The organism is Streptomyces sp. NPDC017202 (assembly GCF_044331705.1).
Lineage (GTDB): Bacteria > Actinomycetota > Actinomycetes > Streptomycetales > Streptomycetaceae > Streptomyces.
Genome location: NZ_JBIRNP010000008.1, coordinates 111,823 through 168,193 on the forward strand (window position 1 = coordinate 111,823; position 56,371 = coordinate 168,193).

Sequence of the window (56,371 nt, forward strand, 5' to 3'; positions counted from 1 at the left end):
TTCGCCTGGGACGACATCGCGCGGCTCGTCGACGCGGACGGGAAGATCGTCGACACCCGCTCGATGGGGTTCTCCGAACGCGACCGCCTGGACCTGGTGCGCTGTCTGGCCGCGCCCGAGGGGCACTTCGACGGCAAGCGGATCAGCGACTGCTTCGGCGAGCACTTCTTCACCACGAACTTCTGGTTCATGTGGTGCACCACGTTCGCCTTCCAGCCCTGGCACAGCGCGATCGAGTTCCGCCGCTATCTCAGGCGCTTCGTCCACCTCTTCCCCGGGTTCGGCTCGATGTCCGGCATCCAGCGCACCCGCTACAACCAGTACGACTCCCTCGTGCGCCCGCTGAGCACGTGGCTGCGCGAACGGGGCGTCACCGTGCACACCGGCTGCCACGTCACCGACCTCGGACTCGCGCCGGGGCACCGCGGCACCACGGTCGAGACCGTCCATCTCTCCCGGCACGGACGGAACGAGAAGATCGCCGTGGCCCCCGAGGACCTGGTCCTGGTGACCAACGGGTCCATGACCGACGCCTCCAGCCTCGGCTCCCACACCGCCGCGCCGCCCGAGCACCCCCACCGCTCGGACGCCTGGCTGCTGTGGCACCGGCTGTCCCGCGGTCGTGCCGACTTCGGGAACCCGGCCGCCTTCGACAAGCGCGTCAAGGAGTCGCGCTGGGAGTCGTTCACGGTCACCGCCGAGGACCCCGCCTTCCTGGACGCGCTCGCGGAGTTCAGCGGCCGCGAGACCGGCCGGGGCGGCCTGATGACCTTCACCGGCTCCAACTGGCTGCTCACCCTCGTCGCCCAGCGTCAGCCCGTCTACCGCGACCAGCCCGACGGCGTCTCGGTGTGGTGGGGCTACGGCCTGTTCCCGGGCCGTGCGGGCAACCACACGCCGAAGCCGATGACGATGTGTTCCGGCCGGGAGATCCTCGAAGAGGTGCTGCATCACCTGCCGTTCGACGAGGCGGTGCGGGACCGGGTCCTGAAGACCTCCACCGTCGTGCCGTGCCTCATGCCGTACGTCACCAGTCAGTTCCTGGCCCGTCGCCGCCACGACCGGCCGAAGGTCGTCCCGGACGGCTCGGTCAACCTCGCCTTCATCGGCCAGTTCGCGGAGGTGCCCGACGACGTCGTCTTCACCGTCGAGTACTCGGTGCGCACCGCGTGGACGGCCGTGGCCCAGCTCCTCGGCCTGCCCTCGGGGCCGCCCGAGGTCTACAAGGGCCACCACGATCCGCACGTGCTGGCCGCCGCGCTGGAGACCATGCACCGCCGGTGAGACCGGGGCGCGGCCGGTCACCGCGATCGCGCCCACGGCACACGGCACACGGCCCGGACGGGGGCACCGCGATCGCGGTGCCCCCGTCCGGGCCGTTCGTCACCGGTCTCGCCGCCGCTGCCCCGGGAGGTCCCGCGCACCGCGGCGGGCCGGACCCGCCCGGACGATCGCGACGGCCAGGAACAGGCCCGTCAGCCCGGCGGGTGCGGCGACCACCGCCCAGGTCCGGCCGGCGCCGCCGGCCGTCACGAGGACCGCCGAGCCCACCGCGGCGGCCAGGCCGACGCCCAGGAGGGTGACGAAGAGGGTGGCGCAGTGGTGGCGGGCGGAGCGGGGCGGGCCCTGGCCCAGCAGCGCCCAGTCGCGCAGGGTCTCCCGCGCCTCACGTCGGCGCTGCGCGGCCGCCCGGACCCGGAGACCGGCCGTGACGGCCGCGCCCGATCCGGCCGCGGCCACGGGCAGCCACCACGTCCGGGCGACCAGCAGCAGTACGGCGAGACCCGCGACCGTGGTCCATCCGCTCAGGCAGGCGGCCGCCGCGCTGCGGCGGGAGTCGGGCCGGTCGGCGCCCGCCCGCACCTCCGCGAGGGCGGGCAGGTACCAGACGCAGCCGGCGGCGGTCACCAGGGCGGTGCCCAGGGCCAGGACGGGCTGTGCCACGGCTCACGCCGCCGTTTCGGTCTCGGCGATCTCCGGGTGGTGCAGGTCGAACGCCGGCGACTCGGAGCGGATCCGCGGGAGCGAGGTGAAGTTGTGGCGCGGCGGCGGGCAGGAGGTCGCCCACTCCAGGGAGCGGCCGTAGCCCCACGGGTCGTCGACCTGGACCGGCTTGCCGTACCTGGCGGTCTTCCACACGTTGTAGAAGAACGGCAGGATCGACAGGCCGAGCAGGAACGAGCCGATCGTGGACAGGGTGTTGAGGGCGGTGAACCCGTCGGCGGCGAGGTAGTCGGCGTAGCGGCGCGGCATGCCCTCGGTGCCGAGCCAGTGCTGGATCAGGAAGGTGAGGTGGAAGCCGACCGTGAGGGTCCAGAAGGTGATCTTGCCGAGGCGCTCGTCGAGCATCTTGCCGGTGAACTTCGGCCACCAGAAGTGGAATCCGGCGAACATGGCGTACACGACCGTGCCGAACACCGTGTAGTGGAAGTGCGCCACCACGAAGTACGAGTCGGACAGGTGGAAGTCCATGGGCGGCGAGGCGAGGATGACGCCGGTCAGTCCGCCGAAGACGAACGTGATCAGGAAGCCCGTCGTCCACAGCATCGGCGTCTCGAAGGAGAGGCTGCCCTTCCACATCGTGCCGATCCAGTTGAAGAACTTCACCCCGGTGGGCACCGCGATCAGGAACGTCATGAAGGAGAAGAACGGCAGCAGCACACCGCCGGTGACGTACATGTGGTGCGCCCAGACCGTCACCGACAGGCCGGCGATGGCGATGGTGGCGCCGATCAGGCCCATGTACCCGAACATCGGCTTGCGCGCGAACACCGGTATCACCTCGGAGACGATCCCGAAGAACGGCAGCGCCAGGATGTACACCTCGGGGTGGCCGAAGAACCAGAACAGGTGCTGCCACAGCAGCGCGCCGCCGTTGGCCGCGTCGAAGATGTGGCTGCCGAACTTGCGGTCGCACTCCAGGGCGAACAGGGCCGCCGCCAGGACCGGGAAGACGAGCAGGATCAGCACGGCGGTCAGCAGCACGTTCCAGGTGAAGATCGGCATGCGGAACATGGTCATGCCGGGTGCGCGCATGCAGATGATGGTGGTGATGAAGTTGACCGCGCCCAGGATGGAGCCGAAGCCGGAGAGCGCGACGCCCATGATCCACATGTCGGATCCGACCCCGGGCGAGTGGACGGCGTCGGACAGCGGGGCGTACAGGAACCACCCGAAGTCGGCCGCGCCCTCGGGGGTGAGGAAGCCGAACGCCGCGATCGAGGACCCGAACAGGAACAGCCAGTAGGCCAGCATGTTCAGCCGGGGGAAGGCCACGTCCGGGGCGCCGATCTGCAACGGCATGATCCAGTTGGCGAAGCCGGTGAACAGCGGCATGGCGAACATCAGCAGCATGATCGAGCCGTGCATCGTGAACGCCTGGTTGAACTGCTCGTTCGACATGATCTGCAGCCCGGGGCGGGCGAGTTCGGCGCGCATCAGCAGGGCCATCACGCCGCCGACGACGAAGAACACGAACGCGGTGACCAGGTACATCGTCCCGATCTTCTTGTGGTCGGTGGTCGTCAGCCACTCCGCCCAGGACGGCCCGGCCGGCCGGGCCGCCGTCCGCACGGCCGGGCCGGCCTCGCGGGGCGCGGGACGCCTCGGTGCGTCTCCCGCGTGTGTCACCTGGTCCAACTGCGCCTCGTCCATCGGACGGCGTCCTCCCCATCTGTTCCTGTGGCTCAGGGGCCGGGAAGCACGCACGGGTCGCAGCGATGGCAGGGCGGGGCCCTGTGCACGGTGGATGGCGCGGCACTCCCGGCCGCTGCCACATGATCGCCGGAAGGGCCCCCCGCCCCACTAGGGTCGAACGGCCCCGGCATCGGTCCGCGCTTGGGCCCAACGGCCCTTCTCACCTCCCCGGGCCGGCCCGCACCGCCGGCCCGGCGAAGGCGCCGGTCAGTGGGCCGTCAGCCCGTGCGCGCGGAACTGGCCGCGGACCCGGTCGACCAGGGCCGCGTCGGGGACGGGGGTGTCCCGCAGCGGGAAGGGGATGCCCAGGGCGTCGTACTTGGCCGCCCCGAGCTTGTGGAAGGGCAGGACGTCGACCCGCTCGACGCTGTCGAGGCCGGACAGGAAGCGGGCCAGCCCGTCGACGGCCTCGGGGTCGTCGGTCCAGCCGGGGACCAGCACGTACCGGACCCACATCCGCTTGCCCAGCCGGTCGAGGCGGGTGGCGAAGTTGAGGGTGGGGGCCACCTCGCCGCCGGTCAGCTTCCGGTAGGTGGGGACGTCGAAGGACTTGACGTCCAGCAGCACCAGATCGACGTCGGCGAGCAGTTCGTCCGTCGCGCGGGCACCCAGGAACCCGGAGGTGTCCAGCGCCGTGTGCAGTCCGGCCTCCTTGCAGCGGCGCAGCACGGCGCCGGTCAGGGCGGGCTGGAGCAGGGGCTCCCCGCCGGTGAGGGTGACTCCGCCGCCGGCCGCGGTGAGGAACGCCCGGTACTTGTCGATCTCGGCCATCACCTCGTCGACGGTCGCCTCCCGCCCGTCCCGCATGTGCCAGGTGTCCGGGTTGGCGCAGTACAGGCAGCGCAGCGGGCAGCCGCTGACGAAGAGGACGAACCGGGTCCCGGGACCGTCCACGCCGGTGGACAGGTCCCAGGAGTGGATCCGGCCCTTGGTGCGGCCGACGGCGGTGCTCACAGCGATCCGTGGAAGGTGCGGCTGATCACGTCGAGCTGCTGCTCGCGCGTCAGGCGGACGAAGTTGACGGCGTATCCCGAGACCCGGATCGTCAGCTCCGGGTACTTCTCGGGGTGCGCCATCGCGTCCTCGAGCGTGGCCCGGTTCAGGACGTTGACGTTCATGTGGAACCCACCGGCGGACATGTAGCCGTCGAGGATGCCGACCAGGTGCCCGGCGCGCTCCTCGGGGACGTGCCCCAGCCCCTCCGGGGTGATCGTCGTCGTCAGCGAGATGCCGTCCCGCGCCGCCTCGTACGGCAGCTTGGCCACCGACAGGGCCGAGGCGGCCACGCCGTGCCGGTCCCGGCCGTTCATCGGGTTGGCGCCCGGTGCGAAGGGCTGTCCGGCCCGCCGGCCGTCGGGGGTGTTGCCGGTGTGCTTGCCGTAGACGACGTTGGAGGTGATGGTCAGGACCGACTGGGTGTGCTCGGCGTCGCGGTAGGTGGGGTGCTTGCGCACCTTCGCCATGAACGACTCCACCAGGTCGACGGCGAGGGCGTCGGCACGGTCGTCGTTGTTGCCGTAGGCCGGGAACTCGCCCTCGGTGCGGAAGTCCACGGCCAGCCCGGTGGCGTCCCGGACGACCTGCACCCGGGCGTGCTTCACGGCGGACAGGCTGTCGGCGGCGACCGAGAGGCCGGCGATGCCGCAGGCCATGAAGCGATGGACCGGATAGTCGTGGAGGGCCATCTCGATGCGCTCGTAGGCGTACTTGTCGTGCATGTAGTGGATGACGTTGAGCGCGTCGACGTAGGTCTGTGCCAGCCAGTCGAGGACCTTGTCGTAGGCCGCGGTCAGTTCCTCGTAGTCCAGGTACTCGCCGGTCAGCGGGGGCATCTCGGGGGTGATCTGGTCGCCGGTCATCTCGTCCCGGCCGCCGTTGACGGCGTACAGCAGCGCCTTGGCGAGGTTGACGCGGGCGCCGAAGAACTGCATCTGCTTACCCACCGCCATCGCGGAGACGCAGCAGGCGATCGCCGTGTCGTCGCCGGTGCGCGGGCGCATCAGCTCGTCCGACTCGTACTGGACGGCGCTGGTGTCGATGGAGACCTGCGCGCAGAACTCCTTGAAGCCCGCCGGCAGGCTCGGCGACCACAACACGGTCAGGTTCGGTTCGGGGGCGGGTCCGAGGTTGTACAGGGTCTGCAGGAAGCGGAAGGAGGTGCGGGTGACCAGGGGGCGGCCGTCCGCGCCGATGCCGCCGATCGACTCCGTGACCCACGTCGGGTCGCCGGAGAACAGGGCGTCGTACTCGGGGGTGCGCAGGAAGCGGACGATCCGCAGCTTGATGACGAAGTCGTCGATCAGCTCCTGGGCGCGTGCCTCGTCGAGGACGCCTTCGTCCAGGTCGCGCTGGAGGTAGACGTCCAGGAAGGTGGAGGTGCGCCCGAGCGACATCGCCGCGCCGTTCTGCTCCTTCACCGCCGCCAGGTAGCCGAGGTACAGCCACTGCACGGCCTCGTGCGCGGTGGCGGCCGGCCGGGAGACGTCGCAGCCGTAGGTGGCCGCCATGCGGGTCAGCTCGGTCAGCGCCCGGACCTGCTCGGCCAGTTCCTCGCGGTCCCGGATGACGTGTTCGCTCGACGGCCGGGCGTCGAGCCCCGCGCGTTCGGCGCGCTTGGCCTCGATCAGCCGGTCGGTGCCGTACAGCGCGACGCGCCGGTAGTCGCCGATGATGCGGCCGCGGCCGTACGCGTCGGGGAGCCCGGTGATGATGCCGACCCTGCGGGCCGCCTTCATGGCGGGGGTGTAGGCGTCGAAGACACCGTCGTTGTGGGTCTTGCGGTAGGTCCCGAAGACCTTGTCCACGAACGGGTCGGCCTCGTAGCCGTACGCCTTCAGACCGTTCTGCACCATGCGCAGGCCGCCGTTCGGCATGATCGCGCGCTTGAGCGGGGCGTCGGTCTGCAGGCCGACGATCAGCTCGCGGTCGCGGTCGATCCAGCCGGGGGCGTGCGAGGTGATCGTCGAGGGGGTCGCGGTGTCCACGTCGAGGATGCCGCGCTCACGCTCCTCGGGGAACAGCGCGCTGACCTTCTCCCAGACGGCCCGCGTACGGTCGGTGGGACCGGTCAGGAAGGCCGCGTCGCCCTCGTACGGGGTGTAGTTGGACTGGATGAAGTCGCGCACGTCGATGCGTTCGCGCCAGGTGCCGCCGCGGAACTCCCGCCAGGCGTCGGCGGTGCGGGGGCCGGCTGTCATCGTCGTGGTCATCACGGGTCCTCTCGGTGAGCCGTTGTCTCCCTGTCGATGTTGCTCGCCCCGGCCGGCGGCGGGCAGTGCCGGTCAGTGCACGCGCGGGTCCCGCCCGGCCCCGCTGTTCCGGGACCTTCGGCCCCCGCGCGGCCCGGCTCCGGCGGTGCCCTTCGTGCCGCCGCCGTTCCGGCCGGGGCGACGGCGGCTGCGGGCAGCGGTCCGCCGCCGGCCGCGGAGATCGCGGCCGGCGGCGGAGGGTCGGACGGTGCGGACCACCGGACCACCGGGCGCCGTACGGGGGCGCGGCGGGGGCCGGGTCCGGTCGTGGCGGGGGGGTCCGGTCGTGGCGGGGGGGTCCGGTCGTGGCGGGGATCGGGTCCGGCCGCGCGCGGTGGGGTCGGTCCGGTCGTGGCGGGCGTCGGCACGGTCCGGCGGCGGAGGCGGGCCGAGGACGGTGCCGGGCTCAGTCGTGCGGGACCACGGCGACGGGACAGGCCACGTGGTGCAGGGCGGCGTGCGCCACCGGCCCCGTGTGGGCGCCGAGGCGGTGGGCGCTCGCCCGGCGGCCCACCACGAGGAGCCCGGCGTGCCGCGCGGCGCGCACCAGCGCGACGGTGGCCCGCCCCTCGCTCACCGTCTCGGTCACGCGGACGGTGGGGTACTTCTCCCGCCAGGGGCGCAGCACGGCGGCCACGGCGCCCTCCTGGGCCGCCGGCGCCTCCGGGCCGGGCGCCGGTTCGGCGACGGCGGGCGCGGCGGTCTCCGCCGGGTCGAAGGCGGGGCGGTTCGGCACGCGGAAGGCGTGCACCACGCGCAGGCCGGTGCCGCGGCGGTGGGCGGCGTCGAAGGCGAACTCGACGAGTTCGTCGCAGGGGTGGCCGATGTCCAGTCCCAGGACGACCGGGCGGAAGGGGGTCTCGGGGATCTCCTCCGGTGCGATGCCGTCCACGGCCGGCAGGTGCTCGCCCGCCTCGCCCCGGCCCGCCCGCACCAGCACCACGGGCTTCGGGGACCGGGCGACCACGCGCTGGGACACCGATCCCGTCACGAACCCGCCCACGGCCCCGAGGCCCAGCGACCCGAGAACCAGCAGGTCGGTCTCGGCGGCGGTGGCGATCAGGGCGGCCACCGTGGCGTCGCACACGAGACGCTCGGTGATCCGCAGGCCGGGATGTGCCGCGCGCACGGCGGCGGCCGCCTCCCGCAGGACCTGTTCGGCCCACTGGTGCTCGGTGCGGTCCAGCGGTACGTCCGGTGCGGGTCGCGGGTGGCGGTGCCAGGCGTGCACGATCCTGAGCCCGGTGCCCCGGCGTCCGGCTTCCCGGGCCGCCCAGTGCGCGGCCGCGAGACCCGCGGGCGAGCCGTCGACCCCTACGGCGATGTCGTGAAGCATGACGCATCCCTCCCGGTCCGTGGGACCTGCTGACACCCCCAGCCTGCCCCAGGCGGAGGGCGACGGCCCCCGGGCCGAACAGCCCGGACACCGGCCCTTTGGGCCCTGAACGGGACGAGGCCCCCTCCGGGGCCGACCGGCCCCCGCGGGCGGGACCGCCGGCACCTCGCGGGCGGCGGCTCCCGGACCGACGCTGGAAGCATCACGTCCCCCATCCGAGGAGCACAGGGTCATGGCGCGTTACGTGTACGACTTCACCGAGGGCGGCCGTGACATGGCCGGCCTGCTCGGCGGCAAGGGAGCGAACCTCGCCGAGATGACCCGTCTCGGACTGCCGGTGCCCCCGGGGTTCACCATCACCACCGAGGCCTGCCGGGCCTTCCTTGACTCCGGCGGCGAGCCCGCGGGCATGTGGGAGGAGGTCTCCGCGCACCTGTCGGCCGTCGAGGCCGCCGCGGGCCGGCTGCTCGGCGGGCCGGACGATCCGCTGCTGCTGTCCGTCCGCTCGGGCGCCCGGTTCTCCATGCCCGGCATGATGGAGACGATCCTCGACATCGGTCTCGACGACGAGTCCGTCCTCGGTCTGGCCAAGGTCTCCGGCAGCGAGCGCTTCGCCTGGGACTCCTACCGCCGTCTCGTGCAGATGTTCGGCAGCACGGTCATGGGGGTCGACACCGCGCACTTCGAGCGGGCCATCGCCTCGCTGAAGGACGTGCGCGGGGTCCGGGACGACGTCCACCTGGACGCCGGCGACCTCACCCAGCTGGTGGAGACGTACAAGAACATCATCCACCGGGAGACCGGCGAGGACTTCCCGCAGTCCCCCGCCGAGCAACTGCGCCGCGCGATCCTGGCCGTCTTCGAGTCCTGGAACGGCGAACGCGCCCGCGTCTACCGGCGCCGCGAGCACATCGCCGACGACCTCGGCACCGCGGTCAACGTGCAGCGCATGGTGTTCGGCAACCTCGGTCCCGACTCCGGCAGCGGTGTCGCCTTCACCCGCGACCCGGCCACCGGACGCCCGGGCCTGTACGGCGACTACCTGTCCAACGCCCAGGGCGAGGACGTCGTCGCCGGCATCCGCAACACCGTCCCCCTCGACGAACTGGGCCGTCTGAACCCGGACGCGTTCGCGCGGCTGCGCGACCACATGGAAACGCTGGAGCGGCACTACCGGGACCTGTGCGACATCGAGTTCACCGTCGAGCGCGGCACGCTGTGGATGCTCCAGACCCGGGTGGGCAAGCGCACCGCGGAGGCCGCCTTCGCCATCGCCGCCGCACTGGCCGACGAGGGGCTCATCACCGCGGACGACGGCCTCGCCCGGGTGAACGGCGAGGGTCTCGCCCGGCTGATGTTCCCGCGCTTCGACGCCTCGGCGGGCGGTGAGCCGCTCGCCCACGGCATCCCGGCGTCGCCCGGTGCCGCGGTCGGCGCGGCGGTCTTCTCGTCCGCGGAGGCCGTACGGCGCGCCGCGGCCGGCGAGAAGGTGGTGCTCGTCCGGCAGGAGACCACCCCCGACGACCTGCCCGGCATGATCGCCGCCCAGGCGGTGCTCACCAGCCGCGGCGGCAAGACGAGCCACGCGGCCGTCGTCGCCCGCGGCATGGGGAAGGTCTGCGTGTGCGGCGCCGAGGAACTCTCCGTCGACCTCGAGGAGCGGCGCTTCACCACGCCCGACGGCACCGTCGTCGAGGAGGGCACGGTCGTCTCCGTGGACGGTTCCGCCGGAGCCGTGTACGCGGGCGCGGTGCCGCTGGTCGACTCGGCGGTCATGCGCTTCCTGGAGGACGGCCGTGCGGAGGGGCACGCGGCCGACGTGGTCGACGCGGTGGCCCGCGCCCTGGACCGGGCCGACGCCGTCCGGCGCCTGGAGGTGCGCGCCAACGCCGACACCCCCGAGGACGCCGCCCGCGCACGCCGGTTCGGCGCGCAGGGCATCGGCCTGTGCCGCACCGAGCACATGTTCCTCGGCGAGCGCCGCAAGCTGGTCGAGGAGATGATCCTGGCCCGCACGGAGGCCGAGCGCGAGCGGGCCCTGGCGGCTCTCCTGCCGCTCCAGCGGGAGGACTTCACCCGCATCCTGGAGGCGATGGACGGCCTGCCGGTCACCATCCGGCTGCTGGACCCGCCGCTGCACGAGTTCCTGCCGGACCACACCGAACTCGCCGTCCGCATCGCCGCCGTCGAGGCCCGCGGTGACCTGGCCGACGCGCACGACGTCGAACTGCTGACGGCGGTGAACCGCATGCACGAGGAGAACCCGATGCTCGGGCTGCGGGGTGTGCGCCTCGGCCTGGTGGTGCCCGGTCTGGTCGCCATGCAGGTGCGGGCGATCGGTGAGGCCGTCGCACGACGGGTGTCGGCCGGCGGCGACCCCCGGGCGGAGATCATGGTCCCGCTCGTGGGGGACGTCCGTGAGCTGCGGATCGTGCGCGAGGAGGTGCGGCGCGTGCTCGACGAGGTCTCCGCGACGTCGGGCGTCCGCGTCGACTGCCCGGTCGGCACGATGATCGAACTGCCCAGGGCGGCGCTGACGGCCGGCCTGATCGCCGAGGAGGCGGAGTTCTTCTCCTTCGGCACCAACGACCTGACCCAGACCACCTGGGGCTTCTCCCGGGACGACGTGGAGGCGGAGTTCTTCTCGGCCTACCTCGACAAGGGCGTCTTCCCCGTCTCCCCGTTCGAGACGCTCGACCGCGACGGCGTGGGCCGGCTGATCGGGATCGCCGTCGCCGAGGGCCGTGCCACCCGGCCCGGGCTGAAGATCGGGGTGTGCGGCGAGCACGGCGGGGACCCCGACTCGGTGCACTTCTTCCACGCCGCGGGCCTGGACTACGTCTCCTGCTCGCCCTTCCGGGTGCCGGTGGCGCGCCTGGAGGCCGGACGTGCGGCGCTGGAGGCGGCCGACGTCAGCGACAGCAGGTGAGCGGGACCCTCGGCCCCGGTACCGGGGTCGGCCGACCCTGGGACCGGGGCGCCGCGCGCAGCAGGCTTGAGGTGTACCGGAACGATCACGAGGAGCGGATCACATGACTGCCAAGGACACGGCCGCGGTCGAGGTCACCACCACCGTGCGGGTGCGCGCCGAGGGCGACGTGGACGAGGAGTCCCTCGCCTACCTGCGGGAGAAGGTGGGTGCCGCGCTCGACCGGCGCGGGCTCCCGGCCGCCAGCGGCGAGGTCCGCGTGGCCAGGGCCGTGGCCCACCACGTCGAGCTGCCCTGGACGGCCGCCGCCGAGATCCGGGTGGGGAACGAACTCGTGGTCGTCCACGCCCGCGAGGCGAGCGCCCGCGAACTCGCCGACCGGCTGCAGGACCGGCTGCGCGACGGAACCGAACGCGTCGCGCACCGCGGGGACGTGACCCGCAGGACGGCCACGCCGCCGCCGTGGCGCGGCGGCCCGCAGCAGTAGGGCCCGTGCCCGAACCGGCGGGGAGCGGGGGGCCGATGGGGCTGCCCGCTCCCCGCCCACGCCCGTGAGGAGAACCACCGTGACACACCGCACCGTCGGCGAAGTGATGACCAGGGACGTCGTCGAGGCACGCCGGACGACGCCGTTCAAGGAGGTCGTGCGGCTGCTCGACCACCACCGGATCAGCGGACTGCCGGTGATCGACGACGACGACAAGGTGCTCGGGGTGGTCTCCGGGACCGACCTGGTGCGCGCCCAGGCGCGCCGGTCCGGGGACGGCCGGGTCGGCGCCGTCACCGCCGCCGACCTGATGTCGAGTCCCGCGATCACCGTGCACCCCGAACAGAGCGTCCCGGACGCGGCCCGGCTGATGGAACGCCGTGGCGTCGAGCGGCTGCCCGTCGTGGACGAGGAGGACCGTCTGATCGGCATCGCCACCCGCCGGGATCTGCTCCGGGTCTTCCTGCGCACGGACGAGGACCTGAGCCGCCAGGTCGGCGAGGAGGTCGTCGGCAGGACCCTGGGACTGCCGCCCGACGCGGTCCTCGTCTCCGTCCGCGACGGCGTCGTCACCCTCGACGGCCGCGTGGAGGCGCGCAGCCAGGTCCCGGAGGCCGTGCGCGCGGCGTGGCGGCTCGAAGGCGTCGTGGGCGTGGTGAACGCGCTGACGTTCCGCGTCGACGACTGCGCGGCGCCGGCGGCGTCCGGATCCCCGGGACGCCGATGAGGCGTCCGCACCGAACGGGCCGACAGGCCCTGCGAGTTCGGGCCGGACGGTCTCGGACGGGGACCTTCGGCGACTGCGGCGGAACCCCGGTCCACAGCACAGTGGAGTCAGGAAGCGGCGCCGCCCACCGCGGTGTCGCTCCCGCTCCTGCCACCGCCGTGCTCGCACGGCGACCCTGAGCCGTGGGTCCACGGCACCCCTGACACTGGAGGCTCTTCCATGACCCGCCACGAATCCCGGACCAGGACCACGGTCGGCGCCGAGGCCCCCTCCGACACCATGGTCGCCGTGGACCGCCTGGTCACGGCCGGCCTCAAGGCGCTCGCCGACTACGAGAGCCTCACCCAGGAGCAGGTGGACCACATCGTGAAGAAGGCCTCGGTCGCCGCCCTGGACCAGCACACCGCGCTGGCCCGCCTGGCGGTGGAGGAGACCGGTCGGGGGGTCTTCGAGGACAAGGCGGCCAAGAACATGTTCGCCTGCGAGCACGTCACGCACAGCATGGGCCCCATGAAGACCGTCGGTGTCATCGCCCGTGACGACATCGAGGACATGGTCGAGATAGCCGAGCCGGTCGGTGTGGTGTGCGCGATCACGCCCGTCACCAACCCGACCTCCACCACGATCTTCAAGGCGCTGATGGCGCTCAAGACCCGCAACCCGGTCGTGTTCGCCTTCCACCCCTCCGCCCAGCGGTGCAGCGCCGAGGCGGCCCGGATCGTGCGCGACGCGGCCGTCGCCGCCGGCGCCCCCGAACACTGCGTGCAGTGGATCGAGGCGCCCTCGGTCGAGGCGACGAACACGCTGATGCGGCACCCGGGTGTCTCCCTGATCCTCGCCACCGGAGGCAACGCCATGGTCAAGGCCGCCTACTCGGCGGGCAAGCCGGCTCTGGGCGTGGGTGCGGGCAACGTCCCCGCCTACGTGCACAGGAGCGCCAAGCTGCGCCGGGCCGTCAACGACCTCGTGCTGTCGAAGTCCTTCGACAACGGCATGATCTGCGCCTCCGAGCAGGCCGTCATCCTGGACACCGGGATCTACGACGCGGCGCTGGCCGAGTTCCGCACCCTGCACGCCCACCTGGCCACCGCGGAGGAGAAGGCGAAGCTGGAGGCGTTCCTCTTCCCCGTCGACCACAAGGCGGGCGCCGGCTGCGAGCCCAAGGTCAACGCGGCGGCCGTCGGCCAGAGCCCGGCGTGGATCGCCGAGCAGGCCGGGTTCGCCGTGCCGGAGCACACCTCGCTGATCCTCGTGGAGGCCGGCCGGGTGGGACCGGACGAGCCGCTGACCCGGGAGAAGCTGTGCCCGGTGCTGGCGGTGCTGCGCGCCGAGGACGAGCGCCACGGCTTCGACCTGGCCGCCGACATGGTCGCGTTCCACGGCCAGGGCCACAGCGCCGTCGTCCACACCGAGGACCGCGCCGTGGCGGAGGCCTACGGCATGCGCATGAAGACCGTGCGGGTCATCGTCAACGCCCCGTCCTCCCAGGGCGCGATCGGCGGCATCTACAACGGCCTGCTGCCGTCGCTGACGCTCGGCTGCGGCTCGTGGGGCAGCACGTCGGTGTCGAACAACGTCTCCGCCGCCCAGCTGCTCAACGTCAAGCGGGTGTCCACGCGCCGCAACAACCTGCAGTGGTTCAAGGTCCCGCCGAAGATCTACTTCGAGCCGCAGGCCATCCGCTACCTCACCTCCATGCCGGACGTGCACCGCGTCACGATCGTCACCGACGCGACCATGACCCGTCTCGGCTTCGTCGACCGGATCACCGGCGTCCTGCAGCGGCGCCGCGAACCGGTCACCCTCCAGATCATCGACAACGTCGAGCCCGAACCCAGCATCGACTCCGTGCGGCGCGGCGCCCGCCTGATGGAGGACTTCCGCCCGGACACGATCATCGCGCTCGGCGGCGGTTCGCCCATGGACGCGGCGAAGGTGATGTGGCTGCTGTACGAGCAGCCGGACATCGACTTCGCCGACATGCGGCAGAAGTTCTCCGACATCCGCAAGCGCGCCTTCCGCTTCCCGACGCTCGGCAGGCTCGCCCGCCTGGTGTGCGTGCCGACCACCTCGGGGACCGGCGCCGAGGTCACGCCGTTCGCCGTCATCTCCGACCCGGCGACCGGCAAGAAGTACCCGCTGGCCGACTACGCGCTCACCCCCAGCGTGGCCATCGTCGATCCGCTGCTCACCACCGCGCTGCCGCCGGCCCTGGCCGCCGACAGCGGCTTCGACGCCCTCACCCACGCCATCGAGGCGTACGTCTCCGTCTACGCCAACGACTTCACCGACGGCCTGGCGCTGCACGCGATCCGTCTGATCTTCGACAACATCGGGGCCGCGGTGAACGACCGGGCCGCCTCGCCCGAGGCGCGGGAGAAGATGCACAACGCCGGCACCATCGCCGGAATGGCCTTCGGCAACGCCTTCCTGGGCATCGTCCACGCCATGTCCCACACGCTGGGCGCCACCTTCCACATCGCCCACGGCCGCACCAACGCGGTCCTGCTGCCGCACGTCATCCGCTACAACGGCAGTGTCCCGACCAAGCTGACCGGCTGGCCCAAGTACGAGAACTACCGGGCCCCCGAACGCTTCCAGGACATCGCGCGCGCCCTGGGCCTGCCCGCCGCGACCCCCGCCGAGGGGGTGGAGTCCCTCGCCGTGGCCGTCGAGCGGCTGCGCGGGACCGTCGGCATCGAGCCGACGTTCCAGGCCCTCGGTGTCGACGAGAAGGCCTTCACCGAGGCGCTGCCCCAGCAGGCGCTCAACGCCTACGAGGACCAGTGCGCGCCCGCCAACCCCCGCATGCCGATGCTGGACGACATGCAGGATCTCATGCGCGCGGCCTACTACGGCTGAGCGCGGTCGCCGGGCGGCGAGCACGGGAGAGCCGGCCGGGCCGGGGTCACCGGACCCCGGCCCGGCCGGCTTCGGCGCACCGCGGCGCCCGCGCGGACGGTGAAGGTGGCGCGGACAGTGAAGGCGGCGGCGACGCGACGAAGGGCCGGGCGAGACCTCCGAGAGGTCTCGCCCGGCCCTTCGTCCTCCGCCGGGCGGTACGGCGCCGTCAGCCGAGCACGTCGGTGACGGGACGCCGCGGCAGGGACCGCACGCAGGGCGGGTGGCCGAGGCGGAGGACCATCTGCGGGTACTGACCCGCGGTGAGCGTCTGCCGGATCCGCTTGCGCAGGTGCGGCACTTCGAGGGGCTGCGTGTGGAAGGCCGCCATGACGCCGTGGGCGGCCGCCTGCAGCAGCATCCGCTCCAGTGCCTGACCGGCCCGCAGCCAGGCGGCCAGGTCGTCGCGGTCGGTGCCGAGCAGCACCACCAGTCCGGTCCGGGCCGGCCACCGCCGGGGCGGCGTGGGGAACATGCCGGTCAGGCCCGCGTAGTCCCGGCCGGCGAGCGTGGTGCAGTCCGGGTGCAGGACGCCGACGTCGGCCGGGACCCCGTCGTCGCGGGGCCGGGCGAGCCGCCAGGTCCATCCGGCCTGCTCGGCCGCGAGCCTCGCGTCGGTGCGGTGGGCGTCCTCGCCGGCCCGGACCAGTTCGGCCAGCCGCCGGCGGTCCGCGCTGTCGTCGACGACGTGCAGCTCGGCGCCCTCGCGACGGACCTGCTCGCGCAACTCCTCCAGGAGGCCCGCAGGCGGCGCCTGCGGCAGGAAGGGCCCGTGTGCGGTGTGCCGTCTGCCCAGGGCGGCGTACAGACGCTGCTCCTCGGGGGTCGGCCGGGTGTAGGCACCCCAGCCGACCGTGGCGAGGTGGGCGAGGTCCTGCGGGTCGGGGAAGGTGTCGACGAGGGGCCGGAATCCCAGGTGCAGCATGGCGAGCCGGATGTTGAGCAGGGCCGCCCCGCAGCCGAGGACCATCTCCCGTCCCAGGGGATCGGCCAGGGGCAGTCCCCGCTCCGCGACCGCGTGCAGTTCGATGCCCCTGTCCCCGTGCGCCACGAAGCGCCAGGGCTGGGTGTTGTGGAGCGAGGGCGCGGTGATGGCCGCGCGGGCCAGATAGGCGGAGGCGTGACCGGGGCATGCGCTGACGACGGACATGAACGGTGCCGCCCTTTCTTGAGCTTCCTGGTCCCAGGATCGCTCCGAGCAGCGGTTTCCCGGCAGGGGCCGCAGGTCCCCGGCGGCGGCCGAGGGGCCCTGGCAGCGGCCGACGAGCCCCGGCGACGACGGGTCCGGGGCGGGAACGACGGGTCCGGGGCGGGGACGACGGGTCCGGGGCGGGCACGGGCTCCGCCGGGTGTGGTCACCCGGGGAGGAGCAGGCGGCTCGTCTCCCCCGGCTGGACGCTCACGGCCCGGTCGGCGAGCTGGATGTCGATGGGCGAGCGGTCCGACGGCGGCACCTCGATCTCCAGCTGCCCGCGCGACAGCCGCAGCCGTACGCCCCAGTGGCCCTGGTAGCGCAGGGCGAACCCGTACGAGGACAGTTCCGGCAGCGGCACCGGATCGAGCCACAGGGCCCCCTCACGGGTCTCCAGCCCGGTCAGCCCACGCTGTACCAGGTCGAGGCTGCCGGCCATGGCGCCCAGGTGGATGCCCTCGCCGGTGGTGCCTCCCTGGATGTCCGCGATGTCGCCGCGCAGGGCCTCCTGGCAGAAGGTCCAGGCCTCGGCGCGCCGGGCCCTGGCCAGGATCCAGCCGTGGACCAGGCCGCTGAGCGTGGAGCCGTGACTGGTGCGCCCCAGGTAGTAGTCGACGGTGCGCAGCCAGGTGTCCTCGTCCAGGCGGTGTCCCAGGCGGTGGAACAGCGCCCGGAGTTCGGCCGGGGAGAACAGGTAGCCGAGCATCAGCACGTCGGCCTGCTTGGACGCCTTGTAGCGGTTGACGGTGTCGCCCTCGGCCTCCAGGATCCGGTCCAGGCGCCGGATGTCGTCGTACCGCCTGCGGTAGTCCCCCCAGTCGAGTTCGGCGAGGTCGCCGTAGCCTTCGAACTGGCTGACGACGCCGTCGTGGAAGGGCACGTGCAGAGTGCGGGAGACGTCCTCCCACTGTTCCAGTTCGCCGCCGTCGAGGCCGGTGCGCTCGGCCAGTTCGCGTCGGCGCGGCTCGGGCAGGGCCGCGAGCACCTCGAGGGTGCGGGTGAGCACCCAGGCGGCCGTGACGTTGGTGTAGGCGTTGTCGTCGAGGCCGGGTTCCGGCGCGTCGGGGTACGCCTCGTGGTACTCGTCGGGCCCCATGACGCCCAGGATGCGGTGCCGCCCGAGGCGCTCGTCCCAGGTGGCCGAGTCCGCCCAGAAGCGGGCGATCTGCAGGAGCATCTCGGCGCCCTTGGTGTGCAGGAACTCGGCGTCCCCGCTGGCCTCGCAGTACTGCCACACGTTGTACGCGATCGCCGAGCCGACGTGGTACTGCAGATGGGAGTGGTCGGGCAGCCAGCGCCCGGAACGGGGGTTGAGGTGCAGGCGCTGTGTCTCCTCGCGCCCGTCGCTGCCGCTCTGCCAGGGGTAGCGGGCACCGCGCCGGCCGATCGCCCGCGCGGCCGAGCAGGCCTGCTCCAGGCGGCGGTGGCGGTAGCGGAGCAGGGCGCGGGAGACCTCGGGGAAGTGGAGGTCGAGGTACGGCAGGACGAACAGTTCGTCCCAGAAGACGTGCCCGCGGTACGCCTCGCCGTGCAGGCCCCGGGCCGGGACCCCGACGTCGAGGTCCGCGGTGTGCGGGGACAGGGTCTGCAGCACGTGGAACAGGTGCAGCCGCAGGACGGCTCCCGGCTCGCCGGGGACGTCGATGTCGGCCCGGCGCCACAGCAGGTCCCAGGCCGTCAGGTGGGCCTCGAGCAGGTCGTCGAAGCCGGGGGCCCGGCCCACGCGCTCGACCGCCGCCTCCAGGGGGTCGCTGATCGCGCGGTCGTGGGAGGTGTGCAGGGCGACGGTCTTGTCGACGGTGACGGTGCTCCCGGCGGTCAGGTGCAGGACGGTCTCCTGGACCGCCCGCCGCTGCTCGTGCCGCGCGGCGACCGGGGCGCCGGCCGACGTGAGGCGGGCCGCCATGCCGATACGGACGTCGGAGGTCCGGGTACGGCAGCGCAGCCACACCGTGTCCGCGGCGCGGGTGCCGGTGTGCACGTGGGTGAGGTGGCGGCCGTCCAGGTCGCGGTAGCGGGGCACGCCGGCGTTGGTGACGCCACCGTCGAGCGCGGCCTCGACCTCCAGGTCGGCGGAATGGCCCTCCAGGGTGAACTCGGTGCGCAGGGCGGCGAGATGGGGGTCCGCCATGTGCACGAGCCGCTGCTGGCGCACCGTCAGCACGCCTGCGTCGCCGAGGTCGTACCGGGTCCGCCGCTCCAGCAGGCCGGAGGCGAGGTGGAGCAGGAGGCGGTGGTCGAGCACCGTGGCCGTGTCCGGGGTGAGCCACTCCCCCGCGGCGAGCCGGAACCGCAGCGGGAGCCAGTTGGGGAGGTTGACCATGTCCTCGTTCTCGACGCGGCGGCCCGCCACCTCGGACGTCAGCCGGTTGTAGCAGCCGGCCGCGTAGGTGCCCGGATAGTGCACGCCGTCCGCGTCGCACTCCGGGAACGCGCCGCGGGTGGCGAAGTAGCCGTTGCCCAGCGTGCACAGCGACTCACGGAGCGGCTCCTGCCCGGGCTCGTACCCCTGGTACTCCCACACCCCGTCCGGCACGACGGCACCCGGCCCCTCGGCGAGCTGCCCCGGGCCGTCGGTGTCGCGCGTGCCGCCCGCCGGTCCGCCCGCGGTGCCGGACCGGCGGGACGGGCCCGTCCGTTCCGGCAACGGCACCACGGTCCCCTCCGCCTCCTTCCCCTGTGCGTGAGCGGGTTTCTCACACCCGCTGCGGTACGACCGTCACCGGGCACCGCGCGTGGTGCAGCAGCGTGTGGCTCACCCGGCCGAGTTGCAGGCCGACGTGACCGACCCTGCGCCGCGCGCCCACGATGACGAGGTCGGCGGCGGCCGAACGGTCGACGAGCACCTTGGCGGCCGGCCCCTCCACCGTCGTGCGGCGCACCCGGACCGCCGGGTGCTCGGCCGCCGCCTCGCGCAGGACCTCGTCGAGCAGGGCCGAGGCGCGCTCCTCGTGGTGACGGGCCCGTTCGTCCGCGGGCGCCGGAGGGCCGACGCTCTCGTGCGCGGGGCAGCGCCAGGCGCGCACGACGTCCAGGGTGCACGCCCGCGCCTCGGCCTCGCGGAAGGCGAGGCGCACCGCGTCACCGGCGGTGTCCGCGTCACCGGCCCCGAGGAGGATCCGCTCATGGGTGCCGGCCAGGGCGGCGGCATCCCCGCGGACCACGGTCACCGGGCAGTGCGCGCGGGCGGCGACGGCCAGGCCGACCGAGCCGAGGAGCAGTCCCTTCAGTTCACCGCGGCCGCGGGAGCCGGTCACCAGGAGAGCGGCGTTGTCGCCCTCGTGCAGGAGGGCGTCCGCGGGTTCCGTGGTGAGGATCGCGGTCGACACCTTGACGTCCGGGTTGCGCCGCCGGGCGCGTTCCGCGGCGGAGGCCACGATGTGCTCCGCCAGCACCTGCGCCGAGGGGCGTTCCTGCCCGCGGAACATCATGGCGCCCTCGTAGCGCTCCCAGAGGGAGGCGTGGACCAGCCGCAGCGGCAGGCCCAGGCGGGCCGCCTCGTCCACGGCCCAGTCGACCGCCGTCAAACCGGGATCCGATCCGTCGACGCCCACGATCAGGGGCAGTTCCGTCATCGTGCTCACCGCCTTCCGTCGGGCTGCCGTGCGAATGCAGCAGAAACCCTCTCTATCACCGTCGCACGCGGAGCGCCTACGGGGCAGGGGCGAAGGGGGCGGTCCGGGGGCCGGACGGCCCACCCGGTCGCCTCGGACGCCTGGGTCGCCTCAGGCGGCTCGGACGGCGTGGCAGCCGGCAGCCTGGAACCGGCGAGGCACGGACCACCGGGCGGGCTTGCCGCCGGCGGCCGCGGGCCGCTGACGGCGGCGGTGGGGGGGGCCGCTCGGCCCCGTGTCCAGGGCCGCTCAGGCCCTGGGAGCCGCGCCCCTTCCGCAGGACGCTGGGGGCACAGGCTCCGGAGGGAGGGGCCCACGGTTCCTCCCTCCGGACACGTCCCGACCGTTCGAGGAGAACCAGCCATGAAGGCCACCAGGGTCGACACCCTCATGGTCCGCGACGTCGTCACGGCCGAGCGCGACACGCCGTTCAAGGAAGTGGTGCGCAGGCTCGACCGGCACCGGATCAGCGGGCTGCCGGTGACCGACCCGGAAGGGAAGGTCGTCGGTGTGATCTCCGAGACGGATCTGCTGCTCCGGCAGGCGGCGGCCCCCGCACCGGGCGGTGGCCGGGGCTCCTGGGCGGAGCGGCTGCGCGGGCTGAGCCGGCGTGTCCGCCGTGACACGGCCAGGGCCCGCGCCGGCACGGCCGGCGGCGTCATGTCGGCTCCCGCGGTCACGGTGCGCGCCGACGCCACCGTCCGCGAGGCGGCCCGGCTCATGGCCGAACACGGCATCGAGCGGCTGCCGGTGGTGGACGAGGAGGACCGGCTGGTCGGCATCGTCACCCGGCGCGAGCTGCTCCGGGTGTTCCTGCGCCCCGACGAGGAGATCCGCCGGGCGGTGGAGCAGCGGGTCTTCGGCGACGCGCTGTGGCTGGCGCCGCACGTCGTCGAGGCCTCCGTCAGGAACGGCGTGGTCACGCTGACCGGCCAGGTGGAGCGGCGCAGCGACATCCCCGTCGCGGTGGGCCTGACGAGCCGCCTCGACGGTGTGGTCGCGGTCGTCGACCGCCTCTCGTACCGGCTCGACGACTCCCGTCTGCGGCCCGCTGACCAGGCGGCCCTGCACGGCATCACGGACGACTGGATGCGCCGGCTCTGAACGCGCCCCGGCCACCGCCGGCGAGGGCGCCGGCCGCCCGGCCGACGGGCCCCGCGGCGCCCTCACGAACGAGAGAAGGCAGTCATGGTTCCCCTGCTCCTGATCGGCGCCCTGGTCCTCGGCGCCTGCATGGTGTTCGGCTACAGCTCGTTCGTCGTGGGTTTCGTCCTCATGGCGGCGGGGCTCCTCGGTCTCATCGCGTTCATGTCCACGCGGGGCACGGTGCTCAGGCCCGGCGAGCGGGAGGCCGTCATCGAGGAACGGCACTACATCGGCGGCCCCGACGACCACCACCGCTACCGGTCCTGATCGTCGAGGCGCCGGTCCGGCCCTCCACGAGGAGCGGTCGACGCACAGGAAGTCGGCGTACGGGAAGGAGGAATCGACGTCATGATCACGGCACTCGTCTCGGTGGTCCTGTTCGTGCACGGTTTCGTCCATCTGCCGGTCTGGCTGGCGCCCACCGGCGGGGACGGGCCGTTCGACCCCCGGCACTCCTGGGCGCTGGCGGCGGCGGGAGTGCCCGGTCCCCGGGTCGCGGGGGCCACCGCCATCGGCCTGGCCTCGGTGACGTCGATGCTGTACGTCATCGCGGGCGCGGCCGTCGCCGTACAGAGCGACGGATGGCCGGCGGCGGCGCTCCTCGCCGCCTGCGTCGGCCTGCTGCTGAAGAGCCTGTGGTTCAACCCCTGGCTGTCCCTCGGCGTACTGCTCGACGCGGGCGTGGTCGTCGCCGTACTGACCGGCTGGCCCGCGTCCCTGTACTGAGCGGCCCGGTCACAGCACCAGGGACCATCGGCGGCCCGGCGGGAACCGCCCGGCCCACGCCGCGCGTCCGCCGCCGGAGCCACCCTGGCGGTACGAGAACTCTCCGGGAGGCTGCCATGACCGACATCGTCACCGCCGGAAGGATCGTGGTGGGCGTCGACGGGTCCGAGGCCTCGTCGTCGGCTCTGCGCTGGGCCGCGGAGCAGGCCCGGGCCCTGGGGGCGGAGGTGGTCGCCGTGCACGCCTGGGAGCCGACGGGGCCCGGGTTCGCCCCGTACGCCCCGGTCGCGGCGCGCCCGACCGCCGCCGCCGAGCGGGACGCGGCCGCGCGACGGCTGGCGGACACGCTGCGCGAGGTGCTCGGCCGGCGGTCCGACGTGGCCGTACGCGCCGAACTGGTCGAGGGTCCCGCCGCGCGGGTGCTCCTGGAGCGGGCCCGCGGCGCCCTCCTGCTGGCCCTGGGACGCACGCCGCACGAGTGGGGCGAGGCCCCGGTGATGGGCGCGGTCGGTCGTGAGTGCCTGCGGCACGCGCCCGTTCCGGTGGTCGCGGTGCCCGTGGCGCCCGCCCGGTTCCCGGCGCCGCTCACGCCGGCCGCGGGGCCGCGCGCGCGAGCGCCCCGCATCCCCGCCCACGCCGCGTCGGGGTGAACGTCATGACCGTCCTGGTGGGTTACACGACCGCGGACGGCTCCACCCGGGAAATCGCCGAACGGGTCGCGGACGGCCTGCGGCGGGCGGGACTCGTGGCGGAGGCCCGGTCCCTGGCCGAGGTCACCGACGCCGGCGCCTACGAGGCGTTCGTGCTGGGAAGCGCCGTGCACGGGCAGAGCTGGCTCCCCCCGGCCGTGGACTTCCTCCGGGACCACCTCGACGTGCTGCGGGCACGGCCGGTGTGGATCTTCAGCGTCGGGATGCCGGACGCGCTGCGCGGGCCGTTCAAGCGCATGGGGCCCAAAGAGGTGCCGGTGATCGAGAAGGGCCTGCCGGCCGGTCTCGGGTACCGGGACCACCGTCTGTTCTCCGGTGTGGTCACCGCGGCCCGGCTGCCGCGTACGGGCCGGATCGTCTTCCGCCTGATGGGCGGCCGGTTCGGCGACCACCGGGACTGGGACGCCATCGACGCGTGGACGGCACGGACAGCCGCCGCGCTGAAGGGCTGAAGGGCTGAAGGGCTGAAGGGCTGAAGGGCTGAAGGGCTGAAGGATAGGCGACCGCCTGACGGGCGCTGCCGGGCCGCTCCGGGGGGCGTGCGCGGACCTCCGGTGTTCCGCCGGGCGGGGCGGGGAGCCCACCGGGTGGGGCGTCCCGAGGGGACCCCTCGGTGGTGCGCGGTCGCGCGGCCGGCGGGGAACCGGCGTCCGGTGAACCGGTGTGCGGTCGCCAGGTCAGCAGGAGACCGGTGTGCGGCGGTCCGCCCGTCCGCTGTGCGGCCGCCCGCTGTCCGCCCGTTCGCCGGCCGTCCGCTCCTGGTGCCGGGCCGGCGGTTCCGGCGGCACGGCCGCCCGTCGGCGTGCCCGGCGTACGGCCAGGGCGTCGGCCACCGCGGCGATCGTGAACGTCACACCCGTCGAGGCGGCCAGCAGCAGCGCGAGCCGCTCCCGGCGTTGCGGTGCGAGAGCCGTACCCACTCTTCCTCACTCCTCCCGGTCCGACACTGTTCCTTCGCCTCCAGCCAACTCCCGTCGGCGCCTCGCCGCATGGGCCGACCGGCCCGGATGCCGCCGGGGAGCGGCCCCCTGTCCTCCCCGGCCGGCCGATCCCCACGCCCCCGGTTGGGCCGAAGGGCCCTCATCGGGGTCGAGCGGCCCGTGGCCCGCGCGGGCCGACGGGGACAGTCTGGAATCAGCGGAGCTGCCGTGGCGAGTCGGCGCCGGACCCGCGCGCCCGACGCGGCGCGGGCCGGCTCCGCCGCCGACGCCCCGAACACGCTCCGTACGCCCCACACGTCGGCCGCCTGCGGCCGGAGGCAAGAAGGGAACGGGAACGATGACCTCCATCACTCTGGCCGCGGGCCTTCCGGTCCAGCACCGTGAACAACTGATGCGGTACGCCCGCGAGGTCGCCTTCGACGTGGGCACCCGCATTTTCGAGGAAGGACGGCACGCCGACCGCTTCTGGATCATCAGGACCGGGACCGTCGCCCTCGACCTGCGGGTACCCGGCCGTCGCGCGGCGGTCATCGAGTCGATCGGTCACGGCGAACTGGTCGGCTGGTCCTGGCACTTCCCGCCGTACGTGTGGCAGCTGGGCGCCGAGGCCACCAGTCCGGTGCGCGCGTGGGAGTTCGACGCGGAGGCCGTGCGGGCAATGTGCGCCGACGACCCGGAGTTCGGCCGCGCGGTCGCGCAGTGGGTCGGGCGGGTCGTCGCCCACCGGCTGCAGTCGGCCCGCGTCCGCCTGCTCGACCTGTACGCCCCGTACGGCAGCGGCAGCCGCTGAGGTAGGGGCACTCGTCGGCCGACGACGCGCCCGCCGGACCGGCGCGCCGCCCCGGCCGTCCGGCCCCGGTCACCGCCGCCGCCCCGCGCGCCGGTCCGGCGGCGCGACTCCCTCACCGCCACTCAGCCTTCGGCACTCCGCCCACCACCACCCCGCTTCCGACACCCCGCTTGCGACACTCCGCTTCCGACACTCCGAGGAGCACATCATGTCCAGCAGTCCGCACATCGTCAGCGACGTCATGACGCACACGGTCGTGGCCGTGGGCCGCGACGCGCGCTTCAAGGACATCGTCCAGCTCATGGAGGAGTGGAAGGTCAGCGCCCTGCCGGTGCTGGAGGGCGAGGGCCGGGTCGTCGGCGTGGTGTCCGAGGCCGACCTGCTGCCGAAGGAGGAGTTCCGCGACGACGACCCCGACCGGTACACCCAGCGGAGCCGGCTGGCCGACCTCGCCAAGGCGGGCGCGCTGACCGCCGGGGAGCTGATGAGCACCCCGGCGGTGACCGTGCACGCCGACGCGACCCTGGCCCAGGCCGCCCGCATCATGGCCCAGCGCAAGGTCAAGCGGCTGCCCGTCGTCAACGCCGAGGGCCTGCTCGACGGCCTGGTCAGCCGGGCGGACCTGCTGAAGGTCTTCCTGCGGACGGACCAGGACATCGCCGAGGAGGTACGGCGGGAGGTCGTCTCCGTCCTCTTCCCCGCACCGGCCGAACCCCTGGGCGTGGAGGTCCAGGACGGCGTGGTGACCCTCACCGGTCACCTCCGCGACACCTCCCTGGTACCCGTCGCCGCCCGTCTGGTGCGCGCCGTCGAGGGCGTCGTCGACGTCGAGTGCGACTTCTCGGGCGGGTTCCCGCGCAGCGTGCCGAGCTGAGACGGGGGCTTCCGGGCGGCGGCGGCACGACGGGCAGCACGGGAGCCCGGAGGGGAAACCGACGGTGGGCGGCCGGTGGTGCACCGGCCGCCCACCGTCCCCACTGTCCCCACCGTGCCTGCCGTCCCTGTACGGACGGGCACCGACCTCGCGCGCGTGCCGGTCAGCCGGCGGGGACGACGACCACGGGGCAGTGGGAGCGGTGCAGCAGCGTGGAGCCGACCGCGCCGGGGTGCGGTCCCGGTCGTCCGTCGGTCCGGCGGGCGCCGATCACGACGACGGCGGCGTCCCGCGTGGCCTCCAGCAGCGCGTGCGCCGGTCCGGTGCGGACCGTGTCCATGACGACCTCCACCTGCGGGTGCAGGTCGCGCAGCGCGGCCAGGCCGAAGCGGGGTACGGCCTCGTCGGCCCGTTCCCGCCGGGCGAGCCGTTCCTGTCCCGGGCTCGTCGCGGGCACGAGCGAGGGCAGTTCGGGCAGGACGTGCCGGTGGGCCGGGGTGTGCAGCACCCGCAGCCGGGCACCGCGCCGCCGCGCCTCCTCGAAGGCGTAGTCGGCCACGGCCGCGTCGGCGTCGTCCGGCAGGTGCAGCAGTACGTCCCCGCCGCTGCGGTCGGCGTGGTCGCCGCGCACGACGAGCAACGGGCCGTGGGCGTGCGCGGCCACGCGCAGGCTCACCGAGCCGAACAGCAGGCCGCCGAGCCCTCCGAGGCCCCTGGTGCCCACCACGGTGAGGGCCGCCGACCCGCTCGCGTCGGCCAGTGCCCGCGCCGCGCCGCTCTCGGCGGCCACGGTCTCCACCGCGAGCCCCGGATGACGGCCGGCGACACGGGACGCGGAGGACGCCAGCACCGGTGCGGCCTCGTCGCGGTCGGGCACGGCGTGGACCACGCGCAGCGGGCAGCCGCGGCGGGCCGCCTCGTCCGCGGCGTGGTCCAGCGCCCGTACGGAGGCGAGCGAGCCGTCCACTCCGACGACCACTCGTTCCCGGACGACCGCTGGTTCCTGGTGCTGATGGTGGTGGGTCATGGCTTCCTCCCCTTCGGCTCCGCCCGACGACTGCGCGGCGGCTCACGGCCGATGCTCGTCCTCGGGCCGGGGCCGGGGCAGGGGCCGGGGGAACCCGGCGGCGCGCCGAACGGCCCCTCCCGCCGTGCCGTCCGGTCCCCCGTACGCTCGCCGAGCGCCCGTTCACCTCACCGCTGTTCCGCCCGCACGGCCACGGAGTCGTGCCGCTGTCCTCCGAGCACGACCTTGAGCGCGCCGGTCTCGGCGGCGTTGCCGAAGACGTCGTACGCCTCCTGCATGCTGTCGAGCGGGAAGGTGTGGGTGACCAGCTGGGAGGTGGGCAGCCGGCCGGCGGCCGCCATCCGCAGCAGGGTGGGCGTGGAGCGGGTGTCGACCAGGCCCGTGGTGATGGTCACGTTCTTGATCCACAGGTCTTCCAGGTGCAGCGTCGCCGGCTTGCCGTGGACGCCGACGTTGGCGACCCGGCCGCCGGGCCGGACCATCCGGGCGCACATCTCGAAGGTCTCCGGCACGCCGACCGCCTCGATGACGACGTCGGCGCCCAGGCCGTCGGTGAGGTCGGCGACCAGCTGCTCGGGGGCCTCCCGGGCGTCCGCGACGGTCTCCGCCCCGAGTTTGCGGGCGGCCTCCAGGCGGGACGCCGCCACGTCCACGGCGATGATCCGCTCGGGCGAGAACAGCCGGGCGGTGGCGACGGCCGCCAGCCCGACGGGGCCGGCTCCCACGACGACGACGGTGTCTCCGGGACGGACCCGGCCGTTGAGCACGCCCACCTCGTAGGAGGTCGGGAAGATGTCGGCCAGCAGCACGGCGTCCTCGCTGGTCACCGCGCCCGGCAACGGGTACACGGAGAGGTCGGCGTACGGGACCCGGACGTACTCGGCCTGGGTTCCGTCGATCAGGTGACCGAGGATCCAGCCCCCGCCGCCCCGGCACTGGCCGTACATGGCCTCGCGGCAGTAACGGCACCGCCCGCAGGCGCTGATGCAGGAGACCAGGACCCGGTCCCCCGGCCGTACCGTACGCACGTCGCCGCCGACCTCGACGATCTCGCCGACGGCCTCGTGGCCCAGCACCGTGCCGGGGCGCACCTCGGGTACGTCTCCCTTGAGGATGTGAAGGTCCGTGCCGCAGATGGTGACGGCGTCGACCCGGACGATGGCGTCGGTGGCCTCCCTGACGCCGGGGTCCGGCATCTCTTCCCAGGCGGACTGTCCGGGACCGTGGAACACATAGCCTTTCATGCCGCACCTCTCGGGTTCTCGCTCCGGGGCGGGAGCCTGGTCCCCGCGCCGCCGTCGGCGGGCGGAGCCCGGCTCCCGCGCACTGCGTTTCTCTCCCCCGACACCTCCAGCCTGTCCCATGGTCCCGGAATCCGCTTGGGCCGGACGGCCCCGCGCGCGGAGCGGGCCGGAGCGCCGGGGCGGCGCGCCGCCCGCGGGGGCCGTGCCGCGGAGGGCCCAACGGCCTCTCGGCGGGGCCGGGGCGGGTCCGTTCGGCCCAGGGGAGCCGCCCTCTCGGCCCCTGCCCCGCGCCCGGCTTCGCTGCCACCGTCGAAGAAGGACGAGGACGGGCGAGGAGGTGCCGGCGATGCGCGGCAGCAGGGGTGTGGGAATGCCGTGGCGGAGGCGGGACGATCCGCTGCGGCGCCACGAGGACGTCGTCGAGGCCTGGATCATGCTGGTGCTGTGGACGGTCGTGCTCGTCGGCGGGACCCTCGCCGGGTTCGTGACGGCCCACGCCGCCGTCCAGGCGTCCGCCCGGGAGCGTGCCGAGCGGCACCCCGTCACGGCCGTCGTGCTCGCCGACGTGCCGCGCGCCACGACGGACGTCGGGAACGTCTACCGGGTGAGGGCCGAGGTGCGCTGGACGGCTCCCGACGGCACCTCGCGGACCGGACGGACGCCGGTGAGCAGGGGCACCGGGGCCGGCGCGCGGATCACGGTCTGGCAGAACGACCGCGGCACGCTCACCCCGCAGCCGACGGGCGCCACCGAGGGCACCGTCGAGGCGGCCTTCTTCGGCACCGGCGCCGCGCTGGCCGTCGCCGTCGCCGCTCTCGGCGTCGGCGCTCTCGCGCGGTGGCGGCTCGACCAGGGCCGGCTGGCCCGGTGGGCCGCGGAGTGGGAGCTGATCGGCCCGCGGTGGACCCAGCGGACCGGATGACCGGCGGCGGGGGCGTCCGCCCCTGCGCGACGGTCACGCGCGCGTGCTGCGATGAACATCGAGGCGGCCGACCGCCGCCGCACCCCAGGAGGTGGCGTATGCGCCACGACGACCGCGCGGAAGCCGCGTCGCGGCCGACCCGTACTCCGCGGCACCCGTACCGCACCGACGTCGTGACGCCGGGCCCCCCGGAGGGGGCCGGGACGGCGCACGAGGCCACCGGACGCCCGGACGCACGCCCGGACGCACCCGCGCACGCGTCGGCGGCGGGCGGCCCGCGTGCGCCCCGCCGACCGGGCCCGGACTCCGGCGCCGTCGGCCCCATCGGCTTCATCGGCCCGATGGGCGCCGTCGGCCGCGCACCGGAGCACCGGGTACGGCTCGGCCGTCCGGTCCGCCCGCCGCGGCAGCCCGGCCGTGCCGCCACGGTGGCGGACGAGGCGCCGCCCGCCGCAGTCCCCGCGGACGGCAGCCGACGGTCGGCCCGCGGTCCGGGCGCCGACCGGGTGGGGGCGGCGGTTCCGGCCGGTGCGGAAGGTACGCCGGCACGGCCCCGACGGCTCGCCGAGGACTCTCTCCGCGCCAGGAGGTCTCCCCACGGTCCCGGTTCCACTTCCACGGGCGCCCGCCGGCGAACCGCGCCCGGTACCGGCCGGGGCGCGGCGCGCGGGCCGGCCGCGGCCGGTGCGGCCGCCTCGCCGGCGCTCGACGGAGCGGCGGTCGACGGAACGGCAGCGCGCGGGGGGACCCCCGTACCGGACGGGCCCTGGCCGCGGGGCGAGGTGGAGGTGCCCGCCGGACCGGTGCGGCTGAGCGGGCGGCTCTCCCTTCCCGCCGCCCCCTGGGCGATGGTGGTCGTGGTGCGCGGCTCGGGCCGTCACGGCCCGCGGGAACAGCGCTTCGCCGACGCCCTGCGCGGACGGCACCTCGGCGCCCTCCTGCTCGACCTGCTCGCCGAGGAGGAACGCACCCCGCACAACGTCCACGACGTCGTCCTGCTGGCCCGGCGTCTGCGCGCCGCCTCCCAGTGGCTCCGCCGCGAGATCCCCCTGCCGGTGGCCTACTTCGGCACGGGCACGGGTGCGGCTGCCGCTCTGGAGGCCGCCGCGGGCGACGACGTCCGCGCGGTCGTGTCCCGCAGCGGCCGTCCGGACCTGGCCGGGCCCGCCGCGCTCGCCGCGCTCGCCGCTCCGACGCTCCTGGTCGTCGGCGGACTCGACACGCGGGTGCTCGGCCGCAGCCGGGTGGCGGCCGACTGGATGCGCTGCGAGCACCGCATCGCCGTGGTCCCCGGCGCCGCGCACGCCTTCACCGAACCGGGTGCCCTGAACACCGCGACGGCGCTCGGCCTGGACTGGTTCACCGATCGCCTGCTCCGGCCTGGCCCCGCCACCGCGCGCCCCGGCCCGGCGTGACCGGCCGGCGGGCCGGTGACGTCGACGGGCGCGTGCGGGCCGTCCCGCGCGGCGAGCCCCCGGTGTCCGTCACGGTGACGGACACCGGGGGCTCGCCGGTCCGCTCCCTACGGGCTCCCGCGGTCGTGCAAGGCCTTCGCGACGCCCGCCGCCCACGACTCGATCACGGCGAAGTCGCGGAAGTCGCCGCCCTTCCCGGACCGGACGATCATGCGGGCGATGCGTCCCTTGGCCCCCTCCTCCAGCCGCCCGCCGAAGGTGACGTGCTCGCCGACGTCGAGCTTTTCCATGGCGCGCCGGACGCCGGGCACGGGCGGGATGTCCCGCTCGGAGGCCGAGGCGTCCAGCGGTCCGCTGCTGAAGAACCACACCGGGCGCCCGGTCAGTGCCCGGCGGTGGCGTCGTACGAAGCGGCGGGCGTCCTTGTGCCAGCGTCCGGCGTACAGTCCGCCGCCGACCACCACGGCGTCGTAGGGCGCCACGTCCGTCACGGACCCGGCGGGCAGTGCCTCGGCCGCGAGCCCGTCCTTGCGAAGGACCTCCGCGACCGCCTCCGCGATCTGCGCCGTCGAGCCGTTCTTCGTCGCGTAGGCGACCAGTACGTTGTCCGGCATGGCGATCCGCCTCCTCTCAGATGCGTCTCCCGGACGCGTCTCCCGGACGCGTCTCCCGGACGCGTCCCTCAGATGCGTCGCGGCCGTTCGCCGGCCACGCCGTGCGGGACCCGGCTGTCGGGCCGGGGCCGGGTGTCGTCCGTCCGGTAGGTGAGTCTGTCGACCACGGCGACCACGCCGTCCGTCCGACGGGCCATGGCCACGGCGATCTCGGTCCCGCTCCTGCGCTCCATGCGACCGTCCAGGGTGACCACGCCTTCCGTCACGAAGACGTCGACGCTCCTGGGCGGCAGCCACAGTGCTTTCACCAGTATCTCCTCGATCACCTCCCGGCGGATCTCGGCGTCGGGCCGCAGGAAGATCCGCATCAGGTCGTGCCGGGTGACGATGCCGACCAGCCGGCCCCCGGCGTCGAGCACCGGCAGCCGCTCCACGTGCCGCCGGGCCATGGTGCGGGCGGCCCGGACGACGGTGTCGTCGGCGTGCGTGGTGACGGGCGGCGCGGTCATGAGCTGTCCGGCGGTGCGGGCCCTCGCCCGGGCCGCCCGCCGCCGGGCGCCGGGCGTGAGCGCGGGGAGTCCGGCGCGCCGGGCGGCCCGGCGGAAGACGGGTGTCTCCCCCTGGCGCGTCATCAGGTCCGTCTCGGAGACGACACCGATGACGTGGTCGTGCTCGTCGACCACCGGCAGTCCGCCGATGCGGTGCTCGGCGAGCAGCCGCGCGACGGCCTTGAAGGGGGTGCCGTACTCGGCTCGGACGACGTCGGTGGTCATCACGGACGCGACCTCGGCGTTTCTCATGGTCCTGCCTCCTCAGCGGAGCCGGCGCAGAAAGGGGTCGTGGGCCCGGCGCGGCAGCAGCCGGATCCGCGCGTCGAGCACGGAGACCGGGCCGGGGCCCGCGAGGACCGGGTCGAGCTCGGCCTCGGCGAGCTGCGGCAGGTCGCCCGCCAGCCGGGAGAGCCGCGCCAGCAGCTGTTCCAGGCCCTCGAGGTCGACGGGGCCGTCGCCGTGCGCGCCGAACAGGAGCGGGGCGCAGCGCGGGGACGTGATCAGGTCGTGCACGTCGTGGTCGGTGAGCGGGGCGAGCCGGGCGGCCTGGTCGGCCAGCACCTCGGTGGCGGTGCCGCCGAGGCCGAACAGGACGAGCGGCCCGAAGACGTCGTCCTGGACGACGCCGGCGAACAGTTCGGTGCCGCGCTCGGCGAGCGGCTGCACGACCACGCCGGTCATCAGCCCGGCGAAGCGCGTCTCCAGGTCGCGGAAGGCGGCCCGCACCCGGTCCTCGCCCCGCAGGTCGAGGTGGATCGCGTGCTGTGCGCTCTTGTGGACCAGTCCGGGCCAGTGGGCCTTCATGACGACCCGGCCGTCGAGGCCGCGCAGCCGGTCGGCGGCGAGCACGGCGTCGTCCTCCGTCTCGGCCCAGGCCCACGGCGTCAGGGGGATGCCGTAGCAGGACAGGAGGTCGGCGCAGGTGCGGGGGTCGAGCAGGCCGCCGTCCGGGTGGGCGGCGAGGTGGGCCGCGGCGATCTCGTGGGCGCGTTCGGTGTCGACTCCGTCGGGGTCCACGACGGTGCCGGCCGGCCGGCGCAGCCAGGCCTCGCGTCGGGCGGCGTGGGCCAGGGCGCGCGCCGCCGCCCGGGGTTCCGCGTACGCGGGGACGCTGTCGTCGTCGGCGGCGGGCAGCAGGGTGACGGGCACCGCCTGGTCCAGGCGCACGACGGCGACCGGCCGCGCCCGCCGTCCCGGTCCCCGGGTGACGGCGCGCAGCAGGTCGTCGCCGGTGGCCTCGGCGACCGCGGTGGGGACGAGTGCCACCAGCAGGGCGTCGATCGCCGGGTCCTGCGCGAGCCGGTCCAGGCAGGTGCGCAGTTCGTCCTCGGTGACGGCCGCGGTGGTGTCCACCGGGTTGCCCACGGCGGCTCCGGCCGGCAGGGCGGCGCGCAGGTCGTCGACGAGTCGCGTACTGAACCGGGACAGGACGAGTCCTGCCTCGGCACAGGCGTCGGCGGCCAGGACGCCCACCCCGCCGGCGTTGGTGAGAACGGCGACGCGGGTGCCGGTGGGCAGCGGCTGCGTGTGGAACAGGGCGGCGGTTTCGAGGAGTTCGCCGATCGAGTGGGTGGCGGTGACGCCGGCCTGGGTGAAGAGGGCCTGGCGGGTCATGGTGCGGGTGGCCGCGGCGGCGGTGTGCGCGGCGGCGGCCCTGCGGCCGGCCTCGGTGCGGCCGGCGTCGACGGTCAGCACCGGCATGCGGCGCGTGACGCGCCGGGCGGTGCGGGAGAAGGCCCGTGGGTCGCCGAAGGACTCCAGGTGCAGCACGGCGAGGTCGGTGCGGCCGTCGCTCTCCCACCACTGGAGCAGGTCGTTGCCGCCGACGTCGTACGTGTCGCCGAGCGAGGCGGAGGTGGAGACGCCGATGCCGAGCCGGGACAGGCCTGCCAGCAGCGCGATGCCGACGCCTCCCGACTGCACGGCGACCCCGGCGGTCCCCGGCAGCGGACGGCCGGCGGCGAAGGTGGCGTCCAGGCACAGGCGCGGTTCGGTGTTCGAGATGCCGAGGCTGTTCGGGCCCACCACCCTCATGCCGTACGTGCGGCAGATCGCCAGCAGGGCGCGCGCCCGGTCGTCGTCCAGCCCGGCCGTGACGACGACCAGGGCCCTTACGCCGGCCTTGCCGCACTGCTCCGCCACGGTCGGCACCGAGGCGGCGGGCCCGGCGATCACCACGAGGTCGGGTGTCGTGGGCAAGGAGTCGACGGAGGGGTACGACGGCACGCCGAGCAGCGAGGTGGCGCCGGGGTTGACGGCGAACAGACGCCCTGTGAAACCGCCCACGTGGAGGTGGTGCAGCAGGGCCCGCCCCACGGAGCCGGGGACCCGTCCGGCGCCGACGACGGCGACGGCGTCGGGCCGCAGCAGCGGCTCCAGGCTGGCGACGTCGGCGACCCGGCCCCGGGCCTCGACGGCGGACAGGTAGGCGTCGTCCTCGCCGAGTGCGACGGTGCAGCGGACGTCCGGTCCTGCCGGGCGGCGGTCGACGCGCAGGCCGAGGTCGGCGAGGAGACGCAGGGCCTCCCGGTCCTCGCCGAACGCGTCCGCCGTGAAGGTGGTGATGCCGTCCGACCGGGCCGCCGACACGAGGTGCTCGACGAGGAGGGTGCCCACGCCCCGGTGGTGCAGGCCCGCGGCGACGGCCACGAAGAGGTCCGCGGCGTCGGGCGCGCCGTCGGCGCCGTCCTGGGCGTCGTAGCGTGCGAGCCCGAGGACGCCGCCCTGTGCCTCGGCCAGCAGCGCGCGGTGGCCGGGCCGCGCGGGGGCGCAGGCCCGGTCGGCGGCCGTCCCGGCGGACCGGCCGTCCCCCGCGGAGGATCCGCGGCGCGGGTTCCCCGGGGACACCTCCTGGTAGAGCCCCTCCAGCTGGTCGTGGTCGCCCGGCAGCACGGGACGGATGCACACGGTGGTGCCGTCCGCGAGCAGGGCGTGGACTCCGGGCCGGCTGAGCAGGTCGTCCGTCATCGGGGCTCCTTCGGGGCTTGTCGCTACGTCGATCGTCGGGCGGCGCGCGGGGGAGGCCCAGGGGCTGTCAGGGCCGGTCGCGGGGCCGGTCGGCCCCCTCTCCACCGCCGACCGGGGCGCCGGTGACCGAGGGGCGGCGCTCCGGGCGGCGTCCGGCCGCGGCGGGCCGGCTTCCCCCGGAGCGACCGGGGCGCCTCAGTCGTGCGGGACGACCGCGACGGGAGCGGTGCAGTGGTGCAGCACCGCGTGGGTGACGTGGCCGACGTGCGCGCCGGGCCCATGGCGGCGGATCCGGCGGCCCACCACCACGAGCCGGGCGTCGCGGGACGCCTCCACCAGCTGCGCGGCCGGGCTGCCGTACCGGGAATCGGCCGTGATCTCCAGGTCCGGGAACTTCTCCCGCCAGGGGTGGAGCATCTCGGTCAGCGCGGTGGACTCGTACTGGGCGAGGGTCTCGTGGAGGCCGGGGTCGGCCGCCAGCGCGTAGGCGTAGGAGGGCTTCGGGCTCCAGCCGTGGACGACGCGTACGGCGGCGCCGCGGCGCGCCGCCTCGGTCAGGGCGAACTCGATCAGCGCCTCGCTCGGCCGGCCGGTGTCCAGCCCCAGCACGACCGGCCCGTGCGCGTCGCCCGTGCCGTGCCCGTCGGCGGGTGCGGGGGCGCGGACCAGGACCACCGGCCGTTCGGCGTGCGCCACGACGGCGAGGCCGACCGAACCGACCAGGAAGCCGCCGAGCCCGCTCATCCCGCGCGAGCCGAGCACCAGCAGGTCCGCCTCGGCGGCCGCCCGGCACAGCGCCTCGGCCGGGCCGCCGGAGAGCTGCTCGGTCCGGACGTCGAGACCGGGGTGCCGCAGGCGCAGTTCCTCGGCGGCCTCGTGCGGGATCCTCCCGGTCCCGGCGTCGGGGAGGGAGGCCTGCGCCATGGGCTCCGGAAGGGGCTCCCAGACCTGGACGAGCCGGAGCGGCAGGGTGCGCAACTGCGCCTCCCCGGCCGCCCACTCGGCGGCGGCACGGCTCTCGCGGGAGCCGTCGAAACCTACGGCGACGGTGTGGGACATGGTGTGCGTCTCCTGGGTGAGGGGCCGGGCGGACCGGCCTCAGGGGTGGTGGGGTGGGGGTCTCACTGCCGCGGCGGGCCCGGTCGGGGGCCCGCCGTGTGCGGTGCGCTCAGCGCAGCCAGCCGTTGTCGCGGACGAGGGGGAGGGCGGCCCAGCGGCGGCCGGCGCCGAGGGTGTCCCCGGCGGAGGCGGCGGCCAGGGCGATCAGGACGAGGGCGTAGACGAGGTGGTAGTCGGCGAAGGGGTTCGTCGACATGCTCGGCGCGCCGTCCGAGAGGTGCTGGGCCGGCGGCCACTCCGCCATCCACATCAGCGCCATCATCGCGGTTCCCGCCACCGCGGCGAGCCGCAGACCGATCCCCGCGACCAGTGCCGCGCCCACGCCCAGGAGGCCGAGCATGAACAGCCAGTCCGCCCAGGCGGCACCGGCCCAGGAGTGGAACGTCGACTCCAGCGGCCCGGCCGAGACGCCGCTGAGGAACCCCTTCGTCGGCGATCCCCCGTCGACCCAGGCCTTTCCGGACGGAGTCGCGTACCCGAGGCCGAACGCCTTGTCGAGGAACGCCCACAGGAAGACGAACCCCATCAGGATCCGCAGGCTCCCCAGGAGGCGGGCCCGCACGGTGTGCGTGCCCTCGAGTGCCGACTCGGCGGGCGCGGACGCCGTGGCCGCACGGCCCCTGCGGAACGACGGCAGGTGAAGACCCGCGGTGCGGTGAGCGTGCTCGTGCACGGCCATGGCGGTGATCCCTTCAAAGACGGTCCGGTCGGTTCCGGACACCACTCACTGTGCTGTGCCGGGCCACCCCCCACCGAGTGCCGAAGGGCCACGGCCGAGGGGCTGAACGTCCCCCGGTCAAGGGCCTGTTCGGCGGCGGGCGTACGGCAGAGGGGGCGAGCACGGCCCGGTCCGCCGCGGCCGGCCGGCGCGGACAGGGCCGTCCGGAGCCGGGCAGGGCCACTCGGCCCCTGGCCTTCGCGCTCTCCCGACACCACGCTGGGCCAGGACGACGACCGGCACCGCCCACGGCACGTGCGGGTCGGAAAGGAGTTCCGATGAGCACGACGACTCTCGACGTTCCCGTCCTGGAGAGGCTGATCGCCGCCGCCGCGGCGGCGCCCTCCGTCCACAACACCCAGCCCTGGCGCTTCCGGTACGTCCCGGAGACCCGGACGGTGGAGATCCTGGCCGCCACGGAACGGGGCCTGCGCCACCTCGACCCCACGGGCCGCGCCCTGCACCTCTCGGTCGGCTGCGCCGTCCTCAACCTGCGTGTGGCGGCCGCCCATCACGGCCATGAACCCGTCACGCGGCTGCTCCCCCGCCCCGGTCGGCCGGATCTCCTCGCCACCGTCCGCCTCGCCCGGCCGGCCCGCGGTACCTCGGCACCCGACCTGCACGACGCCGTGTGGCGCCGGCACAGCAGCCGGTTCCCGTTCTCCGACCGGCCCTTGCCCGGGCACCTCCTGGCCGAACTCGCCGAAGCGGCCCGGGCGGAGGGGGCGTTGCTACGCTTCCCCGGGCCGCAGGAGACCGGCCACGTGCTGCGGCTCACGTGGGAGGCGGAACGCCGCAACACGGTGGACGCCGACCGCGCGGCCGAGAGCCGGCACTGGGTGCGGGCCGCGGAACCCTCGGCGGTGGGCATGCGGGAGGGGGTCCTGGGCCTCCAGGACTTCCTGGACCAGGTACCGATGCGGGACTTCGGCGCCCACCGGCACCCGGCCGTCCTCGCGGCCCGCCCGTACGAGACGCGTCCGCAGCTCGCCCTGCTGTCCACGGCGCACGACCGGCGCGCGGACTGGCTGCGCGCCGGGCAGGCGCTGGAGCGCGTCCTGCTGTCGGCCACCGCCCACGGCGCCCGGTCCTCGTTGCTGCACCAGGCCCTCGAATGGCCGGACCTGCGCGCGCAGTTGGGGTCGCTCGGTGACGAGCGGCGCGGCCACGCGCAGATGGTGATCCGGCTCGGGTACGGCCCCGACGGACCGGCCTCAGCGCGCCGCGCGGTGGGAGAGGTCATGGACGTCGCACGCGGGCCGCTGTGATCCGCCGGGACTGTGAGGACGGCCCGGCGGGGCCGTGCGGAGGGCTGTCGGCACGGTGCGGGAAGGCCGTCGGCGCGGTGCGGGAGGCGGCCGGAGCCGCCGGTGCGGTGCGGGGGAACGAGGGGGCTCCCGTGTCTCGCGCGGACGACTCGGCGGGGCGGGGCGGGCGGGGGGGGGCGGGGGGGCCCCCCGGGGGGGGGGGGGGCCCCCGCCCCGGGGCGGGGGGGCGGGGGGGGGGGGGGGCGGCGGGGCCGCGGGCCGGGCGGCCCCCCCCCCGCCGTCGGGTCGGGGTCAGCCGGCCGCCGGACTCTCCGTGTCCCGCACCGGGGCGTGCCACACGAGCTCCGTGCCGCCGCCCTCCCGGTCGGCGTGTTCCATGTCCCCGCCGAGCTTCCTGGCCCGTTCCGCCATGTTGGTGAGGCCGCTGCGGCGGCCTTCCGCCGGGATGCCCACACCGTTGTCGGTGACCGTGAGGCGGACCTGCTTGCCGTCGGTCTCCAGCACGACCTCGGCGCGGTCGGCGCCGGCGTGCCGGGCGATGTTGGTCAGGGACTCGGACAGGACGGCCACGATGTGGTCGGCGGTGTCCTTCGGCACGTGGGTGTCGAGCAGTCCCTCCATGCGGACGCTGGGTGCGAAACCGAGGACGGGCGCGGCCTCTCCGACCACCCGTACCGCCCGGGCCCGCAGGCCGGGCGCCGCCTCGTCGCCGCGGGTGCGCAGACCGAAGATCGTCGACCGGATGATCTTGATGGTCTCGTCGAGGTCGTCCACCGCCCTCAGCACCCGCTCGGAAGCACCCGAGTGCTCGATGAAGCGGCCCGCGCTCTGCAGCGTCATACCGGTGGCGAACAGCCGCTGGATGGCCAGGTCGTGGAGGTCCCGGGCGATCCGGTCGCGGTCCTCGAGCAGCACGATCTGCTCGGCGTCCTGACGGCGTTCGGCCAGCTCCATGGCGACGGCCGCCTGGGCGGCGAAGACCCGCAGCGGTGCCATCTCCTTCTGGGTGAACTCGTTGCCGCCCGTCTCCCGGACCAGCAGCACCACACCGCGGGCGCTCTCGCCGGAGCCGATGGGGACGGCCACGGCCGGCCCCAGCCCCGTGAACCGCGGGGGGCCCGCCGAAGTCCGGTCGTCCCGGGCGATGTCCGCGCTGGTCAGCGGCGTGTCCTGGGCGAAGGCCTGGCCGATGAGGCTGCCTTCCTGGGGCAGTACGAGGCCCCGGTGCGCTTCCGCTTCCGGGCCGATGGCCAGTTCCACGGCGAGGGAGTCGGTGCCCTGCATCGGGATCGCCAGCACGGCGAGTGCCGCGCCGGTGATCTCCCGTGCCTGTTCGGCGATGAGCGCGAGGACGTCGCCCTGCTCGCTGCCGGACATCAGCCGGTGGGTGATCTCGGCGTTGGCCTGGAGCCAGCGCTCGCGCAGCCGGGACTCCTCGTAGAGCCGGGCGTTGTCGATGGCGACGCCCGCCGCGACGGCCAGCGTCGACAGGACCGCCTCGTCCTCCTCGTCGAACTGCAGCCCGCCGCGTTTCTCGGTCAGGTACAGGTTGCCGAAGACCTGCTCGCGCACCCTGATGGGGACGCCGAGGAAGGAGTTCATCGGCGGGTGGTTCGCGGGAAAGCCGTACGAGGCGGAATGTTCGGAGAGTTTCGCCAGGCGCAGGGGCTCGGGGTGCCGGATCAGCTCTCCGAGGATGCCGTGGCCCTCCGGGTACGGGCCGATGCGCGCGATCTGTTCCTCGCTGACGCCGACCGTGTGGAACGCCGACAGCCGGCGCCCGTCCGGGCCGATCACGCCCAGTGCGGCGTACTCGGCGTCGACGAGGGCCGCGGCGGCCTCGACGATGCTGTGCAGTGCCTGCTCTAGGTCCAGTTCCCGGCCCACCGAGAGCACTGCCTCCAGCAGGCTGTGGACGCGGTCCCGGGTGCCGCGGGCCGCGTCCAGGCGGGCCTGCAACTCCTCCAGGAGCTCGTCCAGCCGTAGCTGGGGCAGCCGCATCCGGGCCTGCTCCCCCTCGGGGCTTCCCACCCGTTCTCCTCCCGCTCTCCGCCTGTGACCGGCCGTGCCGCCGTTTCACTTCGCCTGCCACGGTAGCGGTCGGCGCCAATGGAGGATACGGGATCGTTTCGTCGTGGAGGAGGGAGCCCCGGGGAAGATCGTCAGTCGCGGGGCAGGCGGGCGGCGACGTACTCGGTGAGGTCGAGCAACCGGTTGGTGTAGCCCCACTCGTTGTCGTACCAGCCGAAGACCTTCACCAGGTCGCCGTGGACCTGGGTCAGCGGGGCGTCCAGGACGCAGGAGGCGGGGTCGCCGACGACGTCCCGGGAGACGATCGGGGCGTCGGAGACCCTCAGGACGCCCTTGAGCGGTCCGGCGGCGGCCTCCCGGTAGGCGGCGTTGACCTCGTCCGCGGTCACGGGGCGTTCGAGGACCATGGTCAGGTCGGTGAGGGAGCCGTCCTCGACCGGGACGCGCACCGCGCTGCCGTCGAGGGTGCCCGCCAGCTCGGGCAGGACCAGGCCGACGGCGCGGGCGGCCCCGGTGCTGGTGGGGATGATGTTCACGGCGGCGCTGCGGCCGCGGCGCAGGTCCTTGTGCGGGCCGTCGAGGACCACCTGGTCGTTGGTGTAGCCGTGGATGGTGGTCATCAGCCCCTTGACGACGCCGAAGTGCTCGTCGAGCACCTTCACCATGGGGGCCACGCAGTTGGTGGTGCACGAGGCGTTGGAGACCACGTGGTGCCGTCGCGCGTCGTACGTGCCTTCGTTGACGCCCATGACGACGGTGGCGTCGACGTCCTTGCCCGGCACGGACAGCAGCACCTTGCGCGCGCCCGCCGACAGGTGCCGGCCCGCCTGCTCGCGGGTGCGGAAGCGGCCGGTCGACTCGATGACGATGTCGACGCCGAGGTCGCCCCAGGCGAGGGCGGCCGGGTCGCGCTCGGCGCTCACGGCCACGCGGTGGCCGTCGACGGTCAGCGAGGTGTCGTCGTGGTCGACGGGCCGGCCGAGGCGGCCGTACGTCGAGTCGTACGTCAGCAGGTGGGCCAGCGCCGCCGGCGACGTGACGTCGTTGACGGCCACCACCTCCACGGGTGCCGCGCCGTCCGTTCCGGCGCGTTCCAGCACGCACCGCAGGTAGTTGCGTCCGATGCGGCCGAAACCGTTGATGCCCACACGTACGGTCATGTCCGTCGTCCTCCCCGATGGGTCGTTCCCGTCCGGTGCTCTCCGGACGCCGTGCCAGCATCCCGTCGGCGGGCGGGGCTGGGCTTGGGCCGTAGGGGGGCCGGCGGCGGGCCGTTCGGCCCTGCTCCGGGCGTCCGGTCCGGCCGCGCCGCCCGGAGCAGGGCCGGATAGGGCCGGTCGGCCCGCGCCGGGGACCTGCGGCCCTGCTCCGGGCGGCCTCCGCTGCCGCATGCTGGAAGCAGAAGCCCAGTCCAGGAGGCAGAACACCATGGTCCGCACTGTTGTCGCGGGTATCGACGGATCGTCCGAGAGCAACGCCGCCGCGGAGTGGGCGGCACGCGAGGCCCGGTTGCGCGGCCTGCCGCTGACGCTGGTCCACGTGTGGCAGCCGGTGCCGGAGCCGATGGCCCAGGCGCCGCTGCTGGGCACCGAGACGCAGGCGCACTGGAGCGAACGCGTCCCGCGTGAGACGGCCGAGGGCCTGCGGCTGCGCCACCCCGGCGTCGAGATCACGCAGCGGCAACTGACCGGCACGCCCGCCGACGTACTGGCGGACACCGCGAAGGACGCCGAACTGCTCGTCCTCGGTTCCCGCGCCCTCGGCGGGCTCGGCGGCTTCCTGGTCGGCTCGGTGGGCCTGGCGGCCGTCGCGCACACCGATGTCCCGGTGGTGCTCGTCCGGGCCGGGGGGCAGGCCGCCGACGAGCACGTCGCGGATCAGGCCGGCGCCCCGTCCGCGGCGGCCCCGTACCGCCCGGTGGTGCTCGGCCTGGACGTGGCCAAGCCCGACGACGCCGTCCTCGGCTTCGCCTTCGAGGAGGCCGACCGGCGCGGCACCGCCCTGCACGTGGTGCACGCGTGGACGCTGGCGCCGTACTACGTCTACAGCCTGCCCGCGGCGCCCGAGATCGGTGCCGAGCTCGGGCGGCAGGAAGCCGCCGCCCTGGCCGAGGTGCTGGCCCCCTGGCGTACGAAGTACCCGGACGTCGAGGTCGTCGAGATCTCCCGCCTGGGCAGCGCGGCCGACCGCGTGCTGGACGCCGCCCGCGAGGCCTCCCTCGTCGTCGTGGGCCGCCGGATCCGCCGCAGCCCGCTGGGCACCCACATCGGCCCGGTCGCGCACGCCGTCCTGCACCACTCCACGGCCCCCGTCGCCGTCGTCGCGCACCCCTGACACCGTGCGGTCCACGACGCACCCGCACATCCAGCACAGCAGCACAGACAGCACAGACAGCACAGACAGCACAGACAGCACAGACAGCACAGAGGAGAAGAAGCCATGAAGGCAGCGGTCGTTCGAGCGTTCGGTGAACCCCTGGTCATCGAGGAGCGTCCGGACCCCGAGCCCGGTCCGGGTCAGATCCGGGTCCGGGTGGAGGCGTCCGGGCTGTGCCACACCGACATCCACGCCGCGCACGGTGACTGGCCGGTCAAGCCCAGCCCGCCGTTCGTGCCCGGCCACGAGGGCGTCGGCCTGGTCGAGAAGCTCGGCGAGGGCGTCACCCACCTGTCCGTCGGGCAGCGGGTCGCCGTGCCCTGGCTGGGCAGGGCCTGCGGACGGTGCGAGCACTGTCTGTCCGGCTGGGAGACCCTGTGCGAGGAGCAGGTCAACACCGGCTACGGCTGCGACGGCGGGTACGCCGAGAAGATGCTGGCCTGGGCCGACTTCGCCCAGCCGGTGCCGGAAGGCATCACCGCCCTGGAGGCCGCGCCGCTGACCTGCGCGGGCGTGACCACCTACAAGGCGCTCAAGGTCGCCGACGTGAAGCCCACCCAGCTGGTCGCCGTCTCCGGCGTCGGCGGGCTCGGCCACCTGGCCGTGCAGTACGCCAAGATCGCCGGTGCCACCGTCGCCGCGATCGACGTCACCGACGACAAGCTCCAGCTCGCCAAGGACCTCGGCGCCGACATCGTCATCGACGCCCGGGTGGAGAACGTCGGCGAGGTGCTCAAGCGGCACGGCGGCGCCCACGCGGCCATCGCGCTCGCGGTGAACGACGCGGCCTTCGAAGCCGTCAACGCCGGGCTGCGACGCGGCGGCAAGCTGGTGATGGTGGCCCTGCCGGCCCACGGCACGGTCCGCGTGCCGATCTTCGACACCGTCCTCAACGGCACCTCGGTGATCGGCTCCATCGTCGGCACCCGTCAGGACCTCGCCGAGGTCTTCCAGCTGCACGCCGCCGGACGCACCAAGGTCATCTACGAGACCCGCGCCCTCGCCTCCGTCAACGAATCCATCGACGAGGTGCTGCGCGGCGAGGTCAAGGCCCGCATCGTCTTCGACCTCGGCACGGGGCGGTGACGACGGCGCGACGCCCCCGGTCGTGGGGGGGGGGGGGGGGGGGGGGGGGGGGGCGCCCCCCCCCCCCCCCCCGGGGGGGGGGCGGCCCCCCCCCGGCGGCCCCGCCGGGCGCGCGCCCCCCCCCCCCCCCCCCCCCCCCCACGACCGGGCGGCGGGCGAGGCCGCCCCGCGGCTGGTCCCGCCGCGCCTGATCCCGCCGCACCTGGTGCCACCCGCCGGGTGACACCCCGGCCGCGCACCCCGTGGCACGGTGGCGCGGACGGCTCGGCCGCGTCAGGCCTCCTCCTGCCGCGCGAACCTCAGCGAGAGGGAGCGCAGCACGTCGGCGGTCGAGATGTCGGGCCGGCCCTCGTCGTGCACCTCGCCGAGATGCACGAAGGCGTAGGAGAAGCAGTTGGCCAGCGTCAGGATGGCGGGCCCGAGCGCTGCCGTGATGATCTCCATGGTCTCCTGCGCGGTGGCGTCCCTCGGGAGGCTGATCTGCGGCAACGTCTCCGCCAGGAGCGCGGAGATGGCCCCGGTGAGGGCGACGTCGGCGTCGGGGTTCTCGCGGACCTGCCGCTTCATCTCGATGGCCTCGGTGAGGATGCCGATGACGCGCTGCATGATCTCGGATTGCTGCATGCCGGGAGCCTACGGCCGGCGGACCCGGTGGTGCGATCGGCCGGCCCGGTCTGCCCGCGGACCGGCCGCCCACCCGGCCATGGCGCAAGTCGCCCTGCACGTACGGTGATTATCCGGTTCCTCGGACATGTGATCGCGGCGTAGGGCACGCTCTGAGCGTGAATGCGATTCATACGCCGCTGAGTCCCGAGGACCCGCGAGACGTCGGGGGTTACCGACTGCTCGCCAAGATCGGCGAGGGGGGCATGGGTGCCGTCTACCTCTCGCGCACCCGGGGCAACCAACCCGTGGCCCTGAAGGTGATCCGCCGGGAGTTCGCGCAGGACCCGGAGTTCCGCCGCCGCTTCCAGCAGGAGGTCACCGCCGCCCGCCGGGTGCAGGGCTACCACGTGGTTCCGGTCGTCGACCACGACACCACGGGCGCTCTGCCCTGGCTCGCCACGGCCTACGTCCCCGGGCTGCCGCTGGACGAGGCCCTGACCGCGTACGGACCGCTGCCGCTGCCCGCGGCCCTCCAGCTCACCGGCTGCGTCGCCGAGGCGCTGCGGGCCGTGCACGCGGCCGGGGTGATCCACCGGGACCTCAAGCCCAGCAACATCCTGCTGAGCGCGGAGGGCCCCTGGGTGATCGACTTCGGCATCGCGCGGGCGACCGACGCCACCCAGCTCACCCGCAGCGGCGGACTCGTCGGCACCCCGCAGTACATGTCCCCCGAGCAGATCGGCGGAGCCGAACTCACCCCGGCCACCGATGTGTTCTCCCTCGGCCTGATCGCGGCGGTGACGGCGACGGGCCGCCATCCGTACGGCGACGGCGGCGCCATCACCCTGGCCACCCGCATCGCCGCCACCGAGCAGCGGCAGCCCGACCTCTCCGGCTACCCGGACGGCCTGCGCCCGCTCCTGGAGCGCTGCCTCGCCCCCGATCCGGCGTCCCGGCCCACGCCCGCCGAACTCGCCGAGCTGTGCGCGCAGGCGTCCGGCCGTCCCGCCCGCGACTTCGCCGGCTGGCTGCCGGAGCCGGCGGCGGCCGAGATCGCCCGGCGGGCTCGGGCGGCGGCCACGCCCGAGCCGGATGCGACACCCACGGCCGCCGCCTACTCCCCCACCTACGTCCCCCCGCCGGCGCCGCCGAGCGGCACCCCGCAAGCCGCTCCCGCGGCCCGCAGGCGTACGCCGCTGGTGCTGGGCGCCGCTGTGCTCGCCGCGGTCGTGGTGGCCGGCGCCGCCTGGGGGCTGGCCGGGGGCGACACGTCGGACGACAAGGACGGGGCCGCGGCGGGGAACACCGCCCGGACCTCCCCGTCCGGGCCGGTGCCACCGGCCGCCGCCACCTCCGCATCGGGGTCCGCGTCGGCCGAGGGCGGCCTTCCCACCGACGCCCCTGCGTCCGCCTCGGCCTCGGCGGGCGCACCGGCGAGCGGCGGCTACACGCCGCTTTTCGAGAACAAGCCGCTCACCCTCCGCGCGCCCAGCCCCACGGCCTACACCCACGTGGACCTCGACCTGCCGAAGACCTATGCCGAGGGCGGCAGTTCGGCCCCTGACGGCGTCGAGCTGACGTACAACGAGTTCAGCGGATTCTCCTCACTGAGCTTCCTCACCACGACCGGCATCAGCGACGGCCCGACCGCGGAGCAGTGCGCCGCGGCAGCCGACACCAACGCCCTGCCGGCCACGATCACCGGCAAGAAGGACCTGCTGGCGCTGCTGCCCGAGGGCACCGTCCTGTGCACGGTCACCACGGACGGCAACCTGGCGATGATGAAGATCACCAAGGTGGAGATGAGGACCGAGAACCTCCCCGACTACACCACCGAACTGACCCTGTGGAAGCCGTCCTAGAACCGCCCCGCCGCCGCGTTTCGGATCGGGGGTCAGGTGACCTCCACTCACGAACGCGACGATGTGCCGGGAGTCGGCGGCGCTGTACGAGATCACTTTGCTCATGGGCTCATGATGACGACCGCCACTGACGTTCCCGGCCCCCCGGACGCGGCCCGGGACGACTCGCGCGGTGCACGAATACCGGTGGCGGCCGAAGCGTTGGCGCAGTATCTGTCGGGTACGCCTACGGCCCTGCGGTCCAGGGGCCGCCTCGACACCAGCAGAGAGGCCACCATGCCCGCCGAACTGTCCGACAGCCTCAAGTCCCTGCTCGACTCGCCCGTCTTCATCACCGTTGCCACGATCCAGCCCGACGGCAGCCCGCAGGTGTCGCCGGTGTGGGTGAAGCGGGACGGCGACGACGTGCTGTTCTCCACGACCGTCGACCGCCGGAAGTACAAGAACCTCGCGCGTGACCCCCGGGTCACCTTCGTCGTGCAGCCCGCCGACTCGCCGTACACGTACGCGGAGGTCCGCGGCACCGCCGAGATGACCACCGACGGCGCCCGCGAGCTGATCGACGAGCTGTCGGTCAAGTACACCGGCAAGCAGTACGCGGACTTCAACCCGGCCTCGGTCGACGACGCCGACCGCGTCGTCGTGAGGATCAAGCCGCGCAAGGTGGTGGGGGGCCTCTGAGGTTCCCGGAGCCTCGCGGCGCGGGACGGGGGTGCGCCTCGGCGCCTGCGGGGCGGTCTACGGCGTGATCGGGTCGAGGAGATGCGGTCCGTCGTTGCGGGCGTCGTTGACGGCCGGCGACACGGGTCGCACCTCGAGACGTCCGTCCGCGGGGCTCCGGAGCAGGGCGCGCAGTTCGTCGGGATCCTGGTGGGCGGGGTCGAGCCAGGCGTCGTAGCGGTCCTCGGTGAGGGCGAGCGGCATGCGGGGGTGCACCCGGCCGGCCGCGTCCGTGGCGTCGGTGGTGACGACGGTGCAGGTCATCAGCCAGGCGGCGGGGTCGTCGTCCGCCTTCACCTGCGGGTCGCGCCAGTACTCGTACAGGCCGGCGAGGGCCATGACCCGACCGTCCTCGGGGTGGATGAAGTACGGCTGCTTGCGGGTCCGGCCCGTGTCCCCGGCCTTGACCGGCTGCCATTCGTAGAAGCCGTCCGCGGGCAGCAGGCAGCGGCGCCGGGTGAAGGCTCGGCGGAAGGCGGGCTTCTCGTGCAGGGTCTCCGCCCTGGCGTTGATCATCCGCGCGCCGATCCTGACGTCCTTCGCCCACGACGGCACCAGTCCCCAGCGCAGCGGCCGCAGCTCGCGTCTCGCCGGCGCGGTGTCGTCCGCGCCGCGCGCCGTGCGTTCGAGGACGGCCCAGACGTCGTCGGTCGGAGCGACGTTCCAGCTCGGCGCGAGCGACTCGCCGACCGGCAGGTCGGCGACGTGGAAATGCCGGGCGAGGTCCTCGGGATCGCGGGTGGAAGCATAACGACCGCACATGCATTCCACTCTCCCACTGTTTTTCCGGGAACGTACGGGTGGCGTCCGGCGGTGCGGGCGCGTGAAAAGGGCCGGCGCCGGGAAGGCGTCGGCCCTTTTCCCTCATGTCAGCGGCGGCAGGCGCGGGCTGCGGATGTCGTCACAGGGGGCGTACGCGTGAAGCCTGCGGACCCTTGGGGCCCTGCACGATGTCGAATTCCACCTGCTGGTTCTCCTCCAGGCTGCGGAATCCGGAGCTGTCGATCTCCGAGTAGTGCACGAAGACGTCCGGGCCGCCGTCGGCCTGGGCGATGAAGCCGAAGCCCTTTTCGGCGTTGAACCACTTGACGGTTCCCTGAGTCATTGCTGCTCCTTACAGGGGCTGGGTTGGGTGATTCGCACCGTGCGAACACCCGGCCGGTTGACGACGCGGCTGCTCCAGCACAACCTGGAGAACAAGCTTCGCGCCCGCACCATCGTTCTCTGCGAGCATGCGACTGGCACAAACACACGAGTAAAACTGCGACCGGCTTCTCTCCCCAGGTTACCGCCGGAGTCATTCCGGCTCGCGTGCACAGACCCACCGGAGTGACGGCCGAACGGGCCGAGGACCGGATTCCTCGGGTGGGTCCCGTCGGTTTCCTGACCGGGCAAGGGAAATTCCCGCATGCCCGGTGCCCCGGCCCGGTGGCGGAGGGGGACGCCGTCCGGCGGCCTCCGTCCGTTCAGCCCTGCTTTCCGCGACCGGTGAGCAGGTCGCGCAGGCGGTCGACCATGCCGGTGCCGGGCGCGAGGATCCTGTTTGCGGGCGGGGTGTCCGGCGCGGACGGGTGCGGGCGGGTGGGGGCGTGCTTCTTGGCCGAGCGGACCTTCTCGCCGAGATCCTCCAGAGCGGTGGCGGAGCAGACCTCGGCCAGCAGGGGGAACAGCCGGTTCTCCTCGTCGTCGACGTGCGCCGTGACGGAGTTCCTGAGTCCCGTGATCAGCGCGTCGAAGCGTCCGTCGCCGGGCCGGCAGTCCTCCAGTTCCTTCAGCATGCGCTCGACCTCGCCGTGCTCGGCGATCTCCTCGTCGGCGAGGTCGTCGCCGTCGTCGACGTACCGGCGCACCGTCGGGTACAGGTACTGTTCCTCGGCCACCGAGTGGCGGACCAGTTCGATGGTGATCCGGTCCGCGAGTTCGCGTCGCTCCGGGTCGGCCGGCGGCAGCGCTTCGATCCGCGCGAAGAGGGCGTCCACCTCGCGATGGTCCGCGGTCAGTTCCTGGATGACGTTTCCGCCGTGTCCCATGGGTTCTCCACTCCTCGTCGTGCTGCGGCCGGGTACCGGCCGGCCGCCCTCGGCGCGTGTGTCCGCGTCGTCGGCGTCGTCCTCCGGCGAGGGCGGGAACGGCCACTCCGTCCCGAGCGCCCCGCCCGTTCGGCACCCAGGAGCTATGCCTCCCCCGTGCGCTCCCCCTGCCCCGCGACGCCCCGCCCCTTCACTCCGGCGGCCGACAGGATCGGCGGCGGCCGACGTCCACCGCGCCCGGCATCACCGTCCCGGTACGGGGTAGTCCGACTACGACCCGCGATCCGCAGAAGAAGGGACGATCGACCGTGATGATGTCCCACGCACTCGAACAGGACGTGCTCGTCATCACGGTGCACGCCGACCCCGGTGCCGACGGACGGGACGGCCTGCTCACGCAGGTCGGCGCTCTGGTCGAGGGGCACCTGCCGGTTTTCGTCGTCATGGTCCTCGACGAGTCGGCGGCGACCGACGCGACGGTCGGGGTGGTGCTGCGGGTCCACCGTCTGTGCGGCCGCCTCGGGCTGCTGCTGTCCGTGGCGACCCACAGCGCCCCCGCCCGGCGTCTGCTGGAGGAGGCCAGTGCCGACAGCAGCGGGATACGCCTGATCATCCACGCCCGCGCCGACGTCGCCGTCGCCACGGCCACCGCACTGACCACGGCGGCGTGACGGCTCCGGTCGGGCCCTCGGCGTCCGGCGGCCGGGGCGGCCCGCTGGTCTCCTTCGCCCGCGGTGCGGAGAGCGAGGTGCCCGCCGACGCCCCCATGCCCCTGGCGCTGACGGCTCTCCGGCACCGGAACGAGGTCGTCATGGTCCACGACCGCCACCGGGACGGCTGGGAGCTGCCCGGCGGCATGCCCGAACCGGGTGAGACCGCCCGGCGGGCGGCCGGCGTGTCGCTCGGCACGGTCTCCGCCGTCCTCGACCGCCCCGGTGCGGCGGCGGGCCGTCACCGGAGGGCCGCGCGCCGGACGCCTGCCGGCCGGGGACACGGCCCGCGGCGTCCTCCACGGGCACCCCCCTGTCGCGCGCCGGCCGGCCGCGGCCGTGCCACCGGGTCAGGTCCGGACGGTCAGGGCCGCTCGGGGGCGCCGTGGGGCAGGGCCGCGCCGGTGCGGCGGGTGAGGGGCAGCAGTGCCGCCGCCAGCAGCAGGGTGGTCAGGCCGAGCAGTCCCACGGCCGGAGCCAGCCCGCCGAGGGCGCCCTTGCCGCCGAGGAGGACGAGGGGGCAGGCGAACTCGCCGAGGAAGAACGCCGACGTCCACAGGCCGGTGCCGCGGCCGCGGTCGGCGAAGTCGAGCCGGGACATGGCCAGCGTCAGCAGGGACGGCAGCAGGAGTCCGGTGGCGACGCAGTTGACCACGGCTCCCGCGATCAGCAGGGGCAGGCCGTCGGCGAGGCCCATGAGCAGGAAGCCCACGCCGCTCAGCGCGAGGACGAGGGGAAGGCGGTGCCGGGGGCGGTCGGTGAGCCGGGTGAAGACGACGGAGCCGACGACGGTGGCCGCGCTGGCGACCGCGGTGACGGCACCGATCGCACCGGGGGCGTCCGTGCCGAGGTCGTCGAGGAGGTAGGACATCTCCACGGGCACCGTGTAGAAGACGACCGCGCCGAACACGGTCAGCAGGCAGATGCCGGCCATGCGGCGCACGGGGAAGGGCCGCGGCCCGGTGCCGGTGCGGTCCTGTCCGTCCGCGGACGCGGGCCGCGGGGCCGGCAGTGCGCGGGCCATGACGGGGGCGAGCAGCAGTCCGACCGCGTACAGCCCGAAGGGCGCACGCCAGCCGGCCGCCCCGAGGGCGCCGCCGAGCACGAAGAAGACCGTGGCGGACGCCGACGCGCACATGGTCTGCAGCGCGAGGTACCGGTCGCGGACCCGCCCCGTGTAGTAGTCGCCGATCAGCGTCGTGCAGGCGGTCATGATCGCCGCCTCGGCCACGCCGACCAGCACACGGCTCGCGAGGATGCCGTACAGCGAGTCCGTCCACAGCGGGACCGTGCCGAACAGCGCGTACAGGATCGTCGCGGCGACCAGCAGGCGCTTGCGGCCGACCCGGTCGACGACGACGCCCGCGAACGGGGCGAGCAGGGCGAGCGACAGGGCGGGCACGGTCAGTACCAGGGGAACGAGCGCCTCGGCCCCGGCGACCCCCGCGAAGTGGTCCTGCATGCGGGGCAGGACGGGGGCGATCAGGACGGCACCGAGGACGGGCAGACAGCTGCCGGCCATCAGCAGCGTGGCCGGCAGCTTCCCCCCGGCCTGCGGGGAGTCCCCTCGGTCGAGGGCGGTCGGGACGGCGGGAGCGGGCATGGCGGCACTCCAGGGCGCGAGGCGGGAGAGGTGGTGCCCCGTGGCGGCCGGGTCCGTCTCTCGCAGGACGTCGGCGCACGGGCGCGTGATGTGCCACGACTATGCGTTCCGGGAGGCGGCCTGCCCAGACCTGGCGTGATCCGGTTTTCGGATGCCGTTGATCCGTCGCGTGGATACCCGGCGGATCCGGTGGGACGGGCGCCTCGTCCGGGAGACCGCTCCTCGCCCCGCCCGCCCCGCCGGCCCTGTCGGCCCTGTCGGCCCCGCCGGCCGTCCGCCCCGTCCGTCAGAAGGGGGCCCGCTCCTCCGGAACGCCCGCGAGACGCCTGCCGACCCGCGCGGCCGTCTCCCGCAGCCAGATGTGGGCCGCGTCGTGCGTGTGCACCGGGTGCCACCACAGTGCCTCCTGGAGGGGCACGGCCTCGTAGGGCGGTTCCAGCACGCGGACGGCGGCGATCGGCGCGAGGAGGCTCGCGAGGCGCGCCTGGACGAGGGCGATGCGCCGGGTGCCGGCCACCAGGAGCGGCAGGAGCTGGAAGCTGTCGACGGAGACCTCCACCCGTGGCTCGATGCCGAGCATGCCGAGCTGGCGGACGGCCGGGGCGTCGTAGGTGCGCTGGTAGGTGACCCAGGGCAGTCTCGCCAGGTCCCGGCGGGTGAGGCGGTCGTCGACGCTGGGGTGGTCGTCCGCGACGAGGAAGACCCAGCGGTCCTGGTAGAGGTCGGTGGCGGGGAAGTCGCTGATGACGCCGTGCGGCATGAACAGGCCGTCGGTGGCGCTCAGCAGGGTCGCGGTGTCGTCGACGACGGTGGGCGGGGTCTGCGCGAAGCGCAGGCGGATGCCGGGGGCCTCCTCGTGCACCACGCGGGCGAGTTCGGTGCCGAAGACGGCGACGGCGTAGTCGGAGGCGACCAGCTTGAACTCGCGGCTCTCCTCGGCCGGGTCGAAGTCGGCCTGGCTGGCGAAGAGGCGTTCCAGCACGTCGTAGGCGGTGGAGGTGCGGTCGAGCAGGACCTGGGCGAGGGCGGTGAGTTCGTAGTGGCCGCCGACCCGGGCGAGCAGGTCGTCGTCGAAGTGGCGGCGCAGCCGGGCCAGGGCGGCGCTCATGGCGGGCTGGCTGAGGCCGATGCGCTGTCCGGCCCGGGTGACGTTGCGTTCCTCCAGCAGCGCGCGCAGGGCGACGACGAGGTTGAGGTCCAGGCGGGCCAGGTTCACGGGTCTTCCCCCAGTGGTACGTCGTGGTGCGGCGCCGACCAGGGTGAATTCGTCGCATGGATGCCGGTCATCCACAGAATCGATTTCCCTGATCGTAGGTGGCGGGTCCAGATTAGTCGCACCGCAATCAGGAGGACATGTCCGTGAAACCCGAACCCGTCTCCGCGCTCTTCGCCGGTCCGTTCGCCCTCGCCACGCTGTCGGCCCCGGACGGCCCGGCCTTCCCCGCCCTCGTCACCCCGGACGCCCGGGTGCTCGACCTGCGCTCCGCCCTCGGCGACGGTCCGGCGGACGTCCGCGGGCTGCTGGAGGAGTGGGAGACCGTTCTGCCGCGGCTGCGGGCGCTGGCCGCGGCGGGCGGCCCCGACCGCGGGCCGCTGGCGGACTTCCGGGTGCACGCCCCCGTCGAGCCGCGGCAGGTGTTCCAGTCGGGAGCGAACTACCGGCAGCACGTCATCGATCTGCACGTCGCCCACCGGGCGCCCGGCGACGACCGGCCCGAGGAGGAGCGGCGCGCCGAGGCCGCCGAGATCATGGACCGGCGGGCGGCCGAGGACCTGCCGTACGTGTTCATCGGCCTGCCGAGCGCGATCACCGGCCCGTACGACGACGTCGTCCTGCCCGCGTGGGCCGAAAAGCCCGACTGGGAGCTGGAGTTGGCGGCCGTGATCGGCCGGCCCGCCCACCGGGTGTCCGTGGCGGAGGCCCTGGAGCACGTCGCCGGGTACACGATCGCCAACGACCTCACCGACCGCGCCACGGTCTTCCGCCGCGACATGCCGCAGATCGGCACCGACTGGCTGCGCAGCAAGAACGCCCCCGGCTTCACGCCGCTCGGCCCCTGGATCGTGCCCGCCGAGTCGATCGCGGACCCCGGCGACCTGCGGCTGACGCTGAAGCTGAACGGCGAGACGATGCAGGACGAGTCCACCAAGGACATGATCTTCGACGTGGCCCGGATGGTGTCGTACGCCTCCCAGAGCGCCCGTCTGCTCCCCGGCGACCTGGTGCTGACCGGATCCCCGGCCGGGAACGGCATGCACTGGGGCCGGCTGCTGCGCGACGGCGACGTGATGGAGGGGTCGGTCACCGGGCTCGGCGCGCAGCGCACCCGCTGTGTCGCGGAGGGGGCCGCGTGAACCGCGACGATCCCGAGGGCGCGATCGCCGAGGCCGCCAAGGTCTGCTCCAACTGGGGGCGTTGGGGCGAGGACGACGTGCTCGGCACGCTGAACTTCCTCGACGAGGCCAAGCGCCGCGAGGGCGCCGCGCTCGTGCGGCGGGGCGTGAGTTTCTCCCTCTCCCAGCGCTTCGACATGAACGGCCCGCAGAAGGGCTGGCGGCGGCGCACCAACCCGGTGCACACCATGCTGGACACCGGCACCGACGCGGCGCTCGGCAACCAGGGCTTCCCGCACGGCATCGGCGGCGCCGACGACGTGATCGCGATGCCGCTCCAGTGCTCCACCCAGTGGGACGGGCTGGGGCACATCTTCGACCACGGCAAGGCGTGGAACGGGCGGGCGGCCGAGAAGGTCGTCACCTCCGACGGCGACCTCGTCACCGGCATCGAGCACATGGCGCCGTACGTCGCGGGACGCGGGGTGCTGCTCGACGTGGGCCGGGTCATCGGTGCGGACGGGGAACTGCCCGACGGCTTCGCGATCACCGAGGAGCACCTGCGCGCGACCGCCGAGGCCCACGGGGTGACCGTCGGGCGCGGTGACATCGTGCTGGTGCGCACCGGGCAGTTGGCCCGGGTCCGCCGCGAGGGCTGGGGGGACTACGCCGGCGGTCCCGCGCCCGGCCTGTCGTTCACCACGGCCGGCTGGCTGCACGGCAGCGAGATCGCCGCGATCGCCACCGACACCTGGGGCTTCGAGGTCCGCCCGAACGAGTTCGCGCACGCCTTCCAGCCCCTGCACCAGGTCGTCATCCCCCACGTGGGCCTGCTGATCGGCGAGATGTGGGACCTGGAGGCGCTCGCCGAGGACTGCGCGGCCGACGGCGCGTACGCGTTCTGGCTCACCGCCGCGCCGCTCCCCATCACCGGCGCCGTCGGCTCCCCCGTCAATCCGATCGCCGTCAAGTAACCCGAGGAACAAGGGAGTTCCCCATGAACCACGCCCGCACGGTCCTCGTCGTCGGCGGCGGCGCGGCCGGCAACGCCGTGACGGTCCTGCTGCGCCGGGCCGGCCTCGCCGTGGACCTGATCGAGGCCAGGGACGACTGGAACGCCACCGCCGGCTCCGGCATCACCCTCCAGGGCAACGCCCTGCGGGTGCTGCGTGAACTCGGCGTGTGGGAGCAGGTCCGGGCGTCCGGCTTCGGCTTCGGCTCCGTCGGCATCACCGCCCCCGACGGCACCGTCCTGCACGTCGCCCGCGACATCCGCACCGGGGGCGACGGCCTGCCCGCCACCGTCGGCATGCAGCGCCCGCAGCTCCAGCGGATCCTCATCGACGCCGTGCGCGCGAGCGGCGCGTCGGTCCGGCTGGGCACCACCGCCGAGATCCTGGACCAGGACGCCGACGGCGTCCTCGTCCGCCTCAGCGACGGCAGCGAGACTCGCTACGACCTGGTGATCGCCGCCGACGGCCTCGGCTCCACCACCCGCGCCGCGATCGGCATCACCGACAAGCCCGAGCCCACCGGCATGGCCATCTGGCGCATCGCCGCCCCCCGCCCCGCCGGCGTGGTCCGCACCGACCTCGCCTACGGCGGCCCGGCCTACATCGCCGGGTACTGCCCCACCAGCGAGAGCACCCTGTACGCCTACGTCGTCGAGGCCAACCGCGACCGCGCCTCGATACCGGCCGGGTCGTACGCCGACGAGATGCGGCGCCTGGCCTCGGCGTACGGCGGCTTCTGGCCGGAGATCACCCGGCACATCACCGACCCGGCGAAGGTCAACTACACCTGGTTCGACCGGCTGCTGGTCGAGGGCTCCTGGCACCGCGGGCGGGTCGTCCTGGCCGGCGACGCCGCGCACTGCTGCCCGCCCACGCTCGCCCAGGGCGCGGCACTGTCCCTGGAGGACGCCTGGGTCCTCGCACAGTTGCTGACCGGGACCGACACCTGGGACGACGCGCTGTTGCAGGCGTACCACGAGCGGCGGATCGCGCGGGTCCGTCCGGTCGTCGAGGCGTCCGTGCAGATCGGGCAGTGGCAGCTCGACGGGGTCCGCGACGCCGACGTGCCCGGCCTGATGGGCCGGACCATGACCATGCTGAGGGAACTGCCGTGACCGAGACCGAGACCGACACCGGGCCCACGCCCCGCCGGACGCCGACGCCCGCCCCCGTCCCGGCCGACGGTCCCGCCCCCGTCCCGACCGTCGACGTGCACGCCCACGTCCTGCTGCCCGAGATCGACGCGCTCGTGGCCGGGCTGCCCGGCCACGGCGAGGCCAGGGCCCTGGACGCGCGCCGCAACGGCCCCGCCGCCCTGGCGGTGAGCGGCCCCATGGTCCGCGACCGCATCCCCCGACTGACCGACGTGGCCGTACGCCTGGCCGCCATGGACGCCCAGGGCGTGGACGTCCAGCTGGTCAGCCCCTCCCCCTCGCACTACCACTACTGGACGGACGAGGAGAGCGCCGAGAAGGTGTACCGGCTGGCGAACGAGGCCACCGCCGCGCACTGCGCGGCGGCGCCGGACCGGCTGCGCGGCCTCGGACTGGTCCCGCTCCAGCACCCGGACCAGCTGGTGCGCGCCCTGGACCACGCCCTGGAACAGGGTCTGGCGGGGGTGGAGATCTCCAGCCACGCCCCCGGACGGGAACTCTCCGACCCGGCCTACGCCCCCTTCTGGTCCCGGGCCGAGGAGACCGGCGCGCTCCTCTTCCTGCACCCCTTCGGCTGCACGCTCGACGAGCGGCTGGACCGCTGGTACCTGTCCAACACCGTGGGACAGCCCACCGAGAACGCCGTCGCGCTGTCCCACCTGATCTTCTCCGGGGTGCTGGACCGGCACCCCGCGCTGAAACTGATCGCCGCGCACGGCGGCGGCTACCTGCCCACCCACATCGGGCGTTCCGACCACGCCTGGTCGGCCCGCTCCGACGCAGGCGGCGGCTGCGCGCACCCGCCCAGCAGCTACCTGAAGCGGCTGTACTTCGACTCCCTCGTCCACGACCCGCACGTCCTGCGGGAGTTGATACGCGTCGCCGGGGCCGACCGGGTGCTGCTCGGCTCCGACTTCCCCTTCGACATGGGCACCGAGGACCCGGTCGGCGCCCTGCGCGCCGCCCGTCTCCCCGATGCCGACTTCCACGCCGTACGGGGCGGCAACGCCGCCGCTCTCCTCCGGAAGGACTGACACCATGCGCCTGCTCACCCACCTGCGGCACGTCGACCTCGCCGTGCCCGACTACGACAAGCAACTCGACTTCTACGCCGGCGTCTGGGGCCTCACCAAGGTCGCCGAGGACTCCGGCATCTCCTTCCTGGCCGCCGAAGGCTCGCCCGAGCAGTACGTCGTCCGGCTGCGCAAGGCCGGGGAGAAGCGCCTCGACCTCGTCTCCTACGGCGCGGCGAGCGCGGCCGACGTCGACACCCTCGCCGAACAACTCCTCTCGCAGGGTGTTCAGTTGATCTCCCAGCCGGGCAAGGTGGACACGCCCGGCGGTGGTTACGGCTTCCGTTTCTTCGACGTCGACGGCCGCACCATCGAGGTCTCCGCCGACGTCGAGGTGCGGCAGCACCGCAAGATCGAGGAGAAGGAGGCGATCCCGGTCAAGCTGAGCCACGTCGTCCTCAACTCCCCGGACCTGAACCGGACCCGGGAGTGGTACGAGACCCACCTCGGCTTCCGGCTCTCCGACACGCTCAGCTCGCCGCACATGGGCGAGGTCATGCACTTCATGCGGATCAGCAACCAGCACCACTCGATGGCCATCGCCCGGGGCCCGCACACCGCCCTGCACCACGTCTCCTTCGAGATGCGCGGCCTCGACGAGTACATGCGCG

At 74.1% G+C, this 56,371-nt stretch carries 49 protein-coding genes and 1 pseudogene (2 of these 50 running past the window's edge); 26 read left to right on the forward strand and 24 right to left on the reverse strand.

Annotation, left to right across the window (positions count from 1 at the left end):
- Positions 1-1,284: the 3' portion of an oleate hydratase gene (locus tag ACH4N1_RS17780; RefSeq protein WP_398098078.1), read on the forward strand. The gene continues 288 nt to the left of window position 1, outside the view; only the last 1,284 of its 1,572 coding nucleotides appear in the window; its start codon lies beyond the left edge, outside the window; it ends in the stop codon at positions 1,282-1,284.
- A 99-nt stretch (positions 1,285-1,383) separates the two neighbouring features.
- On the opposite strand, the gene ACH4N1_RS17785 is transcribed toward ACH4N1_RS17780, so the two are convergent.
- The 5 genes from ACH4N1_RS17785 to ACH4N1_RS17805 form a co-directional block, all read right to left on the reverse strand.
- A complete protein-coding gene (locus tag ACH4N1_RS17785; RefSeq protein ID WP_398098079.1) occupies positions 1,384-1,944 on the reverse strand; it encodes a hypothetical protein in 561 nt (186 codons plus the stop codon).
- Between the two features lie 3 nt (positions 1,945-1,947).
- Entirely contained in the window at positions 1,948-3,654 is a 1,707-nt protein-coding gene (gene ctaD, locus ACH4N1_RS17790; protein ID WP_398098081.1) for a cytochrome c oxidase subunit I, read from the reverse strand.
- Between the two features lie 249 nt (positions 3,655-3,903).
- A complete protein-coding gene (gene pflA, locus ACH4N1_RS17795; RefSeq protein ID WP_398098082.1) occupies positions 3,904-4,650 on the reverse strand; it encodes a pyruvate formate-lyase-activating protein in 747 nt (248 codons plus the stop codon).
- Complete coding sequence (pflB, locus tag ACH4N1_RS17800) at positions 4,647-6,905, reverse strand: formate C-acetyltransferase (protein ID WP_398098083.1); 2,259 nt, start codon at positions 6,903-6,905, stop codon at positions 4,647-4,649. Before pflB ends, pflA begins: the two co-directional genes overlap by 4 nt.
- A gap of 445 nt (positions 6,906-7,350) precedes the next feature.
- On the reverse strand, positions 7,351-8,280 hold the full coding sequence (locus ACH4N1_RS17805) for a universal stress protein (RefSeq protein ID WP_398098085.1): 930 nt from the start codon (positions 8,278-8,280) through the stop codon (positions 7,351-7,353).
- Positions 8,281-8,512: 232 nt separating this feature from the next.
- On the opposite strand from ACH4N1_RS17805, the gene ppdK reads away from it, so the two are divergent.
- The 4 genes from ppdK (at position 8,513) to adhE (ending at position 15,285) form a co-directional block, all read left to right on the forward strand.
- Positions 8,513-11,209 (forward strand): pyruvate, phosphate dikinase, encoded by a 2,697-nt coding sequence (ppdK, locus tag ACH4N1_RS17810; RefSeq protein WP_398098087.1) that lies wholly within the window; start codon positions 8,513-8,515, stop codon positions 11,207-11,209.
- 103 nt (positions 11,210-11,312) lie between these two features.
- Positions 11,313-11,696 carry a hypothetical protein gene (locus ACH4N1_RS17815; RefSeq protein ID WP_398098089.1) on the forward strand — a complete coding sequence of 128 codons (384 nt, stop codon included), beginning with the start codon at positions 11,313-11,315 and terminating at the stop codon, positions 11,694-11,696.
- Positions 11,697-11,775: 79 nt separating this feature from the next.
- Positions 11,776-12,423 (forward strand): CBS domain-containing protein, encoded by a 648-nt coding sequence (locus ACH4N1_RS17820; protein ID WP_398098090.1) that lies wholly within the window; start codon positions 11,776-11,778, stop codon positions 12,421-12,423.
- Between the two features lie 219 nt (positions 12,424-12,642).
- Positions 12,643-15,285: a bifunctional acetaldehyde-CoA/alcohol dehydrogenase gene (gene adhE / locus ACH4N1_RS17825; protein WP_398098092.1), complete on the forward strand. Its 2,643-nt coding sequence runs from the start codon at positions 12,643-12,645 to the stop codon at positions 15,283-15,285.
- 208 nt (positions 15,286-15,493) lie between these two features.
- Here adhE and ACH4N1_RS17830 read toward each other — a convergent pair whose 3' ends face one another.
- The 3 genes from ACH4N1_RS17830 to ACH4N1_RS17840 form a co-directional block, all read right to left on the reverse strand.
- Positions 15,494-16,474, reverse strand: coding sequence for an Acg family FMN-binding oxidoreductase (locus tag ACH4N1_RS17830; RefSeq protein ID WP_398098093.1), 981 nt, complete (start codon positions 16,472-16,474; stop codon positions 15,494-15,496).
- A 205-nt stretch (positions 16,475-16,679) separates the two neighbouring features.
- Positions 16,680-19,052, reverse strand: coding sequence for a glycoside hydrolase family 65 protein (locus tag ACH4N1_RS17835; protein ID WP_398098352.1), 2,373 nt, complete (start codon positions 19,050-19,052; stop codon positions 16,680-16,682).
- Between the two features lie 160 nt (positions 19,053-19,212).
- Entirely contained in the window at positions 19,213-20,091 is an 879-nt protein-coding gene (locus ACH4N1_RS17840; protein ID WP_398098354.1) for a universal stress protein, read from the reverse strand.
- Positions 20,092-20,493: 402 nt separating this feature from the next.
- Here ACH4N1_RS17840 and ACH4N1_RS17845 point away from each other — a divergent pair, with 402 nt between their 5' ends.
- The 5 genes from ACH4N1_RS17845 to ACH4N1_RS17865 all read left to right on the forward strand — a co-directional run bounded on the left by ACH4N1_RS17845 (position 20,494) and on the right by ACH4N1_RS17865 (position 23,164).
- Entirely contained in the window at positions 20,494-21,234 is a 741-nt protein-coding gene (locus ACH4N1_RS17845) for a CBS domain-containing protein (protein WP_398098094.1), read from the forward strand.
- A gap of 84 nt (positions 21,235-21,318) precedes the next feature.
- Positions 21,319-21,543 (forward strand): hypothetical protein, encoded by a 225-nt coding sequence (locus ACH4N1_RS17850; RefSeq protein WP_398098096.1) that lies wholly within the window; start codon positions 21,319-21,321, stop codon positions 21,541-21,543.
- Between the two features lie 81 nt (positions 21,544-21,624).
- On the forward strand, positions 21,625-22,002 hold the full coding sequence (locus tag ACH4N1_RS17855; RefSeq protein WP_398098098.1) for a hypothetical protein: 378 nt from the start codon (positions 21,625-21,627) through the stop codon (positions 22,000-22,002).
- Positions 22,003-22,118: 116 nt separating this feature from the next.
- The gene (locus ACH4N1_RS17860) at positions 22,119-22,652 is read left to right on the forward strand and encodes a universal stress protein (protein ID WP_398098099.1); all 534 of its coding nucleotides are present in this window, start codon (positions 22,119-22,121) and stop codon (positions 22,650-22,652) included.
- 5 nt (positions 22,653-22,657) lie between these two features.
- A complete protein-coding gene (locus tag ACH4N1_RS17865; RefSeq protein WP_398098101.1) occupies positions 22,658-23,164 on the forward strand; it encodes a flavodoxin domain-containing protein in 507 nt (168 codons plus the stop codon).
- A gap of 225 nt (positions 23,165-23,389) precedes the next feature.
- On the opposite strand, the gene ACH4N1_RS17870 is transcribed toward ACH4N1_RS17865, so the two are convergent.
- Complete coding sequence (locus tag ACH4N1_RS17870; RefSeq protein ID WP_398098102.1) at positions 23,390-23,632, reverse strand: hypothetical protein; 243 nt, start codon at positions 23,630-23,632, stop codon at positions 23,390-23,392.
- Between the two features lie 358 nt (positions 23,633-23,990).
- Here ACH4N1_RS17870 and ACH4N1_RS17875 point away from each other — a divergent pair, with 358 nt between their 5' ends.
- Both ACH4N1_RS17875 and ACH4N1_RS17880 read left to right on the forward strand, forming a co-directional pair.
- Positions 23,991-24,443, forward strand: a complete 453-nt coding sequence (locus tag ACH4N1_RS17875; RefSeq protein WP_398098104.1) for a cyclic nucleotide-binding domain-containing protein — start codon at positions 23,991-23,993, stop codon at positions 24,441-24,443.
- 208 nt (positions 24,444-24,651) lie between these two features.
- On the forward strand, positions 24,652-25,317 hold the full coding sequence (locus ACH4N1_RS17880) for a CBS domain-containing protein (protein WP_398098105.1): 666 nt from the start codon (positions 24,652-24,654) through the stop codon (positions 25,315-25,317).
- 163 nt (positions 25,318-25,480) lie between these two features.
- On the opposite strand, the gene ACH4N1_RS17885 is transcribed toward ACH4N1_RS17880, so the two are convergent.
- Positions 25,481-26,344, reverse strand: coding sequence for a universal stress protein (locus ACH4N1_RS17885; protein ID WP_398098106.1), 864 nt, complete (start codon positions 26,342-26,344; stop codon positions 25,481-25,483).
- 167 nt (positions 26,345-26,511) lie between these two features.
- Positions 26,512-27,588, reverse strand: a complete 1,077-nt coding sequence (locus ACH4N1_RS17890) for a zinc-dependent alcohol dehydrogenase family protein (protein ID WP_398098108.1) — start codon at positions 27,586-27,588, stop codon at positions 26,512-26,514.
- Between the two features lie 346 nt (positions 27,589-27,934).
- On the opposite strand from ACH4N1_RS17890, the gene ACH4N1_RS17895 reads away from it, so the two are divergent.
- Both ACH4N1_RS17895 and ACH4N1_RS17900 read left to right on the forward strand, forming a co-directional pair.
- A complete protein-coding gene (locus ACH4N1_RS17895; RefSeq protein ID WP_398098110.1) occupies positions 27,935-28,510 on the forward strand; it encodes a hypothetical protein in 576 nt (191 codons plus the stop codon).
- 788 nt (positions 28,511-29,298) lie between these two features.
- Positions 29,299-29,925, forward strand: a complete 627-nt coding sequence (locus ACH4N1_RS17900; protein WP_398098112.1) for an alpha/beta hydrolase — start codon at positions 29,299-29,301, stop codon at positions 29,923-29,925.
- 107 nt (positions 29,926-30,032) lie between these two features.
- On the opposite strand, the gene ACH4N1_RS17905 is transcribed toward ACH4N1_RS17900, so the two are convergent.
- From ACH4N1_RS17905 to ACH4N1_RS17925, 5 genes are all read right to left on the reverse strand, one after another.
- A complete protein-coding gene (locus ACH4N1_RS17905) occupies positions 30,033-30,539 on the reverse strand; it encodes a flavodoxin domain-containing protein (RefSeq protein ID WP_398098114.1) in 507 nt (168 codons plus the stop codon).
- Between the two features lie 68 nt (positions 30,540-30,607).
- Positions 30,608-31,339 carry a CBS domain-containing protein gene (locus tag ACH4N1_RS17910; protein WP_398098116.1) on the reverse strand — a complete coding sequence of 244 codons (732 nt, stop codon included), beginning with the start codon at positions 31,337-31,339 and terminating at the stop codon, positions 30,608-30,610.
- A 12-nt stretch (positions 31,340-31,351) separates the two neighbouring features.
- Positions 31,352-34,057 carry a GNAT family N-acetyltransferase gene (locus ACH4N1_RS17915; protein WP_398098118.1) on the reverse strand — a complete coding sequence of 902 codons (2,706 nt, stop codon included), beginning with the start codon at positions 34,055-34,057 and terminating at the stop codon, positions 31,352-31,354.
- A 195-nt stretch (positions 34,058-34,252) separates the two neighbouring features.
- Complete coding sequence (locus tag ACH4N1_RS17920) at positions 34,253-35,116, reverse strand: universal stress protein (RefSeq protein WP_398098120.1); 864 nt, start codon at positions 35,114-35,116, stop codon at positions 34,253-34,255.
- A 109-nt stretch (positions 35,117-35,225) separates the two neighbouring features.
- Positions 35,226-35,855 (reverse strand): hypothetical protein, encoded by a 630-nt coding sequence (locus tag ACH4N1_RS17925; RefSeq protein ID WP_398098121.1) that lies wholly within the window; start codon positions 35,853-35,855, stop codon positions 35,226-35,228.
- A gap of 317 nt (positions 35,856-36,172) precedes the next feature.
- Between ACH4N1_RS17925 and ACH4N1_RS17930 the strand changes: the two genes are divergently transcribed.
- Positions 36,173-37,162 (forward strand): Acg family FMN-binding oxidoreductase, encoded by a 990-nt coding sequence (locus ACH4N1_RS17930; RefSeq protein WP_398098123.1) that lies wholly within the window; start codon positions 36,173-36,175, stop codon positions 37,160-37,162.
- Positions 37,163-37,453: 291 nt separating this feature from the next.
- On the opposite strand, the gene ACH4N1_RS17935 is transcribed toward ACH4N1_RS17930, so the two are convergent.
- Together ACH4N1_RS17935 and gap are read right to left on the reverse strand one after the other, a co-directional pair.
- Positions 37,454-39,163, reverse strand: coding sequence for a GAF domain-containing protein (locus tag ACH4N1_RS17935; RefSeq protein ID WP_398098355.1), 1,710 nt, complete (start codon positions 39,161-39,163; stop codon positions 37,454-37,456).
- Positions 39,164-39,324: 161 nt separating this feature from the next.
- On the reverse strand, positions 39,325-40,353 hold the full coding sequence (gap, locus tag ACH4N1_RS17940) for a type I glyceraldehyde-3-phosphate dehydrogenase (RefSeq protein ID WP_382793018.1): 1,029 nt from the start codon (positions 40,351-40,353) through the stop codon (positions 39,325-39,327).
- Between the two features lie 268 nt (positions 40,354-40,621).
- Here gap and ACH4N1_RS17945 point away from each other — a divergent pair, with 268 nt between their 5' ends.
- Both ACH4N1_RS17945 and adhP read left to right on the forward strand, forming a co-directional pair.
- Positions 40,622-41,527 carry a universal stress protein gene (locus ACH4N1_RS17945; protein WP_398098125.1) on the forward strand — a complete coding sequence of 302 codons (906 nt, stop codon included), beginning with the start codon at positions 40,622-40,624 and terminating at the stop codon, positions 41,525-41,527.
- Positions 41,528-41,632: 105 nt separating this feature from the next.
- Positions 41,633-42,655: an alcohol dehydrogenase AdhP gene (gene adhP / locus ACH4N1_RS17950; protein WP_398098127.1), complete on the forward strand. Its 1,023-nt coding sequence runs from the start codon at positions 41,633-41,635 to the stop codon at positions 42,653-42,655.
- A 273-nt stretch (positions 42,656-42,928) separates the two neighbouring features.
- On the opposite strand, the gene ACH4N1_RS17955 is transcribed toward adhP, so the two are convergent.
- The gene (locus tag ACH4N1_RS17955; RefSeq protein ID WP_366056290.1) at positions 42,929-43,279 is read right to left on the reverse strand and encodes a hypothetical protein; all 351 of its coding nucleotides are present in this window, start codon (positions 43,277-43,279) and stop codon (positions 42,929-42,931) included.
- A 158-nt stretch (positions 43,280-43,437) separates the two neighbouring features.
- Between ACH4N1_RS17955 and ACH4N1_RS17960 the strand changes: the two genes are divergently transcribed.
- The gene (locus ACH4N1_RS17960; RefSeq protein ID WP_398098129.1) at positions 43,438-45,123 is read left to right on the forward strand and encodes a serine/threonine-protein kinase; all 1,686 of its coding nucleotides are present in this window, start codon (positions 43,438-43,440) and stop codon (positions 45,121-45,123) included.
- 276 nt (positions 45,124-45,399) lie between these two features.
- Complete coding sequence (locus tag ACH4N1_RS17965; protein ID WP_398098130.1) at positions 45,400-45,804, forward strand: PPOX class F420-dependent oxidoreductase; 405 nt, start codon at positions 45,400-45,402, stop codon at positions 45,802-45,804.
- A gap of 57 nt (positions 45,805-45,861) precedes the next feature.
- On the opposite strand, the gene ACH4N1_RS17970 is transcribed toward ACH4N1_RS17965, so the two are convergent.
- The 3 genes from ACH4N1_RS17970 to ACH4N1_RS17980 all read right to left on the reverse strand — a co-directional run bounded on the left by ACH4N1_RS17970 (position 45,862) and on the right by ACH4N1_RS17980 (position 47,873).
- Positions 45,862-46,605: an SOS response-associated peptidase gene (locus tag ACH4N1_RS17970; RefSeq protein ID WP_398098132.1), complete on the reverse strand. Its 744-nt coding sequence runs from the start codon at positions 46,603-46,605 to the stop codon at positions 45,862-45,864.
- A gap of 139 nt (positions 46,606-46,744) precedes the next feature.
- Positions 46,745-46,948 carry a cold-shock protein gene (locus ACH4N1_RS17975; protein WP_073491490.1) on the reverse strand — a complete coding sequence of 68 codons (204 nt, stop codon included), beginning with the start codon at positions 46,946-46,948 and terminating at the stop codon, positions 46,745-46,747.
- Positions 46,949-47,309: 361 nt separating this feature from the next.
- Positions 47,310-47,873 carry a hemerythrin domain-containing protein gene (locus ACH4N1_RS17980; RefSeq protein WP_398098134.1) on the reverse strand — a complete coding sequence of 188 codons (564 nt, stop codon included), beginning with the start codon at positions 47,871-47,873 and terminating at the stop codon, positions 47,310-47,312.
- A 311-nt stretch (positions 47,874-48,184) separates the two neighbouring features.
- On the opposite strand from ACH4N1_RS17980, the gene ACH4N1_RS17985 reads away from it, so the two are divergent.
- Positions 48,185-48,544 carry a hypothetical protein gene (locus ACH4N1_RS17985; RefSeq protein ID WP_398098136.1) on the forward strand — a complete coding sequence of 120 codons (360 nt, stop codon included), beginning with the start codon at positions 48,185-48,187 and terminating at the stop codon, positions 48,542-48,544.
- A gap of 95 nt (positions 48,545-48,639) precedes the next feature.
- A pseudogene (locus ACH4N1_RS17990) lies at positions 48,640-48,753 on the forward strand (NUDIX domain-containing protein); the annotation flags it as partial.
- A gap of 194 nt (positions 48,754-48,947) precedes the next feature.
- Here the strand turns inward: ACH4N1_RS17990 and ACH4N1_RS17995 are convergent.
- Both ACH4N1_RS17995 and ACH4N1_RS18000 read right to left on the reverse strand, forming a co-directional pair.
- Positions 48,948-50,186 (reverse strand): MFS transporter, encoded by a 1,239-nt coding sequence (locus tag ACH4N1_RS17995; RefSeq protein WP_398098138.1) that lies wholly within the window; start codon positions 50,184-50,186, stop codon positions 48,948-48,950.
- Between the two features lie 286 nt (positions 50,187-50,472).
- The gene (locus ACH4N1_RS18000; RefSeq protein ID WP_398098139.1) at positions 50,473-51,402 is read right to left on the reverse strand and encodes a LysR family transcriptional regulator; all 930 of its coding nucleotides are present in this window, start codon (positions 51,400-51,402) and stop codon (positions 50,473-50,475) included.
- Between the two features lie 137 nt (positions 51,403-51,539).
- On the opposite strand from ACH4N1_RS18000, the gene ACH4N1_RS18005 reads away from it, so the two are divergent.
- The 5 genes from ACH4N1_RS18005 to ACH4N1_RS18025 all read left to right on the forward strand — a co-directional run.
- A complete protein-coding gene (locus tag ACH4N1_RS18005; RefSeq protein WP_398098140.1) occupies positions 51,540-52,541 on the forward strand; it encodes a fumarylacetoacetate hydrolase family protein in 1,002 nt (333 codons plus the stop codon).
- Positions 52,538-53,494 carry a cyclase family protein gene (locus ACH4N1_RS18010; protein ID WP_398098142.1) on the forward strand — a complete coding sequence of 319 codons (957 nt, stop codon included), beginning with the start codon at positions 52,538-52,540 and terminating at the stop codon, positions 53,492-53,494. The genes ACH4N1_RS18005 and ACH4N1_RS18010 overlap by 4 nt, the downstream gene beginning before the upstream one ends.
- 23 nt (positions 53,495-53,517) lie before the next feature.
- On the forward strand, positions 53,518-54,648 hold the full coding sequence (locus ACH4N1_RS18015; RefSeq protein ID WP_398098144.1) for an FAD-dependent oxidoreductase: 1,131 nt from the start codon (positions 53,518-53,520) through the stop codon (positions 54,646-54,648).
- A 95-nt stretch (positions 54,649-54,743) separates the two neighbouring features.
- Positions 54,744-55,721 carry an amidohydrolase family protein gene (locus ACH4N1_RS18020; RefSeq protein WP_398098357.1) on the forward strand — a complete coding sequence of 326 codons (978 nt, stop codon included), beginning with the start codon at positions 54,744-54,746 and terminating at the stop codon, positions 55,719-55,721.
- A gap of 4 nt (positions 55,722-55,725) precedes the next feature.
- On the forward strand, positions 55,726-56,371 hold the 5' portion of the coding sequence (locus ACH4N1_RS18025; RefSeq protein WP_398098145.1) for a VOC family protein. The gene runs 287 nt beyond the window's last position; the window shows 646 of its 933 coding nt (coding positions 1-646); the start codon lies at positions 55,726-55,728; the stop codon falls past the right edge of the window.

Bases quoted from the DNA above. Each gene is read 5' to 3' on its own strand.
- ctaD (WP_398098081.1), bottom strand. From the start codon at position 3,654: ATGGACGAGGCGCAGTTGGACCAGGTGACACACGCGGGAGACGCACCG.
- pflB (WP_398098083.1), bottom strand. From the start codon at position 6,905: ATGACCACGACGATGACAGCCGGCCCCCGCACCGCCGACGCCTGGCGG.
- ACH4N1_RS17805 (WP_398098085.1), bottom strand. From the start codon at position 8,280: ATGCTTCACGACATCGCCGTAGGGGTCGACGGCTCGCCCGCGGGTCTC.
- ppdK (WP_398098087.1), top strand. From the start codon at position 8,513: ATGGCGCGTTACGTGTACGACTTCACCGAGGGCGGCCGTGACATGGCC.
- ACH4N1_RS17815 (WP_398098089.1), top strand. From the start codon at position 11,313: ATGACTGCCAAGGACACGGCCGCGGTCGAGGTCACCACCACCGTGCGG.
- adhE (WP_398098092.1), top strand. From the start codon at position 12,643: ATGACCCGCCACGAATCCCGGACCAGGACCACGGTCGGCGCCGAGGCC.
- ACH4N1_RS17830 (WP_398098093.1), bottom strand. From the start codon at position 16,474: ATGTCCGTCGTCAGCGCATGCCCCGGTCACGCCTCCGCCTATCTGGCC.
- ACH4N1_RS17840 (WP_398098354.1), bottom strand. From the start codon at position 20,091: ATGACGGAACTGCCCCTGATCGTGGGCGTCGACGGATCGGATCCCGGT.
- ACH4N1_RS17845 (WP_398098094.1), top strand. From the start codon at position 20,494: ATGAAGGCCACCAGGGTCGACACCCTCATGGTCCGCGACGTCGTCACG.
- ACH4N1_RS17850 (WP_398098096.1), top strand. From the start codon at position 21,319: ATGGTTCCCCTGCTCCTGATCGGCGCCCTGGTCCTCGGCGCCTGCATG.
- ACH4N1_RS17855 (WP_398098098.1), top strand. From the start codon at position 21,625: ATGATCACGGCACTCGTCTCGGTGGTCCTGTTCGTGCACGGTTTCGTC.
- ACH4N1_RS17860 (WP_398098099.1), top strand. From the start codon at position 22,119: ATGACCGACATCGTCACCGCCGGAAGGATCGTGGTGGGCGTCGACGGG.
- ACH4N1_RS17865 (WP_398098101.1), top strand. From the start codon at position 22,658: ATGACCGTCCTGGTGGGTTACACGACCGCGGACGGCTCCACCCGGGAA.
- ACH4N1_RS17875 (WP_398098104.1), top strand. From the start codon at position 23,991: ATGACCTCCATCACTCTGGCCGCGGGCCTTCCGGTCCAGCACCGTGAA.
- ACH4N1_RS17880 (WP_398098105.1), top strand. From the start codon at position 24,652: ATGTCCAGCAGTCCGCACATCGTCAGCGACGTCATGACGCACACGGTC.
- ACH4N1_RS17885 (WP_398098106.1), bottom strand. From the start codon at position 26,344: ATGACCCACCACCATCAGCACCAGGAACCAGCGGTCGTCCGGGAACGA.
- ACH4N1_RS17890 (WP_398098108.1), bottom strand. From the start codon at position 27,588: ATGAAAGGCTATGTGTTCCACGGTCCCGGACAGTCCGCCTGGGAAGAG.
- ACH4N1_RS17895 (WP_398098110.1), top strand. From the start codon at position 27,935: ATGCGCGGCAGCAGGGGTGTGGGAATGCCGTGGCGGAGGCGGGACGAT.
- ACH4N1_RS17905 (WP_398098114.1), bottom strand. From the start codon at position 30,539: ATGCCGGACAACGTACTGGTCGCCTACGCGACGAAGAACGGCTCGACG.
- ACH4N1_RS17910 (WP_398098116.1), bottom strand. From the start codon at position 31,339: ATGAGAAACGCCGAGGTCGCGTCCGTGATGACCACCGACGTCGTCCGA.
- ACH4N1_RS17915 (WP_398098118.1), bottom strand. From the start codon at position 34,057: ATGACGGACGACCTGCTCAGCCGGCCCGGAGTCCACGCCCTGCTCGCG.
- ACH4N1_RS17920 (WP_398098120.1), bottom strand. From the start codon at position 35,116: ATGTCCCACACCGTCGCCGTAGGTTTCGACGGCTCCCGCGAGAGCCGT.
- ACH4N1_RS17925 (WP_398098121.1), bottom strand. From the start codon at position 35,855: ATGGCCGTGCACGAGCACGCTCACCGCACCGCGGGTCTTCACCTGCCG.
- ACH4N1_RS17930 (WP_398098123.1), top strand. From the start codon at position 36,173: ATGAGCACGACGACTCTCGACGTTCCCGTCCTGGAGAGGCTGATCGCC.
- ACH4N1_RS17935 (WP_398098355.1), bottom strand. From the start codon at position 39,163: ATGCGGCTGCCCCAGCTACGGCTGGACGAGCTCCTGGAGGAGTTGCAG.
- gap (WP_382793018.1), bottom strand. From the start codon at position 40,353: ATGACCGTACGTGTGGGCATCAACGGTTTCGGCCGCATCGGACGCAAC.
- ACH4N1_RS17945 (WP_398098125.1), top strand. From the start codon at position 40,622: ATGGTCCGCACTGTTGTCGCGGGTATCGACGGATCGTCCGAGAGCAAC.
- adhP (WP_398098127.1), top strand. From the start codon at position 41,633: ATGAAGGCAGCGGTCGTTCGAGCGTTCGGTGAACCCCTGGTCATCGAG.
- ACH4N1_RS17955 (WP_366056290.1), bottom strand. From the start codon at position 43,279: ATGCAGCAATCCGAGATCATGCAGCGCGTCATCGGCATCCTCACCGAG.
- ACH4N1_RS17965 (WP_398098130.1), top strand. From the start codon at position 45,400: ATGCCCGCCGAACTGTCCGACAGCCTCAAGTCCCTGCTCGACTCGCCC.
- ACH4N1_RS17970 (WP_398098132.1), bottom strand. From the start codon at position 46,605: ATGTGCGGTCGTTATGCTTCCACCCGCGATCCCGAGGACCTCGCCCGG.
- ACH4N1_RS17975 (WP_073491490.1), bottom strand. From the start codon at position 46,948: ATGACTCAGGGAACCGTCAAGTGGTTCAACGCCGAAAAGGGCTTCGGC.
- ACH4N1_RS17980 (WP_398098134.1), bottom strand. From the start codon at position 47,873: ATGGGACACGGCGGAAACGTCATCCAGGAACTGACCGCGGACCATCGC.
- ACH4N1_RS17985 (WP_398098136.1), top strand. From the start codon at position 48,185: ATGATGTCCCACGCACTCGAACAGGACGTGCTCGTCATCACGGTGCAC.
- ACH4N1_RS17995 (WP_398098138.1), bottom strand. From the start codon at position 50,186: ATGCCCGCTCCCGCCGTCCCGACCGCCCTCGACCGAGGGGACTCCCCG.
- ACH4N1_RS18005 (WP_398098140.1), top strand. From the start codon at position 51,540: ATGTCCGTGAAACCCGAACCCGTCTCCGCGCTCTTCGCCGGTCCGTTC.
- ACH4N1_RS18015 (WP_398098144.1), top strand. From the start codon at position 53,518: ATGAACCACGCCCGCACGGTCCTCGTCGTCGGCGGCGGCGCGGCCGGC.